This is a genomic window from Salinicola sp. CR57 (genome assembly GCF_003206585.1).
Taxonomy (GTDB): Bacteria; Pseudomonadota; Gammaproteobacteria; order Pseudomonadales; family Halomonadaceae; genus Salinicola; species Salinicola lusitanus.
The window spans coordinates 1-56,819 of record NZ_PZJL01000001.1 but is presented as its reverse complement, the minus strand read 5'-3'; the positions used below and the strand labels follow the sequence as shown (position 1 = coordinate 56,819).

Annotated in this window: 51 protein-coding genes (1 of these 51 running past the window's edge); 23 read left to right on the top strand and 28 right to left on the bottom strand. The window is 64.9% G+C overall.

What is annotated here, in order from left to right:
• Positions 1-290: the 3' portion of an Lrp/AsnC family transcriptional regulator gene (locus tag DOM56_RS00250; RefSeq protein WP_110706982.1), read on the top strand. Its footprint begins 202 nt before the window's first position; only the last 290 of its 492 coding nucleotides appear in the window; the start codon falls outside the window, past its left edge; the stop codon is at positions 288-290.
• 13 nt (positions 291-303) lie between these two features.
• Here DOM56_RS00250 and DOM56_RS00245 read toward each other — a convergent pair whose 3' ends face one another.
• Positions 304-2,211 carry a propionyl-CoA synthetase gene (locus DOM56_RS00245; RefSeq protein WP_110706981.1) on the bottom strand — a complete coding sequence of 636 codons (1,908 nt, stop codon included), beginning with the start codon at positions 2,209-2,211 and terminating at the stop codon, positions 304-306.
• 200 nt (positions 2,212-2,411) lie between these two features.
• A complete protein-coding gene (locus DOM56_RS00240) occupies positions 2,412-3,278 on the bottom strand; it encodes an aldo/keto reductase family oxidoreductase (RefSeq protein ID WP_110706980.1) in 867 nt (288 codons plus the stop codon).
• A gap of 119 nt (positions 3,279-3,397) precedes the next feature.
• On the opposite strand from DOM56_RS00240, the gene DOM56_RS00235 reads away from it, so the two are divergent.
• From DOM56_RS00235 to DOM56_RS00220, 4 genes are all read left to right on the top strand, one after another.
• Positions 3,398-4,297 carry a LysR family transcriptional regulator gene (locus DOM56_RS00235; RefSeq protein ID WP_110706979.1) on the top strand — a complete coding sequence of 300 codons (900 nt, stop codon included), beginning with the start codon at positions 3,398-3,400 and terminating at the stop codon, positions 4,295-4,297.
• 59 nt (positions 4,298-4,356) lie between these two features.
• Positions 4,357-5,289 (top strand): LysR substrate-binding domain-containing protein, encoded by a 933-nt coding sequence (locus tag DOM56_RS00230; protein WP_110706978.1) that lies wholly within the window; start codon positions 4,357-4,359, stop codon positions 5,287-5,289.
• 113 nt (positions 5,290-5,402) lie between these two features.
• Positions 5,403-6,671, top strand: a complete 1,269-nt coding sequence (locus DOM56_RS00225) for an amidohydrolase family protein (RefSeq protein WP_110597586.1) — start codon at positions 5,403-5,405, stop codon at positions 6,669-6,671.
• 111 nt (positions 6,672-6,782) lie between these two features.
• Complete coding sequence (locus DOM56_RS00220; RefSeq protein WP_198655626.1) at positions 6,783-8,171, top strand: sodium:solute symporter family protein; 1,389 nt, start codon at positions 6,783-6,785, stop codon at positions 8,169-8,171.
• Positions 8,172-8,233: 62 nt separating this feature from the next.
• Here the strand turns inward: DOM56_RS00220 and DOM56_RS00215 are convergent, their stop codons facing one another.
• The gene (locus tag DOM56_RS00215; RefSeq protein ID WP_110706977.1) at positions 8,234-8,830 is read right to left on the bottom strand and encodes a phosphatase PAP2 family protein; all 597 of its coding nucleotides are present in this window, start codon (positions 8,828-8,830) and stop codon (positions 8,234-8,236) included.
• A 615-nt stretch (positions 8,831-9,445) separates the two neighbouring features.
• Here DOM56_RS00215 and DOM56_RS00210 point away from each other — a divergent pair.
• From DOM56_RS00210 to DOM56_RS00190, 5 genes are all read left to right on the top strand, one after another.
• Positions 9,446-10,813: an MmgE/PrpD family protein gene (locus tag DOM56_RS00210; protein ID WP_110706976.1), complete on the top strand. Its 1,368-nt coding sequence runs from the start codon at positions 9,446-9,448 to the stop codon at positions 10,811-10,813.
• Between the two features lie 640 nt (positions 10,814-11,453).
• Complete coding sequence (locus tag DOM56_RS00205) at positions 11,454-11,903, top strand: tripartite tricarboxylate transporter TctB family protein (protein ID WP_110706975.1); 450 nt, start codon at positions 11,454-11,456, stop codon at positions 11,901-11,903.
• Positions 11,904-11,912: 9 nt separating this feature from the next.
• On the top strand, positions 11,913-13,421 hold the full coding sequence (locus DOM56_RS00200; RefSeq protein ID WP_110706974.1) for a tripartite tricarboxylate transporter permease: 1,509 nt from the start codon (positions 11,913-11,915) through the stop codon (positions 13,419-13,421).
• A gap of 10 nt (positions 13,422-13,431) precedes the next feature.
• Entirely contained in the window at positions 13,432-14,385 is a 954-nt protein-coding gene (locus DOM56_RS00195; RefSeq protein WP_110706973.1) for a tripartite tricarboxylate transporter substrate binding protein, read from the top strand.
• 75 nt (positions 14,386-14,460) lie between these two features.
• Positions 14,461-15,375: a LysR family transcriptional regulator gene (locus tag DOM56_RS00190; protein ID WP_110706972.1), complete on the top strand. Its 915-nt coding sequence runs from the start codon at positions 14,461-14,463 to the stop codon at positions 15,373-15,375.
• Here DOM56_RS00190 and DOM56_RS00185 read toward each other — a convergent pair.
• The 9 genes from DOM56_RS00185 to DOM56_RS00145 all read right to left on the bottom strand — a co-directional run bounded on the left by DOM56_RS00185 (position 15,355) and on the right by DOM56_RS00145 (position 24,423).
• Positions 15,355-16,218, bottom strand: coding sequence for a metal ABC transporter permease (locus DOM56_RS00185; RefSeq protein ID WP_110706971.1), 864 nt, complete (start codon positions 16,216-16,218; stop codon positions 15,355-15,357). The two genes, DOM56_RS00190 and DOM56_RS00185, sit on opposite strands and share 21 nt — an antisense overlap.
• Entirely contained in the window at positions 16,215-17,123 is a 909-nt protein-coding gene (locus DOM56_RS00180) for a metal ABC transporter permease (protein WP_110706970.1), read from the bottom strand. Before DOM56_RS00180 ends, DOM56_RS00185 begins: the two co-directional genes overlap by 4 nt.
• Positions 17,120-18,046, bottom strand: coding sequence for a manganese/iron ABC transporter ATP-binding protein (locus DOM56_RS00175; RefSeq protein WP_110706969.1), 927 nt, complete (start codon positions 18,044-18,046; stop codon positions 17,120-17,122). Before DOM56_RS00175 ends, DOM56_RS00180 begins: the two co-directional genes overlap by 4 nt.
• Positions 18,043-18,972 carry a metal ABC transporter substrate-binding protein gene (locus DOM56_RS00170; protein ID WP_110706968.1) on the bottom strand — a complete coding sequence of 310 codons (930 nt, stop codon included), beginning with the start codon at positions 18,970-18,972 and terminating at the stop codon, positions 18,043-18,045. The genes DOM56_RS00175 and DOM56_RS00170 overlap by 4 nt, the downstream gene beginning before the upstream one ends.
• A gap of 277 nt (positions 18,973-19,249) precedes the next feature.
• Complete coding sequence (locus DOM56_RS00165; protein WP_110706967.1) at positions 19,250-19,846, bottom strand: HAD family hydrolase; 597 nt, start codon at positions 19,844-19,846, stop codon at positions 19,250-19,252.
• 384 nt (positions 19,847-20,230) lie between these two features.
• Entirely contained in the window at positions 20,231-21,514 is a 1,284-nt protein-coding gene (locus DOM56_RS00160; protein WP_232822112.1) for an aspartate aminotransferase family protein, read from the bottom strand.
• Positions 21,515-21,531: 17 nt separating this feature from the next.
• Positions 21,532-22,629 carry a phosphotransferase gene (locus tag DOM56_RS00155; protein WP_110706965.1) on the bottom strand — a complete coding sequence of 366 codons (1,098 nt, stop codon included), beginning with the start codon at positions 22,627-22,629 and terminating at the stop codon, positions 21,532-21,534.
• Entirely contained in the window at positions 22,626-23,651 is a 1,026-nt protein-coding gene (locus DOM56_RS00150) for a histone deacetylase family protein (protein ID WP_110706964.1), read from the bottom strand. The genes DOM56_RS00155 and DOM56_RS00150 overlap by 4 nt, the downstream gene beginning before the upstream one ends.
• Positions 23,652-23,739: 88 nt before the next feature.
• Positions 23,740-24,423, bottom strand: coding sequence for a GntR family transcriptional regulator (locus DOM56_RS00145; RefSeq protein WP_110706963.1), 684 nt, complete (start codon positions 24,421-24,423; stop codon positions 23,740-23,742).
• A gap of 183 nt (positions 24,424-24,606) precedes the next feature.
• On the opposite strand from DOM56_RS00145, the gene DOM56_RS00140 reads away from it, so the two are divergent.
• The 7 genes from DOM56_RS00140 (at position 24,607) to DOM56_RS00110 (ending at position 33,042) form a co-directional block, all read left to right on the top strand.
• Positions 24,607-25,365, top strand: coding sequence for a class II aldolase/adducin family protein (locus DOM56_RS00140; RefSeq protein WP_198655658.1), 759 nt, complete (start codon positions 24,607-24,609; stop codon positions 25,363-25,365).
• Between the two features lie 218 nt (positions 25,366-25,583).
• Positions 25,584-27,155 carry an ABC transporter substrate-binding protein gene (locus DOM56_RS00135; RefSeq protein ID WP_110706961.1) on the top strand — a complete coding sequence of 524 codons (1,572 nt, stop codon included), beginning with the start codon at positions 25,584-25,586 and terminating at the stop codon, positions 27,153-27,155.
• Between the two features lie 67 nt (positions 27,156-27,222).
• The gene (locus tag DOM56_RS00130) at positions 27,223-28,203 is read left to right on the top strand and encodes an ABC transporter permease (protein ID WP_110706960.1); all 981 of its coding nucleotides are present in this window, start codon (positions 27,223-27,225) and stop codon (positions 28,201-28,203) included.
• A gap of 209 nt (positions 28,204-28,412) precedes the next feature.
• Positions 28,413-29,246, top strand: coding sequence for an ABC transporter permease (locus DOM56_RS00125; protein ID WP_110706959.1), 834 nt, complete (start codon positions 28,413-28,415; stop codon positions 29,244-29,246).
• 9 nt (positions 29,247-29,255) lie between these two features.
• On the top strand, positions 29,256-30,968 hold the full coding sequence (locus DOM56_RS00120; protein ID WP_110706958.1) for an ABC transporter ATP-binding protein: 1,713 nt from the start codon (positions 29,256-29,258) through the stop codon (positions 30,966-30,968).
• 24 nt (positions 30,969-30,992) lie between these two features.
• Positions 30,993-31,988: a glyoxylate/hydroxypyruvate reductase A gene (locus tag DOM56_RS00115; RefSeq protein ID WP_232822111.1), complete on the top strand. Its 996-nt coding sequence runs from the start codon at positions 30,993-30,995 to the stop codon at positions 31,986-31,988.
• A gap of 34 nt (positions 31,989-32,022) precedes the next feature.
• A complete protein-coding gene (locus tag DOM56_RS00110) occupies positions 32,023-33,042 on the top strand; it encodes a histone deacetylase family protein (protein ID WP_110706957.1) in 1,020 nt (339 codons plus the stop codon).
• 3 nt (positions 33,043-33,045) lie between these two features.
• Here DOM56_RS00110 and DOM56_RS00105 read toward each other — a convergent pair whose 3' ends face one another.
• Positions 33,046-33,570, bottom strand: coding sequence for a GNAT family N-acetyltransferase (locus DOM56_RS00105; protein ID WP_110706956.1), 525 nt, complete (start codon positions 33,568-33,570; stop codon positions 33,046-33,048).
• 174 nt (positions 33,571-33,744) lie between these two features.
• Here DOM56_RS00105 and DOM56_RS19615 point away from each other — a divergent pair, with 174 nt between their 5' ends.
• Both DOM56_RS19615 and DOM56_RS00100 read left to right on the top strand, forming a co-directional pair.
• Entirely contained in the window at positions 33,745-33,951 is a 207-nt protein-coding gene (locus DOM56_RS19615; RefSeq protein ID WP_157958122.1) for a hypothetical protein, read from the top strand.
• 281 nt (positions 33,952-34,232) lie between these two features.
• Positions 34,233-35,183, top strand: coding sequence for a LysR substrate-binding domain-containing protein (locus tag DOM56_RS00100; protein WP_110676043.1), 951 nt, complete (start codon positions 34,233-34,235; stop codon positions 35,181-35,183).
• A 25-nt stretch (positions 35,184-35,208) separates the two neighbouring features.
• Here the strand turns inward: DOM56_RS00100 and DOM56_RS00095 are convergent, their stop codons facing one another.
• The 9 genes from DOM56_RS00095 to DOM56_RS00055 all read right to left on the bottom strand — a co-directional run bounded on the left by DOM56_RS00095 (position 35,209) and on the right by DOM56_RS00055 (position 47,191).
• A complete protein-coding gene (locus tag DOM56_RS00095) occupies positions 35,209-36,693 on the bottom strand; it encodes a tripartite tricarboxylate transporter permease (protein ID WP_110676041.1) in 1,485 nt (494 codons plus the stop codon).
• Positions 36,694-36,702: 9 nt separating this feature from the next.
• A complete protein-coding gene (locus tag DOM56_RS00090) occupies positions 36,703-37,230 on the bottom strand; it encodes a tripartite tricarboxylate transporter TctB family protein (protein WP_110676039.1) in 528 nt (175 codons plus the stop codon).
• A gap of 286 nt (positions 37,231-37,516) precedes the next feature.
• Complete coding sequence (gene pcaF, locus DOM56_RS00085; protein ID WP_110690779.1) at positions 37,517-38,722, bottom strand: 3-oxoadipyl-CoA thiolase; 1,206 nt, start codon at positions 38,720-38,722, stop codon at positions 37,517-37,519.
• Positions 38,722-40,836, bottom strand: coding sequence for a 3-hydroxyacyl-CoA dehydrogenase NAD-binding domain-containing protein (locus tag DOM56_RS00080; protein WP_110676035.1), 2,115 nt, complete (start codon positions 40,834-40,836; stop codon positions 38,722-38,724). The genes pcaF and DOM56_RS00080 overlap by 1 nt, the downstream gene beginning before the upstream one ends.
• Complete coding sequence (locus tag DOM56_RS00075) at positions 40,829-42,943, bottom strand: acetate--CoA ligase family protein (RefSeq protein ID WP_110706955.1); 2,115 nt, start codon at positions 42,941-42,943, stop codon at positions 40,829-40,831. The genes DOM56_RS00080 and DOM56_RS00075 overlap by 8 nt, the downstream gene beginning before the upstream one ends.
• Positions 42,940-43,737: an enoyl-CoA hydratase/isomerase family protein gene (locus tag DOM56_RS00070; protein ID WP_110706954.1), complete on the bottom strand. Its 798-nt coding sequence runs from the start codon at positions 43,735-43,737 to the stop codon at positions 42,940-42,942. Before DOM56_RS00070 ends, DOM56_RS00075 begins: the two co-directional genes overlap by 4 nt.
• Before the next feature lie 187 nt (positions 43,738-43,924).
• Positions 43,925-44,920 (bottom strand): tripartite tricarboxylate transporter substrate binding protein, encoded by a 996-nt coding sequence (locus DOM56_RS00065; protein ID WP_110706953.1) that lies wholly within the window; start codon positions 44,918-44,920, stop codon positions 43,925-43,927.
• 230 nt (positions 44,921-45,150) lie between these two features.
• Positions 45,151-46,485, bottom strand: a complete 1,335-nt coding sequence (locus tag DOM56_RS00060) for an MmgE/PrpD family protein (RefSeq protein WP_110706952.1) — start codon at positions 46,483-46,485, stop codon at positions 45,151-45,153.
• A 412-nt stretch (positions 46,486-46,897) separates the two neighbouring features.
• A complete protein-coding gene (locus DOM56_RS00055; RefSeq protein ID WP_110706951.1) occupies positions 46,898-47,191 on the bottom strand; it encodes a DUF1330 domain-containing protein in 294 nt (97 codons plus the stop codon).
• An 85-nt stretch (positions 47,192-47,276) separates the two neighbouring features.
• Here DOM56_RS00055 and ribB point away from each other — a divergent pair, with 85 nt between their 5' ends.
• Complete coding sequence (gene ribB / locus DOM56_RS00050) at positions 47,277-48,440, top strand: 3,4-dihydroxy-2-butanone-4-phosphate synthase (RefSeq protein WP_110706950.1); 1,164 nt, start codon at positions 47,277-47,279, stop codon at positions 48,438-48,440.
• Here the strand turns inward: ribB and DOM56_RS00045 are convergent.
• From DOM56_RS00045 to DOM56_RS00020, 6 genes are all read right to left on the bottom strand, one after another.
• The gene (locus DOM56_RS00045; protein WP_110706949.1) at positions 48,425-49,009 is read right to left on the bottom strand and encodes an NUDIX hydrolase; all 585 of its coding nucleotides are present in this window, start codon (positions 49,007-49,009) and stop codon (positions 48,425-48,427) included. The genes ribB and DOM56_RS00045 overlap by 16 nt on opposite strands.
• On the bottom strand, positions 49,006-49,743 hold the full coding sequence (locus DOM56_RS20025) for a GntR family transcriptional regulator (protein WP_110706948.1): 738 nt from the start codon (positions 49,741-49,743) through the stop codon (positions 49,006-49,008). Before DOM56_RS20025 ends, DOM56_RS00045 begins: the two co-directional genes overlap by 4 nt.
• Before the next feature lie 113 nt (positions 49,744-49,856).
• Positions 49,857-50,366 (bottom strand): flavin reductase family protein, encoded by a 510-nt coding sequence (locus DOM56_RS00035; protein WP_110706947.1) that lies wholly within the window; start codon positions 50,364-50,366, stop codon positions 49,857-49,859.
• Between the two features lie 14 nt (positions 50,367-50,380).
• The gene (locus tag DOM56_RS00030) at positions 50,381-51,862 is read right to left on the bottom strand and encodes an aldehyde dehydrogenase (protein ID WP_110706946.1); all 1,482 of its coding nucleotides are present in this window, start codon (positions 51,860-51,862) and stop codon (positions 50,381-50,383) included.
• Positions 51,859-52,689, bottom strand: a complete 831-nt coding sequence (locus DOM56_RS00025; RefSeq protein ID WP_110706945.1) for an alpha/beta fold hydrolase — start codon at positions 52,687-52,689, stop codon at positions 51,859-51,861. The genes DOM56_RS00030 and DOM56_RS00025 overlap by 4 nt, the downstream gene beginning before the upstream one ends.
• A 17-nt stretch (positions 52,690-52,706) precedes the next feature.
• Positions 52,707-53,300, bottom strand: coding sequence for an amino acid synthesis family protein (locus tag DOM56_RS00020; protein WP_110706944.1), 594 nt, complete (start codon positions 53,298-53,300; stop codon positions 52,707-52,709).
• A gap of 283 nt (positions 53,301-53,583) precedes the next feature.
• On the opposite strand from DOM56_RS00020, the gene DOM56_RS00015 reads away from it, so the two are divergent.
• The 3 genes from DOM56_RS00015 to DOM56_RS00005 all read left to right on the top strand — a co-directional run bounded on the left by DOM56_RS00015 (position 53,584) and on the right by DOM56_RS00005 (position 56,672).
• Positions 53,584-55,161 (top strand): BCCT family transporter, encoded by a 1,578-nt coding sequence (locus tag DOM56_RS00015; RefSeq protein ID WP_110706943.1) that lies wholly within the window; start codon positions 53,584-53,586, stop codon positions 55,159-55,161.
• 28 nt (positions 55,162-55,189) lie between these two features.
• Positions 55,190-56,230, top strand: coding sequence for an LLM class flavin-dependent oxidoreductase (locus DOM56_RS00010; protein WP_110706942.1), 1,041 nt, complete (start codon positions 55,190-55,192; stop codon positions 56,228-56,230).
• A 235-nt stretch (positions 56,231-56,465) separates the two neighbouring features.
• Entirely contained in the window at positions 56,466-56,672 is a 207-nt protein-coding gene (locus DOM56_RS00005; protein ID WP_110706941.1) for a hypothetical protein, read from the top strand.
• Positions 56,673-56,819 lie beyond the last annotated feature (147 nt).

The following is a 56,819-nucleotide window of genomic DNA, read 5'->3' as shown; positions in this document are numbered from 1 at the left end:
TCACCGAAGTGACGCTCTCCCATCACCGCCAGATCGACTTCGATCGGTTTCAGCAGGCGGTCGCGAAGATCGACGACTGCCTGGAGTGTCATCTGATGTCGGGCGGGTTCGACTATCTGCTCAAGTTCGTGACGCGTGGCATCGCGGAGTACCAGGCGCTCATCGAGGGGCTGGTCGAACAGGACGTGGGGATCGAGAAGTACTTCAACTACGTGGTCATCAAGTCACCTTTCTCGAAATCCCACCTGCCGCTCAACGCGCTGTTCGGACCTCAGGCGGAGTCGTCCTGAACGGCGAGCCGGCTCAATCATCCTTCTCCGTGGCTTCACGCCCTCGCAGGTTGGCGATCGCCTCGCGGGCATCTTCCAGGCTGGTCGGATCGTCGATGGTGGCGGGTACGTCGAAGGTCTCCCCGTCGGCGATCTGGCGCAGCGCCCGACGCAGGATCTTGCCCGAGCGGGTCTTGGGCAGGCGGTCCACCACCCGCACCTGCTTGAAACTCGCCACCGGGCCGATCCGTTCCCGGACCAGGGAGACGAGCTCCCGCTCCAGCTTCGCGTGGTCACCATCGAAGCCATCCTTGGGGATCACCAGTCCCAGCGGTAATTGCCCCTTGAGTGCATCCTGGGTGCCGATCACCGCGCACTCGGCCACCGCCGGATGCGAGCCGAGTACCTCTTCCATCTCGCCGGTGGAGAGCCGGTGGCCGGCGACATTGATCACATCGTCGGTGCGGCCCATCACGAACAGATAGCCCTCGTCGTCGATGTAGCCGCCGTCGCCGGTCAGATAGTAGCCCGGGTAGGTCGCCAGGTAGGCCGAGTGCAGGCGCTTGGGGTCGCCCCAGATACCGGCGAGGCAGCCCGGCGGCAGCGGCTGCTTGATCACCACGCTACCCTCGGTCAGTGCGCCCACCTCCTCGCCGTGGCGATCGAGGATGCGCACATCGTAGCCCGGCACCGGGAAGGTGGCGGAGCCGGCGCGGGTGGGCACCGGGTCGAGCCCCAGCGGATCGGCGGCGATCGCCCAGCCGGTCTCGGTCTGCCACCAGTGGTCGACGATCGGCACGTCGAGATGCGCCTTGAGCCAGTGGTAGGTGGGCGGGTCGAGGCGCTCCCCGGCCAGAAACAGCGAGCGCAGGCTGGAGAGGTCGTAGCCCTCCTTCAGCCGCGCCTCGGGGTCCTCCTTCTTGATCGCGCGGAAGGCCGTCGGCGCGGTGAAGAAGCTCTTCACCCGATACGCTTCGATCACTCGCCAGAAGGCACCGGCATCGGGAGTGCGCACCGGCTTGCCCTCGTAGACCACGCTGCTGGCACCGCGCAGCAGCGGGCCGTAGACGATGTAGGAGTGGCCCACGACCCAGCCCACGTCGGAGGCGGAGAAGAACACCTCACCCGGGGCGATGTCGTAGATCGTCTCCATCGAGTAGTGCAGCGCCACGGCGTAGCCGCCGGTATCGCGTACCACGCCCTTGGGACGGCCGGTGGTGCCGGAGGTGTAGAGGATGTAGAGCGGGTCGGTGGCCTTGACCGGGACACAGTCGGCGGGCTCGGCCGTGGCCATCAGCGTCTTCCACTCGGCCTCGCCGGGGCCGAGCTCGGCGCGGCAGGCATCGCGCTGCAGGTAGACACAGTGAGCCACCGCATGGGCGCTGCGCGACAGCGCCTCGCGCACGATCGGTTGGTAGGCCACCACGCGGCCGGGCTCGAGCCCGCAGGAGGCCGCTACTACCACCCTGGGCTTGGCGTCCTCGATCCGTGCCGCCAGCTCGCGGGCGGCGAAACCGCCGAACACCACCGAGTGGATGGCGCCGAGGCGTGCGCAGGCGAGCATCGCGATCAACGCCTCCGGCACCATCGGCATGTAGATCACCACGCGCTCGCCCGGGGTCACACCCAGCCCGCGCAGGGCGCCGGCGCAGCGGGCGGTGGCATCGCGCAGCTCACGATAGGTGTAGCGCCGCTGCTGGCCGCTGAGCGGCGAGTCCCAGTAGAGCGCGATGCGCTCGCCGTGCCCCTGCTCGACGTGATGGTCGAGGGCGGCATGGCACAGATTGAGCTCGCCATCGCCAAACCAGCGGGCGTGTCCGTTTGCGTCGTAGGCGAGCGCCCGGGTCGGCGGGGTGAACCAGGGCAGGCGCCGAGCCTGGCGCATCCAGAAGGCTTCCGGGTCCTCGAGCGAATCTCGGTACTCGTCCTGATAACGGCTCATGGCATACCCCGCTGAAGTACCCGCCCGGCCCATCTCGCCGGGGCTTGGTGACACTGTATGAGGGGTAACGTCCGACGACCGTCAGACCATCGGCTAGCTTCGACGAATGGACGCCGAACCGGGCACGATGGGGGGGCGTGTTCGGCCCGTGCCATCGCGCCGTGGGCGTGCAGACTCTCGGCAGGGGTGATGTCGACACGCTAGCCGCCGATACTGTCCAGCAGCGCCATCTGCGCAGCGGGAATCTCCAGCGCTGCTGCCTGGATATTCTGCTGCAGATGGTCGGGGGACGAGGTGCCGGGAATCAACAGGATGTTGGGTGAGCGGGCCAGCAGCCAGGCCAGTGCTACCTGCATCGGGGTGGCATCCAGCGTCGCCGCGACCTCGGTGAGCGTCTGTGACTGGAGTGGGGTGAATCCGCCCAGCGGGAAGAACGGCACGTAGGGAATGCCGTCCGCGGCCAGCTGGTCGATCAGCGCATCGTCGGCGCGGTTGGCCAGGTTGAACTGGTTCTGCACGCAGACGATGGGCACGATCTTCTGTCCGTCGGCCACCTGGGTCGGCGTGACGTTACTCATGCCGATATGCTTGATCAGGCCGCGCTCGCGCAGTTCCGCCAGTGTCGTCAGCGGGGCCTCCAGCGAGCCCTCCGCCGGCCCGTGCACGTCCAGCATGCTGCGCAGGTTGACGACTTCCATCTGCTCCAGCCCCAAATTACGCAGGTTGTCTTCCACCGCCTGGGTCAGCTCGGCGGGTGAGAGGGCGGGCAGCCAGGCGCCGGTGTCATCGCGCCGGGCGCTGACCTTGGTAACGAGGCAAAGATCGCTCGGATAGGGGTGCAACGCCTGCTTGATGAGCTGATTGGTGATGTGGGGGCCGTAGAAATCCGAGGTGTCGATATGATCGATACCGGCGGCGATGACATCCTTGAGCACTTGAACGGCGCGAGCGGAATCCTCGGGCGGGCCGAACACGCCGGGGCCGGCCAACTGCATCGCCCCGTAGCCCAGTCGTTTGACCTGGCGGTTGCCGAGTGTATAGGTGCCAGCCTTGTCGATGAGGGACATGCGTTCACTCCTGTGTCGATGATGGGGCCTCAGACGCCCCGATGTGTCCTCATGGTAGGCGCGTCAGGTCTGTGCGACTATTGGTCTCAATTCATACAGGGCGTGCGGAGAAATGCACAATGAGTGCCGATCTCGGTGATCTTCAGGTCGTGCTGGCCGTGGCCAGAGCCAAGGGGTTTCGGGAAGCGGCGCGACTGAGCGGTAGTAGCCCATCACGCTTGAGCGATGCGGTGCGGCGTGCGGAAACCGCACTTGGCATCCGGCTGTTTCATCGCACCACGCGGGCGGTGACGCTGACCGAGGCCGGTGCTGCCCTGGTCGCGCGGCTGGCGCCAGCGGTCGAGGAGGTCGAAAACGCCCTGGATGCGATCAATGGCTTCCGGGATCGCCCCGCCGGCACGCTTCGTCTCAATGTGCCGGTCAGTGCGGCGCGGCTGATCCTGCCATCGATCCTGCCCGATTTCCTCAAGGCCTACCCGGAGATCCGCGTGGAGGTCACCGCCGACAGCGCCGCGACGGATACGCTGGCGGCGGGCTTCGATGCCGGCATTCGCTATGACGAATTGCTCGAGCAGGACATGATCGCCGTGCCCATCGGTCCGCGCGAGCAGCGTTTTGCGCTGGTGGCCTCGCCCGACTACCTGGCGCGTCGCGGCACGCCCACGCACCCCCGCGACCTGCTGCAGCATGCCTGTATCCGTGGCCGCTTCACCAACGGTAACCGGGCGGCATGGGAGTTCGAGCGCGGCGAGGAGTCGATGCGCATCGAGCCCACCGGCCCTTTGACGATCAGCATCGGCGGCGGCGTGGATCTTGGTGTCGAGGCGGTACTGCAAGGCGTCGGCTTGATCATGCTGTTCGAGCAGTGGCTTGAACCGTACCTTCAAAGCGGCGCGCTGGTGCCGGTGCTCGAATCCTGGTGGCCGCGGTTCACGGGACCCTATCTCTACTATTCGGATCGAAGGCTGGTACCCGCGCCGCTACGGGCCTTCATCGATTTCGTTCGCGATCGCGGCTAGCGTGGCCGGCGGCGCAATAACGTATCCTGATTCTCTTCGCCGCTTCCCTGGAGCTTTCCATGCGCATGTCGCCGCTGCCGCCGCTCAACGCTCTGATCGCTTTCGAAGCGGCGGTGAGACACATGAGTTTCACTCGCGCCGCGGTCGAGCTGAATCTGTCCCAGAGCGCGGTGAGCCGCCAGATCGTTCACCTGGAGCAGTTCCTGGGACGCAAGCTGTTCATCCGCGAGCAGCGCCAGCTGACGCTGACCCGTGCGGGCGAAACCTATGCGCTGCAGGTGCGCTCGATTCTGGACGACTGCGTCAACGCCACCGCCGAGGTGATGAAGAGCACTGGCGAGAACGAGTTGACGGTGGCCTGTACCGCGGGGGTGGCCCAGTTCTGGATGGCGCCACGGCTGGGCGATTTCCGGCGTCAGTACCCCAACTTCAAGCTGCGCCTGATCGTGCGCGACGGCGTGACTTCGCTCTCCTCGTTCGAGTTCGATATCGGGCTCTACTATCTGAAACAGGCGTCCCTGCCAGGATTCGAAACCACTCATGCAATCCCCGAGAAGGTCTTCCCGGTCTGCGCGCCCGCCTATCTCGCGGCGTGTCGCGAGCGTTACGGCCTCGCTGAGCACCAGAAGCTCGAGCCCGAGCATATCCTGCAGGAGACGCTGTTGACCCTGGAGGATGCCCAGAGCCTGTGGATCTCCTGGCGCGACTGGTTTCAATACCACGATGTGACCATCTCGCCGTCGACCCAGGCGGTGATCTTCAATCACTACCCCACGCTGGTCGAAATGGCGGTATTCGAGCAAGGCATCGTTCTCGGCTGGCGCCACGTCATCGACAGCCAGATCGAGCGTGGCCGCCTGGTGGTCGCCTCTGACCACTGGGCCAGCCATGGCGGCGGCTACTATCTGATCACGCCGGACGAGCGTCGGGAAAACGTCGCCACGCGCTGTTTCAAGCGCTGGCTGCTGGAGATATCACCGCGGGAAGAGTGAGCGGGCGATCGATGCGCTGGCCGCATGCTGCCATGCGTTTTTAGCGCTTTTCATGGGCTCGAGGCGCTGGGTAGGCTCAATCCGTATTCGAGTCACCCACAAGAGCCCAAGCCATGACCGAACCTACCTCCTCCCGCGCGACCCCGGCGGTGCTGTTCCGTAATGCCAGCCTGGTCGACGGATCCTCCCCGCAGCCACGGCCCGGCGTGCACGTCCTGGTCGAGGGTGACCGCATCACCCAGGTTTCCGACTCGCCCATCGAGGCACCCCGGGACGCCCGCGTGATCGACCTCGAAGGGCGCACGCTGATGCCGGGCCTGATCGACTGCCATGTCCACGTGATTGCGACCACGGCCGACCTCGGTGCCAACGCGCTGCTGCCGGACGCCCTGGTGGCCGCGCGCGCGACGCCAATTATGGAAGGCATGCTGATGCGAGGCTTCACCACGGTGCGCGACGTGGGCGGTGCCGACCGGGGGATCCAGCAGGCGGTGGCGGAAGGGCTCTTCGTCGGGCCGCGGCTGGTGATCTGCGGCAAGGCGCTGTCCCAGACGGGGGGGCACAATGACTACCGCGGCTTCTATGATGAGCGTGACGACCAGTACCAGACCCGGCGACTGGGATCGATGGGGCGTATCTGCGACGGCGTCGAATCGGTGCGTCGTGCGGTGCGCCAGGAGATCAAGGCCGGCGCCCAGTTCATCAAGGTGATGGCCAACGGCGGCGTCTCCTCGCCCAGCGATCCGATCGATTTCCTGAGTTTCTCGGTGGAGGAGCTCGAGACCATCGTCGAGGAGGCCAGCAACGCCCAGACCTATGTCAGCGCTCATCTCTACACCGACGAGGCGATTCGACGTGCCGTCGAGGCCGGCGTCCGCTCGCTCGAGCACTGCAACCTGATCACGGCGGACACGGCCCGACTGGCAGCAGAGCGTGGTGCCATGGCCTGCCCCACCCTGGTGACCTACGAACGTCTCAAGATCGAAGGCGCCGACTACGGCCTCAAGCCCGAGTCGGTGGCCAAGATCGACGACGTGCGCCTGGCAGGGCTGGAGAGTCTGGTCACCATGCGCGAGGCCGGCCTGGAGATGGCCTACGGCACCGATCTGCTCGGTGAGATGCATCCGCATCAGTCGGAGGAGTTCGTGATCCGCGCCCAGGTCCTGCCGGCCCATGAGGTGATCCGCAGCGCCACCGCCACGGCGGCCAAGCTGCTGCGGATGGAAGGCGAGATCGGCTGTGTCGCGCCGGGGGCTTGGGCGGATTTGATCGTGGTCGACGGCAATCCACTGGAAGACATGAGCCTGCTGGCCGGCCAGGGCAAGCACCTGTCGCTGATCATGCAGGGCGGCCGTGCGGTCAAGGATCGCTTGAGCCGCTGACACCCGTTCGGTCCGGGGCGAGCGTTCGCGCCGGGTCGGCACAACGACACGCAAGACAGTCACGACGCATAACAATCACGACTCATAACAAAAGAACGGGAGACTGCGATCATGCAGGCATTCTTCGTCATCGCGTATATCGTGTTGATGGTCGTCATCGGGCTCTACTTCTCGCGACGCAAGGTTCACGACGACACCGACTTCATCGTGGCGGGGCGTTCGCTCTCCACGCTGGTGCTGACCGCGACGCTGCTGGCCACCTTCGTCGGCTCCGGCTCCATCGTCGGCGGCGCCAGCTTCGTGTTCCAGCACGGCCCGGGGGCGGCAATCTTCTTCTTCGCCGGCACGCCGATCGCGGCGCTGGTGGTCTACTTCCTGCTGGCGCAGAAGATGCGGCGTTCGCGGGCAACCACCATTCCCGGGCTGATCGAGGAGCGGTTCGGCTCCACGGCGCGCTCGATCGCATCACTGATCATCCTGCTGGCCTACGTCGGCATCGTCTCCTACCAGTTCACCGGGGCGGGCCAGGCGCTCAACCTGGCGTTCGGCCTGCCGGTGTGGCAGGGGGTGGTGATCGCCGCGCTGGTGATGATCGGGCTGGCGACCATGGGCGGGCTGGTCTCGGTGGCCTATACCGACTACCTGAGCGCCATCATCATCTTTGGCAGCATGCTGATCGCCTTGCCGCTAGTGCTGACTCGGCTGGGCGGTCTCGGCGACATGATGGATGCGCTGCCGGCCACGCACCAGACACTGCTCGGCGGTCTCACGCCATGGCAGGCGCTGGGCTATTTCCTGCCGCTGTTCCTGCTGATTCTGGGTGACCAGAACCTGTTTCAGCGCTTTGCCGCCGCGCGGGATCCGGCCACCGCCAAGAAGGCCGCGATGGGGCTGGTCATCGCCTCCATCGTCTGCACCTCGCTGATTACCCTGCTGGTCTGTGCCACGCGGGTGATGTATCCCGATATCACGCCGTCGACCGCGATGATGACCCTGGCCCAGCAGGGGTTGCCCACGGTGGTCGGCGGGCTGCTGCTGGCGTCTCTGGTGGCGCTGCTGCTGACCACCGGCAACTCGTACCTGCTGTCGGCTTCGGCCAGCCTGACCCAGGACATTCTTGGTGGGTTGCTGAAACTGAATATCCCGGCGGGCAAGGCGCTGCTCGTCAACCGGCTGACCGTGGTCGGGCTGGGCATTCTGGCCTGGGTCCTGGGGGCGTTCTTCCCCAGCGTGCTGGCGATGCAGATGTACTCCTACGGCATGTACGGGGCGGCGATCACCCCGGTGTTCCTGGCCGCGCTGCTGTGGCCGCGGGCGACCCCGGCCGGGGCGCTGGCGGCGATGATCGTTGGCGGCGTGATGACGCTGGTGTGGGAGATCGCGCTGGGCAAGCCGATGGGCTGGAATAGCGTGCTGGTGGCGATGCCGCTGGCGGCGCTGACGCTGATCGCGGTGAGTCTGGCCGGGCGGCGCCCTGCGGCGGTCTCGAGTACGGCCTGAAGATGGCGAGAACGTTGGCAGAAACGTCTAACACCACGGCCGTGGTGTTTACGGCACCCGGTTCAGCGCGGCAACCAGCCACGGGCGATCAGCGGCGCCAGCAGCCGCCGGTGGATGCCTCGGGCCAGCCCGTGCAGCGCCGGCATGTAGTAGGCCTCGCCGCGCGCGGCGAGTAGCGCCATCGTGCCGGAAATGAGCAGTGCCCCCAGCATGTCCAGGGGAAAGTGCACCCCCAGATAGATTCGCGACCAGGCGATGCCCAGGCCGATGGCGGCGAAGATCACCCCCAGTGGGCGCAGCTCCCGCGACAGCAGCAGGGTCACCGCGGCGGCGGTGATCACCGTCATGTGGTCGCTGGGGAAGGAGCTGTCGGCGGCGTGGCTCAGGTAGGTGTGCCCCACTGGCAGCATGAACGGGCGCGGATGACTCCACGCCAGCCCGATCACGCTGTTGACGCCGAGCGCCGCGACGCAGGCCACCAGGCCGCGCAGCGCCAGGCGCTGGCGGGCCGGATCGCGCTGCAGCCAGCCGAGAATCATCAGTAGCGGCACGAGATAGATGGCGTAGATGGCCAGGGCATAGGCCAGTGACAGGGTCAGATGCGAAGCGTGCGACGGGGCATTGAGCCAGGCGAAGAGACGTAAGTTGAAAGATTCCATGATCCGGTACGGTAGCGTCCTGAATGAAGCCGCTCATGCTACAGCCGCCAGGGAAGGCGATTCGCAGGAATTGGTAACGATAGTGTGATTTTTTATTCGCCACCCCGCGCGGGTGTCTGCCGGCGGCAACGCTTCGTCAGTATGATTTCCGCCACCCGTGGGGCACGCCACGATGTCCGCCAGCCGAACCCCGAGTGCGACTAAAGTCTGGTCCAGCCGAATGCCGTGACCGCTCCCGGATCCCGCCGCAAAAATCTTTTCTATTCATAGGCTTGAAATCGTCTTGTCGATGGCCATCCATTTTCTTTGGAGCCCATCGAGAAAAAGCGATTTGTGACGCCACAATCGGCCGTGACACCTTCCCAAGCCATGACACATGCGTTACAGGGCGTGACTCATGGCAGCGAAGAACCTGGGCGATCCCCCTCCTTCTGTCCAGTGCCGCAATGTCGCTCTGACGAGGCCCGTCGTGACGTCCGCGTCGTTGACATCGCGCGTCCCGCATTACGCCTGTAGCCGATAGCGCCGCCGACCCTCGTCGCGTCGTTCCGGGTGTTCGTACCGGACGATACGACGCTATTGGCCCCGACTTACGACATTCGAGACAGCCTACCCATGACTTTATCCCAGCAATTGGCGGCACGGATCGTGGCGTTGACCTATGAGGATCTTCCGGCGACCGCCATCGACAATGCCAAGACGGCGATTCTCGACACGTTAGGCTGCGCGCTTGCCGGAGCCAGGGAACATGCGGTTGACACCTTGATGGCGACGCCCGGGATGGCGACTTCTGGCGAGTGTTCGCTAATGGGCCGGAGCGAACGCCTAGACCTATTGAGTGCCGCGCTGATCAACGGGTGTGCCGCGCACGCGCTCGACTTCGATGACGTCAATACTGCCATGGGCGGGCATCCGTCCGCGCCGCTGCTGGCGGGGCTGTTGCCGTTGGCGGAGGAACTCGATAGCAGCGGGAGGACGCTACTGCTCTCCTTCATCGCGGGGTTCGAGACCGAAACGCGACTGGCGCGGGCGGTCAATTTCTATCATTACGATCTTGGCTGGCATCCGACCGCCACGCTAGGCGTATTCGGCACCGCTGCCGCCTGCGCCAAGCTTCTGAACTTGAGCGCGAACCGTACTGCGACAGCGCTCAGCATCTGCGTGAGCCTCGCCAGCGGCGTCAAAGCCAACTTCGGCACCATGACCAAGCCTTTCCACGTCGGACACGCCGCGCGTCATGGCGTGATGGCGGCACTGATGGCACGCCAGGGTTTCTCTGCCAGTCTGGACGCCTTCGAACATCGTCAGGGCTTCTTCAACGTCTTCAACGGCGAGGGCAATTACCATGCCAATCGCGTCCTCGAGAATTGGGCCGCGCCGCTCGATATCGTCACGCCGGGAATCGGCATCAAGCTCTACCCATGCTGTGACAGCACCCACGCCAGCATCGATGCCGTACGCTTGCTCCAGGGCGAGCAGGCGTTCGATGTCACGGATGTAGAACGCGTCGTGGTGACGATTCATCCGCTACGCCTGACCCACGTCGACCGCCCCATACTGCGCAGTGCGACCGATGCCAAGTTCAGCGTCCAGTACTGTATAACGCGGACATTGCTGGATGGGCGAATTGATTTCGATAGTTTTACCGAGCATGCCTATGAGAACGAGGCGGTGAAGTCGCTGATGGCCAAGGTCGAAACGCGCCCTCATGCCCATAGCGCGCCGACCCCCGAGGGAAACTATCTCACCGAGCTTTGCATCGTGCTGCGAGACGGGTCGCAGCGGTTCAAGCGGCTGGACCGCCCGTTGGGGCGTCACGCCGAAGAGCCTGCGCCGACAGCCATGATTCGCGCCAAGTTCGACCGCTGCACGGTGCATGTCCTATCCGCCGAAGCCGGCTCACGACTGCATGATACCGTCATGGGATTGGAAACGCTGATGCGCGTGAGCGAGTTGACGGCGCAGGCCCGTTCCACCGAATGACGGGCGGGACCATCACCTGAGGAACCAACGTACTCACTCGGCCGGGTTTGCCATGCACGGCGCCGACAGGCCCCGTAAGGTCATGGCGAGCGTGGCGCTGGCGCTTGTCGGCGTGGTTGTTCAGTGCGTACAACGGTCGTTCGAGCCCTCGCGCCCAGCCCGTGTCGGCTAACGCTCTGTTGTTTCTCCCTCCCATCTTCTCGGCTGCGCACTGTTACTTGTGAACCCTTGCGCGGCTGATTCTCCTCAGCGCTGTCATCCGTGCCGCTGTCGGCTCGACGATGCGGTGTCGTGACGAAGGAGCACGCTGCTGGCACCGATTCGGCGTGCAGTCCTCGTCCCCAAGTCAAAGCCGATGGCCACGGCATGGCTCCGGGATTTCGGCCCATGGCGAGGCTATCGGCGAGGGTAATATGGCAGGTAGAACACTGTAACTTTAGTCTAAGATTGGCTCGGTATCCCCTCTTATACCTAAGTTCATGTTGTTCATAAATATTTGATTTCTAATATGAATAAAAAGATTCTACCGACGGTGAAAGCTAGGTATAGCGCAATGCTATGGGTCTGGCAAAAAAACGCATTCGTGGCGCTTTAGCTTTTTCCCTAGCGTGGCTCCCCAGACCACAGAGGGGAGAGGTACATGAAAGCCATATCCAAGGGACTGATGCCAACGGTCGTTGTCTGCATCGCGCTTATGGGGGCATCTATCGCCTTCATCGTCATGGGCGCAGGCCTTCCATTGGAATCGGCGATGTTTCCATTGGCCGTTCTCGGCGTCGTGTGTGTCTTGAGCGTCGTGCTGCTCGTGCAGTCCTGCCTGCAGGACCGCAAGCGGGAGGCCGGCGAGGGTCATCCCGAAAGCCTGGGCAAGGTCGTGCTCGGCCTGTTCTGCGTGCTGGTCTACCTGGTGGCCGTTGCCAAGCTCGGCTTCTATGCCTCCACCTTTCTGATGATTCCGCTGATGAGCGCGGCATTCGGTTATCGCCGATGGGAGCGCGGCCTGTTCGGCTCGGCGCTATTCACGGTGATGCTCTATCTGCTGTTCGACATGGCCATGGGCAGAAGCTTGCCCCATGGCTGGCTGATGTGAGGCAAGTCCATGTTTGAAGCACTCTGGCACTCCCTGCCCGATATTCTGAGCGTCAGCAGTCTGCTGGCCGTCGCGGTCGGCGTCGTCGCCGGCATTTTTCTCGGTGCATTGCCGGGGTTGAGTGCCACGCTCGGCATCTCGGTATTGCTCCCTTTCACCTTCGGCATGAGCCCGCAGGTTGCGCTCGGGATGATGGCGGGGATCTATAACGGCTCGATGTACGGTGGCGCCATTCCCGCCATCCTGTTGCGTATCCCTGGCACGCCAGCGGCCGTGGCAACCACCTTCGATGGCTACCCGATGGCGCAGCAGGGCCGTGCCAACAAGGCGCTGCGCGTGGCGCTTGTCTCCTCTGCCATCGGTGGTTTGGCCAGTGGACTGGCGCTGATGTTGCTGGCGCCGCCGCTGGGCAGTGTGACGCTAATGTTCGGGCCAACCGAGATTTTCTGGGTCTCCGTGTTCGGCATTCTGAGCATCGCATTATTGATCAAGGGCAACGCCCTGAAAGGGTTGATCAGCGCAGGCATTGGTATCTTCGTCGCCACGGTTGGGATCGACCCGGTGAGTGCCAATGAGCGCTTTACCTTCGGCTCGCTTTATCTCGATGACGGTATCAGCGTGATCGTGCTGCTGATTGGGCTGTATGCGATGCCACCGGTCATCGACACCTTGGTCAATCCACAGAATGGTGAAGAGAGCCACGTCAAAGAGGTGGACGACGAAGGTTTCTTCAGGTCTTTGGCATCAATGCTCGGCTACTGGAAAACTTGGTTACGGGCATCTCTGATCGGTATCGCAGTAGGCATTTTGCCGGGCGCTGGTGGGTCCTTCGGGACATTCATCAGTTACAACGAAGCCAAGCGAAGTGCGCGCAACTCGGAAGCGTGGGGTAAGGGGGAGCCAGAGGGCGTCGCCGCCGCCGAGACCTGCAACAACGCCGATACCGCGGCTTCGATGATCCCGGCGCTGACCCTGGGCATCCCCGGCACCTCGGTGGCTGCTGTCATGCTGGGGGGATTTCTCATCCATGGACTGCAGCCTGGCCCCAACCTGTTCCGAGAGCACCCGGACGAGGTGTTCGGCTTCATGTGGCAGTTCCTGATTGCGTCGGTGATGCTGCTATTTCTTGGCGGGTCCGTGGCGACCCGACTCTTCTCCAAGGTGCTCCATCTGCCGAGACCGCTGCTGGGCAGCATCATCCTTTCGCTGATGGTGGTCGGCGCCTACTCGATTCACGAAACCCTGTTCGACGTCTTCTTGATGTTCGGTTTCGGGGTGTTCGGTTACGTACTCGAGAAGCTCAAATTCCCGATGGCGCCCATCGTGCTTGGCGTCATCTTGGGCGGGTTCATGGAGTACAACTTCCGTATTTCGATGCTGATGAGCGGCAACGATCCCGCCGTGCTGTGGGGCTCGGCTCCATCGATCGTGCTCATTGCGATGATCGTGATGCTGATCGTCTTGACGTGCTTCAAGCAACGTCTGTCGTCGCTGATCGGTAAAAGACTCACCAACTAGGAGAGGCACCATGTTGAATCACCGGAACAAGATGACAATGATGACGGGCCTGGTGGCGTTGATGCCGCTGGTGGCTCAGGCCGACTTTCCGGACAAGGACATTACCATCGTGGTCGGCTACGGACCCGGTGGGGGGACCGATATTACCGCGCGTGTGGTCGGGCGCTATCTCGAGAAGTACTTGGATGGCGATGCCAGCGTGGTGGTCAAGAACGTCAAAGGGGCCGGTGGCGTCATCGCGCTGACCCAGGTATCCCGGGCCGATCCCGATGGCTATACGGTGGGGACCTTCAACGTGCCCGCATCGATCGGGCGGATGGTCGACCGCAAAGTGAGCTACGACCTCGATAGCTTCGAATTTCTCTCCAGTGTCACTTCGGATCCCAATACGCTGATCACTCAGCGCGATGACGATATCGATTCGCTGGAAGATCTTAAGCAGACATGCGCCGATGGCGGCCAGTTGACGCTTGGCCTGGCGGGATACGGTGGTGAAGACCACTTCGCCGCCAAACAGGTCGAGAGTGCCCTGGGCTGTCACTTCACTTACGTGCCACTGGGCGGCGACGGCTCGGCCCGGACGGCACTGATGGGCGGGCATGTTGACCTCGCGGTCGTCAACGTCAGTGCCGCCTACAATTATCAGGATTCCGTGAATTTCCTGGGTGTAATGGATGAATCTCGCTCGGCGTACCTGCAGGACGTGCCGACCTTCGAGGAGCAGGGTTACGATATCGACATGGCCTCGACTCGGGGCTACGTGCTGCCCAAGGGAACGCCGACAGCGATCGTCGACCAGTATAATGAAGCCTTCGCCAAAATGTTCGAGGATCCCGAGTTTCTCAAGGACATGAGCCGAGAGGCGGTACCCGCGGCCTATCTCGATGCCGATGCCTGGAAAGGGCTGGTCGAGCAGCAGCACCAGGCCGTCGTCGAGCTCTGGAACCGCGACCCCTGGAAGTGAGGGCGCGCTCAGGCCTGGGTTAGCCGGCCTGGAGGGGCCGCGCTACCGAAAGTGTCTTCATCGTCAGGAGTCGGCATGAAAGCCAGTATCCGCAGCCTCGAGGTGTTTCGTTCGGTGATGCACACGGGTTCGATCAGCAAGACCGCCATCGAACTGAACGTATCGCAGCCCACCGCCAGCGGCATCGTCAAGAGGCTGGAGGAGAAGGTCGGCATGCCGCTGTTCTATCGCACCAGCTTCGGTCTCTCGCCGACGCCGGAGGCGGTACAATTGCTGCCCGAGGTGGAGCGTATTTTCGGCCACTTCGATCATATGCAGACCAAGATCGACAATATTGCTCGAGGCGGCGATGCCTTTCTGGCGGTGCAGTCGATCTCCTCGATGTCAAAGCACTTCGTGGCGCCGACGATTCCCCGGTTCATGGCTGCTTATCCCAGAGCGAAGGTCTCGTTTCATGCCGGACAATCCTCTCAGGTGATCGGCAATATCGAGGTCGGCTCGTTCGATGTCGGTTTCATCTATGGTTCCAAGGTCAACGAGACGCTTGAGGTCATTCCGCTGGAACAGATCCAGTATCGGTGTATCGTTCGCCGAGACAGTCGGCTGGCCAGCAAGGCGGTGGTGGATGTCGCCGATCTCGCGGATGAGATTCTGATCCTCAATCGCAGCGGTACCTACCTGCGACATGCCGTCGAGCGCGCGCTGCAACGGCAGGGCTCGCATCTGGAGCCACAGATCGAAGCCGGTACCATGCAGGCCTATGATCTGATCAGTCAGGGCGTCGGCGTGGGCATTCTCGATGCCTCGCTGATCACCGAGGGACACTATGCCGATCTGATCTCTCTTCCCACGACGCTCGACATTCGCGTGCAGGCATCGCTCATCTATAACAGAAACGTCTCTCTGTCGTTCTTCGCCCGGCAGTACATCGATATGGTCGTCGAGCGGTTTGCGCCCACCCGAGGCGTGTCAGCGCCGCTCGACGGGTAGCGATCCGCCGCTGGCTTCGCGCTTCGCCGTGCGTCTCGTCGAGACGACGAATGCCACGATGAAGACGAGCGAGAACAGCAGCACGATGGTCGGGGCAGGGGCGCTGTCCAGGAAGAACGAGAGATAGACACCGAGGAAGGCGATGATCGCCGACATCGTCACCGACAGCAGCAGCATGGTGCCAAAGCGCCGGGTCAGCAGGAAGGCGATGGCGCCGGGCGCGATCAGCAGGGCAATGGCCAGGATGATCCCCGCCGCCTTCAGGGCGCCGACGATGGTCAGCGACATCAGGCAGAGCAGGCCATAGTGCAGTAGCCCGGTTCGCAGTCCCACCGCCCGGGCCTGGGTCGGGTCGAAGGCGTGGAGCAGAAAGTCCTTCCACTTTACGCCGATGACGCCAACGGTGACCAGGGCGATCAGCGCCGATTCCACTATGTCACGCCAGGCAACCCCGAGAATGTCGCCGAACAGGATGTGGTCGAGGTGGACCGTTGACTGGATCTTGACGAACAGCACCAGGCCGATGCCGAACATGCCGGAGTAGACGATACCCATGACGGTATCCTGCTTGATACGGCTGTTCTCCTCGAGGAAGCCGGTGGCAACGGCACAGAACATGCCGGCGACGAAAGCGCCGATGGCGTAGGGGATGCCGACGAGATAGGCGATCACGACACCCGGGAAGACCGCGTGGGAGATGGCGTCGCCCATCAGCGACCAGCCCTTGAGGACCAGAAAGCAGGAGAGCAGGGACATCGGGATGGTCACCAGCACCGCGATGATCATGGCGTTGACCATGAAGCCGAACTGGAACGGCATCAGCAGCGTCTCGAACCCGCTCATCGAGGTGACTCCGTGGGCCCGGTGGCTGGCGATCGTGCCTGGCTCGTCGATGACTGCGCCAGCGATGCGGCGGCCCTGCGTCTCGCCGCCAGCATGCCGTGGTTGGGTGCGAATACGAACGCCAGAAGGAACAGCACCGTCTGCAGCACGACGATGATGCCGCCGGTGGCGCCGTCGAGAAAGTAGCTGGCATAGGCGCCGAAGAAGCTGGTCAGCGTGCCGATCGTCACCGCGATGATCAGCAGGCGCGGGAAGCGGTCGCTGAGCAGATAGGCCGTCGCGCCCGGGGTGATGACCATGCAGATCACCAGAAAGGCACCGACCGTCTGCAGCGCCGCGACGGTGGAAGCGGCCAGCAGGGTGAAGAACAGGATCTTGAGCGCCGTGGGATTGAGCCCGATCGAGCGGGCATGGTTCTCGTCGAAGAAGGTCACCATCAGATCCTTCCATTTGGCCAGCAGCACGACCAGCGATACCACCGCGATCGCCACCAGCTGGAGCGTGTCGGCGGGGGTGATCGCCAGAATGTTGCCGAGCACGATGGTCTGGATATTCACCGAGGTCGGCGACAGCGACACCATGAACAGCCCCAGGCCGAAGAACGAGCTGAAGATCAGGCCGATGATGACGTCTTCCTTCAGCTTGCTGCGCTGGTTGAGAAACAGCATCGTCGCGGAGGCCAGCCCACCGGCGAAGAAGGCGCCGAGCGAGAACGGCAGCCCCAGCATGTAGGCACCGGCGACGCCAGGCACGATCGAGTGCGACAGCGCATCGCCGATCAGTGACCACCCCTTGAGCATCAGGTAGCAGGAGAGAAACGCGCAGACCCCACCGACCAGCGCGGATACCCACATGGCATTCTGCATATAGCCGTAGCCGAAGGGTTCGAGCAGCGCGCCGATCATCGTCGCTCCCCCGGCTTGCTCGAGGGCCGCCTGGCGGCGATGCCGTTCTGCAGCACCAGGGGCCGTTCATCGTCGGTGAACACCCCCACGGCCTGGGGCGGCGCGCCGGCCTGCTGGGATTGGTCGAGCACGAAGTGCCGCAGCACGCCGCCGAAGGCGCGCTCGAGGTTGTGCTGGGTGAATATCTCGTCGGTGGGGCCGTGGGCGAGCACCGTGCCCTTGATCATCACCGTGCGGTCGCAGAACTCCGGAACCGAACCGAGATTGTGGGTCGAGACCAGCATCACCCGTCCCTCGGCGCGCAGCTCTCTCAGCAGGTGGATGATCCGGTCCTCGGTCTGCACATCGACGCCGGTGAATGGCTCGTCGAGCAGAATCACGCGGCTGTCCTGGGCCAGCGCACGGGCCAGGAACACACGTTTCTTCTGGCCGCCGGAGAGTTCACCGATCTGGCGCTGGCGGAACGCCTGCATATCGACCCGGGCCAGTGCCGTCTCGACCGCCTCGCGATCCTGGCGCTTGGGGATTCTGAGCATGCCCATGTGCCCGTAGCGGCCCATCATCACCACGTCCTCGACCAGCACCGGAAAGTTCCAGTCGACTTCCTCCGACTGCGGCACATAAGCGATCAGGTTGCGCTTGAGCGCCACGCGCGCTGGCACCCCCAGTACGCGTATTTCGCCCCGGGCCAGGCGCACGAAGCCCATGATCGCCTTGAACAGGGTCGACTTGCCGGAACCGTTGACGCCGACCAGCGCGGTGATCGTACCGGTGGGGATCTCGAAACTGGTATCGCGCAGCGCGGTGTGCCCGTTGCGATAGATGACGGCGGCGTCGGTCACGCGGATGCCCGCGCCGGCCCGATCGGCAGTCGTGGCATCCGCCTTGTGATCGGCAGGTGCCGTATCGCGCCGCCTCGTCATGAAGAGGCTCCCTGATTCAGGCCGTCCACGATGGTCTCGGTGGTGACGCGCAGCAGATCGATATAGGTCGGTACCGCGCCATCGGGATCGCTGAGCGAATCCACGTAAAGGACACCGCCATAGTGAATGCCGGTTTCGCGGGCCACTTGGCGGGCCGGCTTGTCGGAGACGGTACTCTCGCTGAAGATGACCGGAATAGCGTTGGCGCGGATGACGTCGATGACCTGGCGAACCTGCTGTGGCGTACCCTGCTGATCGGCGTTGATCGGCCACAGGTAGCGCTCGCGGAGGTCGAAATCCCGTGCCAGATAGGAGAATGCCCCCTCGCTGGTCACCAGCCAGCGATGCGTCTCCGGGATCTGGGCCAGCGCTTCACGGATCGGCGCCACGGCAGCCTCGATCTGCTGCTTGTAGCGCGCCGCATTGTCGCGGTAGGTGTCGGCGTTGTCCGGGTCGTACTGGATGAAGGCGTCGCGAATGTTGTCGACGTAGATCATCGCACTCGCCGGTGACATCCAGGCATGCGGGTTGGGTTTGCCGTCGTAGGGACCTTCGGCGATGCTGATCGGGCTCACGCCCTCGGAGACCACGACGCTCGGTACCTCCTGCAGGTTGTGGAAGAAGCGCTCGAACCAGCGCTCCAGGTCGAGCCCGTTCCAGAGGATCATGTCGGCATCCTGGGCACGCAGTATGTCGCGCGGGGTCGGGGCGTAATTGTGGATCTCGGCGCCCGGACGGGTGATGGATTCCACCGTGGCGGCATTCCCGGCCACGTTCTGGGCCATATCCGCGATCACCGTGAACGTCGTCACCGCCTTGAACTTTTTCCGCTCGGCATCCTGCGCGAAGGCCGGCAGCGCGATCAGCAGCATCGCGAAGGCCACGATCCGCACCAGCGTCGAACGTCGATCCATCGTCCCAGGCATGAGGCGCTCCTACTCGCAACGAGATTGGCCAGGGTAGTCGCGACCGTTGTGCTCCAAGCCCACGCAGTGCTTCGAGCGCGAAACGTTAGCGCGATTCGTTTTTTTACCCCGGTTAAATGGTGTTCCTTTGGTTTCGATGTATAGCACCGGTTGACTCGGCTGTGAAGGGAAAAGCGACGTCAATCGAAAGGCGAGGGTCGGAAGCGGGGAAGGACGGCCAAACCGGTGGTGAGGGCGAGAGCGTGTCGGACGGCGCAGCGCCCGCAGGCGCTCGGTCTCAAAGCTGTGCCAGCAGTCCTCGACAATCCTGATGGTGCCAGTCGGTGAGGCTTGGCCAGCGGTTGTCCGCGACATTGACCAGGATGGTGCGGGTACCGGCGGCGCGACCGCACTCGAGATCCAGCGGGCTGTCGCCGACCATGACCACCGCCGAGGGTTCGACCCGCCAGTGATGGATGAAGTGGTCGAGGCCGCCGGGGTGGGGTTTGGGCGGCGCTTCGTCGCGGCCGAGCACGTCCGCGTGGGCGAAGCAGTCGGCGAGGCCGATCGCCTCCAGGGTGATATGCGCCAGCTCCTTGGCATTGCGTGTCAGGATGCCCAGCCGGCAGCCGCGATCACGCAGCGCCTTTATCAGCTCTACCGCGCCGCTGGCGGCGGTCGAGCGCATCGCCAGCGCACGTTCATGCTCGAGCAGCCAGCTGTGCTTGGCGTCGCGCTCGGCAGCCGGGAGCGTGTCCAGATGATGTAGCAGATCCTCCCCCTCTGGGATCTCCAGCTCGCGGCGGATCGCCGGGAAGTCGTGCACACCGACGGTGAGCGTGCCATCCATGTCGAAGACCCAGTGGCGTATTGGCGTCAAGGCAGGCGAGGTCATAGCGAGTGTGCCGCGTGTCAAAAGGCCATCTTGCCACGGGTGTCGTCGGTTGTCCGTGATGCCGGCGCTCAGCTCATGTCGACAGCTGCCATGTCGATAGCCGTTGCACCATGCCCGACGCCCGGACGCGAGACCCCGAGGCGCGAGTGTCGCGCCGGGCTCGCCTTCTCGACACCCACGTCTCGCCGCCGATGAGTGCGAATCAGATCGTGTCTTCGATCTGCCAGTTGATCGGTACCGTGGCGATGCCGGCAGAGGGTGGCAGCGTGACGAGCATCTGCACCACGCGGGCGACCTCCTCGGGTTGGGTGACGCTGTCGCCGTCGACCTGGGCAGCCGTGGCTGGCTGCCAGGAACGTCATTTTAGGGGTTTTATCTGTCGCGCTACGCCTGGAGCACATCGCCCAGGGTCTCCTCCAGCACCTCGCACAGACGTTCGACGTGCGTGCGGTTGAAGACCAGTGGCGGGCGGATCTTGAGCACATTGGCCTGTGGCCCGGTGGCGCTGATCAGCACTTGGCGCTCGCGCAGGCCGTCGACCAGCGCCTGCGCGAGAGCGGCGTCCGGCGCGCCCTGGATATCAAGCACCTCGACACCGGTCAGCAGCCCCGCACCGCGCACCGCGCCGAGCCGGTCGGTGGTGGCCGCGATCCGACCCAGGCCGGCATGCAGCTCGGCGCCAACCGCGGCGGCCTGGGCCACCAGGTTCTCCTCGGCCATGACGCGCTGGACCGCCAGCGCGGCGGCGCAGGCCACGGGATTGCCGCCGAAGGTATTGAAGTAGCGCGCCGTCTCCCCGAAGTGGTCCATCACATCGCGCCGGCCGGCAACCCCGGCCACCGGGTGGCCGTTGCCCAGCGGTTTGCCGAGCGTGACCAGGTCGGCCCTGACGCCGTGGCGGGGGAAGCCCCAAAGGACGCCGGTGCGGCCGAGCCCGGCCTGCACTTCGTCGGCGATGTAGAGCCCGCCGGCGCGCCGGATGGTCTCGACCGCCGGGGCGAGAAACCCGACCGGATCGGTCACGATGCCGTCGCTGGAGAAGACACTGTCCAGCAGCAGCGCGGCGGGGCGGATGCCGTGGGCGGCGAGATCGTCGATCGCCGCCTGCACGCCGGCGGTGAAGCGTGCGCCCATCGCCGCAACGCCGTCACCGCGATCCACCGGTGCGGGCACGGTGCGCACGCTCGTGCCCAGCTTGACCTTGCTGCCGAGGGAGGGGGATGCCTCGGCGATCGCCTGGGTCACGCCGTGATAGGCCAGCTCGGTGACGATCAGCCCTTCGCCGCCGGTGAAGGCGCGGGCCATGCGCAGGGCGAGATCGTTGGCTTCGCTGCCCGAACAGGTGAAGACCAGCTGTTCCAGGGGCGCCGGCAGCGAGTCGATCAGCCGCTCGGCACAGTCGAGGATCGTCTCGTGCAGGTAGCGGGTATGGGTATTGAGCCTGGCCGCCTGGGTGGCGATGGCTGCCACGACCTTTGGGTGGCAGTGGCCGACACAGGCGACATTGTTGTAGGCGTCCAGGTGCGCCGTGCCGTGGCGGTCGAAGAGCCATACGCCCTCACCGCGCACGGGATGGAACGGCCGCTGATAGAACAGGCGGTAGGAGGCGCCGAGCAGGCGCTGGCGCCGCGCCAGCAGGGCCGCATCGACGGCATCGTCATCTTTCACGCTGGGCTCCTGCATGCTCATTCTCCCGTACCCGGTGGATTGATGGGTGAGTCGAGGGCCTCGCTCAGGCGGCGCTGGAAGGTCGCCGCGGGCAGGATCAGGCAGTGCTCCAGCGCCCGGCGGGAGGCCGCCGTATTGCGCAGCAGGTAGTCGGCGTTTTGCGGGTAGCGCTCGGCGCGATGGGTGGAGACGGTAATCGCCATCGCCAGCCGGGTCTCGATCAAGCCGCGCAGCAGCGCGCACTCCGTCTCGTCGAGCGGCGAATGGGCATGATAGCCGGCGATCAGCGCCAGGGCCCCCGCCAGCGGATCGGCGGCACCCTTCATCTGATAGGCCGCGGCCACGGCGAGATCGATCACCCGCGGGGCGAACAGCATGTCGCCGAAATCGATGATCGCGGCGGGGTGCTCGGGCGAGGCGTTGGCCTCGCCCGCGGTCGGGGCAAACAGCACGTTGTGACCGTTGAGGTCGTTATGGATCGGTTGACGCGGCAGCACCGCCAGGCGCGGGCGCAACTGCTTGGCGAAGCGCTGAAGCAGGTCGCGAATGCGCTGGCGCGAGGCGTCATCGAGGCTGTCGGTCTGTGGCAGCAGGTCGTCGGCGCGCTGCAGGTCCCATGGCATCGACAGCTCGCGAACCGGGTGGTCGAAGTCGGCCAGGGCGGTATCGATCCGCGCCAGCCAGCCGCCGAGCCTGAACTGGAAACGCGGGGAGGCCACCCGGTCGGCCAGCGGCGTGCCGGGCAGGAAGGTCGACAGGCGCACGTGACTGACGCGGCCATCATCGAGCCGCAGCGGCGGCGCCGGATCGCCATCGCGGTCGCGCAGCACTCGCGGGACCGGCAGGGCCGGGTCGTGTGTGGCCAGGTGCATCAGCGCACGGACCTGAAAATCGCTCACCGCCTGGCGCTCCGCCGGATGGGTGAACTTGAGCAGGTAGCGCTGGCCGTCGGCCGTCGCCGCGCGGAAATTGCAGTCGCGCTCGCCGCTGAGTGGCTCGAGGGTGGCAGCGAGGCCGAAGCGCTCGGCCAGCACTCGTCGGGCGGTCTCTGGCGACACCGTCAGGGCCGTGGCAGCGAGGACGTCCGTGGTCTCGTGTGCGGGAATCGTCGTCATTCGAACCCCGACAGCGCGCTGATCAGGTTATCGCCGAGGGCGTCGGAGAGGTAGCCACCCTCCTGCACGATGACGGTGGGCAGACCGAGCTGGGCGATCTGGCGGGTGATCCGCGCAAAGCCCGCGGTGGTGACCGCGACACCCTGGTAGGGGTCGTGTTCGTAGATGTCGAGGCCTAGCGAGAGGACGAGCGCGCCGGGGGCGAAGTCGTCGATGCGCTCGCAGGCGCGGGTCAGTTGGCGCAGATAGCCATCGGTCTCGAGCCCCTGGGGCAGCGGCAGGTTGAGGTTGTAGCCCTCGCCCGCATCGCGCCCGGTTTCATGGGCGTGACCGGTGAAGAAGGGCGTCATGAAGTGCGGGTCGGCGTGCAGCGAGACCGTCAGCACATCGTCGCGGTCGTAGAAGATGCCCTGAGTGCCGTTGCCGTGGTGAACGTCGATATCGAGTATCGCCACCCGCGCATGGTGGCGGCGCAGCGCGCTGGCGGCGATGGCAGCGTTGTTGAGATAGCAGAAACCGTTGGCACGTTCTGCGTAGGCGTGGTGCCCCGGTGGGCGGCACAGCGCATAGGCGAGGCGGTGGCCTGACTGGACGTGACGAGCCGCGCCCAGGGCGCACTGGGCGGCACTTCTCGCCGCCCGCCAGGTGCCTGGTCCGATCGAGGCGGCCATATCGCCCAGGTGGAAGCCGACCCGCCCGACCAGATGATCCGGGTAGGTGCAGGGCTCGCCGGGAAAGGGGTGGACGTTGGCGACCACCTCTTCCGGATTTCGGTCTTCCAGGGCCAGCCAGCGACTGTGGACGTGTTCGAGGAAATCGAGATAGCGCGGGGTGTGCACGGCTGCCAGCGTGTCGTGGTCGACCTCGGTATCCGTAGTGACGAGGGTATGGCCGGCGCTGGCCGCAGAGCGCTGCAGGCGATCGGCCCGTTCCGGCTGCTCGTTACTGCGGCGGACCTGACCGCGCACGACGAAGAACTGCGGGTCGTGATCGCGGTGAGCGTCACTCACGAAGACATGCATATTGTTCTCCACTTGTCAGAAAGTCTTCGACACCGGCGGCGGGTGCACGACCAGAGACGTCGGTCTTTCCCCTGCGTCGACGCCGCAGTCAGCGCTTGGCGCGTTCCCGGAACATTTCCACCACCCGCTGCTGGGCGACGCCGATGTGGTAATCCAGCGCCGCCTCGCCGGCGTCGGGCGAGCGGGTGCGCAGCGCCTCCAGAATCGGCTCGTGGGTATCGGCGACGCGCAGGGGGTCATCGTAGAGCTGGCCGATCAGCAGAATGCAGAAGCGCATTTCGTGACACAGCTCGTCGAATACGCGCACCAGGCGCTGGTTACCGCTGAACTCGCACAGCATGCGGTGGAACGCGACATCCTCCTCGATCTGCTGCACGGCGGTGCCGTCGCGGGCCACCTGGCGCATCGTCTCGAGCTGATGGCTGAGCGCTGCGTCCATCTCGGCGGTCAACTTGCCGGCCAGCAGGCGAATGGCGTGGCGTTCGAGGCAAAGGCGCAGATCGTAGACGTCATCCAGCTCGTCGGCGTTGAAGGTGCGCACGAAGAAGCCGCGCCGGGGCTGGGAGACCAGCATGCCACGACTTTCGAGCAGGCGTGCCGCTTCCCGCACCGGGGCACGACTGACGCCGAAGTCGCGTGCCAGCTGCGCTTCGGCCAGATGCACGCCGGGTGCGAACTCCCCCTTGAGCAGCGCTTCCGTCAGCATGTCGGCAATCTGGTTGACCAGATCGCGCTGCTGGATGGTGGCGAATCCCCGTGTGGTCGTCGTCATGTCATCTCGTTTGGCTGGCGGTTGGCATCTTTCAGACACTCTCTCAACGATCGTATCGGGTCGACTGTCGAGTGTCGACAGTTTGAAGATTGCCTGATAGGTTAATCGCCAGACCCGCTCGACAACGCGGTCACCGACGACAACGGCAACGCCGCAAGTCCCCACAGGAGATCGATGATGGAAATGGCGACCGACGCCCACCACGCCTCGAAACAGGCCGCTCGCCGCGACCTGGCGGCAGCCTATCGGCTGATCGCGCATTTCGGCCTGGATGACAGCATCTATACGCATATTTCCGCGCGTGCCGAGGCGGGCAAGGAGAACTTCCTGATCAACCCCTACGGTTATCGTTTCGAGGAAGTGACCGCAGCCAATCTGGTGACCGTCGACCTCGACGGCAACGTGGTTGACGATCCGGAGCGTGCCGGGATCAACAAGGCCGGCTTCACCATCCACAGTGCGATCCACGAGGCGCGCCCGGACGTTCACTGTGTACTGCATACCCACTCGGTGGCCGGTGTCGCCGTCTCGTGCCTGGAAGAGGGGTTGTTGCCCTTGAACCAGTGGTCGATGGAGTTCCACGGCCGCACCGCCTATCACGACTACGAAGGGATCGCCCTGGACCTGGCCGAGCGCGAGCGACTGGTCGCGGATCTGGGCGACAAGCCGATCATGGTGTTGCGCAATCACGGCATGCTGGTGTGTGGCCGGAGCGTCGGCGAGGCGTTCAAACGGATGCACAACCTTGAGCGCAGCTGTCAGGCGCAGCTCGCGCTGATGGGCAGCGGCATGAAAGTCCGCCGGGTGGACGACGCCCTGGCCGAGCACACCGCCCAGCAGTACGAAAAGTGGGACGCAGATCACGGTGTCACCGATCACGACCCGGAGTGGGACGCCTACTTGCGCCTGTTGAAGCGCATTCAGCCCGATTTCGAGGGCTGATGGAGTGCCGCCGGAAGCTCGCGCGCTTGTCGTCGATCCCTGCGGTTGGCTATCACGAGGCTGGATGGAAACGAGGCTGGATAGAACGAGGTTGGACATCACCAAGCTAGACACGAGAAGGCGCGCGGTAACCCTGAATACACCGCGCTGAAGGCGTCTGAAAGTCGCTTTGCCAGTGGTTCGAAGATTCGACAAATCCAATAACGACGAGATCTGCCATGACCCTGCTATCGTCCGTGATCGGCCGTCTGACGGCGGCCGCACTATCGCTTGCTGTCGCACTGCCCGCCGTGGCTCAGGAAACGCCACAATCCGGCGGTGTCGCCAATGTCGCCATTCAACCCGAGCCCCCGGGGCTGATGCTGCCGCTGGTCCAGAATGCCCCGACCCAGCGGGTGGCCGGGAATATCTTCGAAGGGTTGCTGCGTTACGACGCCGAGCTCAAGCCGATGCCACAGCTGGCGACTTCCTGGGAGATCAGCGACGACGGCCTGACCTACACCTTCCATCTTCACCCCGACGTGACCTGGCATGACGGCGAGGCGTTCTCCGCCGCCGACGTGGTGTTCTCCGCCGACGTGTTCCTGCGCGAGACCAACCCGCGAACCCGGGCGATTCTCGACCACGTGGCCAGCATCGAGGCGCCGGACGACGAGACGGTGGTCTTCACGCTCAAGCAGCCATTCCCGGCCTTCATCCAGGCCTTCGAGGTCGGCACCCTGCCGATCGTGCCCAAGCATCTCTATGAAGGCACCGACTTCTACAACAATCCGGCCAACAACCACCCGATCGGCACCGGCCCGTTCGAGTTTGCCAAATGGGATCGCGGCTCGGTGATCGAGCTGGACAAGAACCCGGACTACTACGAAGCGGGCAAGCCCTATCTCGACAAGATCTACTGGCACGTGATCCCGGATGCGGCGTCCCGGGCAGCGGCCTACGAGAACGGGACCCTGAACATCATGCCCGCCGGGTCGGTGGAGAACTTCGATATCCCGCGTCTTGCCGGGATGGACGGAAGCTGCATGACGGAAGCGGGCAACGAGTACTTCAACCCGTTCGCCATGCTATGGCTCAACAACCGTGAAGGGCCGACCGCCGACAAGCGCTTCCGCCAGGCGGTGATGTACGCCCTCGATCGCGATTTCGCCAAGAACGTGCTCTGGAATGGACTGGGCAAGGTGCCCAACGGCCCATTCAGTTCGACCCTGGCCGCCCACGACGACGATCTCCAGCCGTACCCCTACGATCCGGACAAGGCAGAGGAACTGCTCGACGAGATGGGTTACGACGGCGAACCGGTGCGCCTGTTGCCGCTGCCCTATGGCGAGACCTGGACCCGCTGGGCGGAAGCCGTGCGCCAGAACCTCGAGGATGTGGGTATCAACATCGAAACCGAATCCTCGGACGTGGCGGGTTGGAACCAGAAAGTGAGTGACTGGGACTACGATATCGCCTTCACCTACCTGTTCCAGTATGGCGACCCGTCACTGGGTATCGCGCGGACCTACGTCTCCAGCAATATCGCCAAGGGCTCGCCGTGGAACAACGTCGAGGGCTACGAGAACCCCGAGATCGACAAGCTGTTCGCCGCTGCCGCGGTGGAGAACGACGCCGACAAACGCCAGGCGATGTACGACCAGATTCAGCAGACGCTGCACGAAGACGTGCCGCTGGCGTGGATCATGGAGCTGGCGCAGCCGACGATCTACCGCTGCAACGTGCATGACCTGATCACCACCGGTATCGGGCTCAACGACGGGTTCAAGAACGCCTGGATCGAGCAGTAGACGAACCCGGTTTCGGTAGCAAGCGTCGGTGGCCTGCGGGTGGCCGACGCTCGACGAGGACAGAACCATGGCTTATGTCTCTCTGATCCTGGGTCGCGTCGGCAAGGCCGTCATCGTGCTGTTGGCGATCCTGGTGTTCAATTTCTTCCTGATTCACGCCGCTCCCGGCGATCCCGCGGCCGTCATGGCGGGCGAAGCCGGGGCGACCGACCAGCAGTTCCTCGACGATCTGCGCGAACGCTTCGGTCTCGACCAGCCACTGCCGGTGCAGCTCTGGCGCTACATGAGCGGCGTATTGCAGCTCGACTTCGGCTACTCCTATCGCCAGCAGATGCCGGTGCTCGATCTGATCCTGGATCGATTGCCGGCGACGCTGCTGCTGACCGGCGCGGCGTTCTGCATCTCGCTGCTGTTCGGGATCATCGCGGGGACGCTGGCCGCCATGCGCGCCAAACGGCCATCGGGGTCGATCATCATGGGGCTGGCGCTGCTGTTCTATGCCACGCCGCTCTACTGGGTGGCGATGATGGCGGTGCTGGTCTTTTCGGTGACGCTCGACTGGCTGCCCGCCTACGGCTACTCGACGGTCGGCGCCGACTACACCGGCCTGGCCCACGTCGGCGACGTCGCGGTTCATCTGATTCTGCCGGCGCTGACGCTGGGGCTGTTCTTCATGGCGGTCTACACCCGGATGACGCGAACCTCGATGCTGAGCGTGTCGCAGCAGGATTTCGTCAAGACGGCGCGGGCCAAGGGGCTGGCGCCCGGAGTGATCCAGCGTCGTCATATCCTGCGCAACGCGCTGTTGCCGATCATTACCCTGGCCGGACTGCAGGCCGGGCAGATGGTGGGCGGGGCGGTGCTGACCGAGACCGTGTTCGCTTGGCCCGGCATCGGCCGGCTGATGTACGAGGCGCTGATGCAGCGGGACTACAACCTGCTACTGGGCATCTTCTTCTTCTGCGCGCTGCTGGTGATCCTGTTCAACATGCTGACCGATGTGATCTATCGGCTCGCCGATCCGCGTATCAAGCAAGGCGCTACCTGAATGCCTGCGCGGACGAATCGCTTTGCTATGGCCGCCGTCCTGGCGGCCACCGAAGGCCAGCCTGCGGCTGTTCCATTTCGCTCCCGGCGAAATGGTGCGCGGTGCTCTAGCGCAATCCTAACAGCCAGTTATGTCTTGCTCTCTGCGCGCCGAGCGCCTCGCGCTTCATTCCGCTCGGCGATCCAGGCAACTCTTTCTTTGGGGGCCGCATGAATTTCTTCAAACGCTTTGCCCAGAATCGCGGCGCCCTGGTGGGGCTGGTGATTCTCGGTCTGGTGGTGCTGCTGGCCTTGCTGGCGCCATTTCTCTATCCCGACTCGCCCTGGCGCATGGTGCAGCGGCCGTTTCTGGCGCCGGGGGAGGTCTCCGGTTTCTGGCTGGGCACCGATGTCATGGGGCGCGACGTCGCTGCGGGGCTAGCCCACGGCGCTTGGGTGTCGCTGCTGATCGGCTTGATCTCCACTGTGGTGGCGCTCGCCATCGGGGTGCCCCTCGGGGCGCTGGCGGGGTATTTCGGTGGCAAGATCGACGACGCCCTGATGCGCTTCACCGAGTTCTTCCAGACCATTCCCAACTTCGCGCTGGCGATCGTGCTGGTGGCGATCATGGAGCCGAGCACGTTCTCCATCGTGCTGGCCATCGCCATCGTCAGTTGGCCGCCGGTGGCGCGCCTGGTGCGCGGTGAATTTCTCTCGATCAAACATCGCGAGTACGTCGAGGCGGCGCGCCTGGTCGGCCAGACCCACCGTGACATCATCATCAAGCAGATCCTGCCCAATACGCTCTCGCCGGTGATCGTGCTGGCCTCGCTGATGGTGGCCACGGCGATTCTGCTGGAATCCTCGCTCTCCTTCCTCGGTCTCGGCGACCCGGACACCATGTCCTGGGGCTACATGATCGGCGCCGCACGGACGGTCATGCGCCAGGCATGGTGGCTGTCGGTCATTCCGGGGGTAGCGATCCTGCTCACGGTGCTGGCGCTCAATCTGGTCGGCGAAGGGCTGGATGATGCGTTGAACCCCCAACTGGCGCGGCAACGCTAAGGAGCGGACATGAATGAATCGCTACGCCACTCTGGCGAGCCTTTGCTGCGCATCGAGCGCCTGTCGCTGGCCCTGCCGGAGGGCGCCGACCGGCTCTATGCCGTCGATAACGTCAGCTACGACCTGAAGGCGGGCGAGATCCTGTGCGTGGTCGGCGAATCCGGCTCCGGCAAGTCGATGACGGCCAATGCGCTCATGGGGCTGTTGCCCACCGGTGTTCACGTCGCCAAGGGACGGGCGCTGTTCGACGGCCAGGACGTGCTGGCGATGGATGAGGTTAGCCACCGTGCCCTGCGCGGGCGGCGTATCGGCATGATCTTCCAGGAGCCAATGACGGCGCTCAATCCGCTGATGCGGGTCGGCGAGCAGATCGCCGAGGTGTTCGAGGCGCATGATTTGTTGACCCCGCGGGCGCGCAAGGAGAGGGCGCTGGCGTTGCTCGAGGAGGTCCGCCTGCCCGATCCGACGTCGGCGCTGCGCGCCTACCCCTTCGAGCTTTCCGGTGGCCAGCGTCAGCGGGTGATGATCGCCATGGCCCTGGCCCTCGAGCCGGAACTGCTGATTGCCGACGAGCCGACCACGGCGCTGGATGTGACCACCCAAGCGCAGATCCTGCATCTGGTGAAGGATCTGCAGGCGCGGCGCGGCATGGCGGTGATGTTCATCACCCACGATTTCGGCGTGGTCGCCGAGATCGCCGATCGCGTCTGCGTCATGCGCGAAGGCAAGATCGTCGAGATGGGGGAGGCCCGCGAGGTGCTCGAGAATCCGCAGCATGAATACACTCGGGCACTGATCGAAGCCATCCCCGCCGATGTCGTGGCGGCGGTAGGAAGACCCGCCGATGTCCTGGCGGCGGTAGAAAGGCCGGGGGATGTCATCCCGCCGCAGCGGGACGACACGGGTTTGACACCGCTGCTGTCGGTCAGCGGCCTCGACAAGATTTATCGCTCCAGCGGCGGCTGGTTTCAGCCCAAGCGTGAAGTCGTCGCGCTCGACGGCATCGACTTGTCGCTCGACAAGGGTGAGACGCTGGGAATCGTCGGTGAGTCGGGCTCCGGGAAATCGACTCTGGGGCGCTGCATCGTGGGCCTGAATCGGCCGGATAGTGGCGAGATTCGCCTCAACGGGGTGGATCTGAGTACCTTGGAGGGTCGCGAGCTGCGAGCGCATCGCCGTCGCATCCAGATGGTCTTCCAGGACCCGTATGCGTCGCTCAACCCACGCATCCGTGTCGGCATGGCCATCGCCCAGGGGCCGATCGCCAACGGCGTGCCCAAGGCCGAGGCGCTGGTGCAGGCGCGGACGCTGCTGGCAACGGTGGGGCTCGATGGCGGCGCTGCCGAGCGCTATCCCCACGAGTTCTCCGGCGGCCAGCGTCAGCGTATCGGTATCGCCCGGGCGCTGGCGCTCAATCCCGAGCTGATCGTGGCCGACGAGGCCGTCTCGGCGCTGGACGTCTCGATCCAGGCGCAGGTGCTGAAACTGCTCGATGACCTGAAACAGAAACTCGATCTCTCTCTGCTGTTCATCACCCATGACCTGCGGGTGGCGGCCCAGATCTGCGATCGCCTGATCGTGATGCAGAAGGGGCGTATCGTCGAGCACGGCAGCGCCAGGGAGATCTTTACCTCGCCGCAGCACCCGTATACTCGCGAGCTGCTGGAAGCGATACCGGGACGCCGCGAGACGCCGGAGCCGGCGGCTGCCGGGGTGCTCTGAATTGGACAACGACAAGTGGAACGCATGACGACCATGGAAACCGAACGCCACGGGCAGACATCCGGACCACGCGCCGGTATGCCAACCGTGCAGGGCGTGCTGTTGGGCTCGGCCGAGATCATGATGACCTACATCGCCGCCTTCGAGCAGGTGGCGCCGCATATTCGTCTGTCGCTGCCGGATGCCATCACCGATCCCGAAAGCGTAACCTTCGCGCTGGCCTGGGACCCGGGGGCCGAGGATTTCCGGCCCTATCCCCATCTGCGCCTGGTGTCGTCGATCGCCGCCGGCGTCAACGGGATTCTCGCCAGCCCCAGCCTGCCGAGTGACGTGCCGCTGATGCGCATTGCCGGTGAGTCCCAGGCGCAGATGATGGCGGGATTCGTGACCTGGCACGTGCTGTGGCATCACCGTCGCTTCGGCGACTATCTGCGCCATCAGCGTCAACGCCACTGGGAGCGTCTGCCGAAGCGCGACGCCGCTGACGTGCGGGTGGGACTGCTGGGGGCTGGCAGGATGGGCGGGGCGGTGGCGCGCTCACTGGTGGCGCTGGATTACGACGTGGCGATCCATTCGCGCAGCGGGCGCAATCTGCCGGCCGGCGTCGAGGGATTCAGCGGTGAGGCGGGGCTCGAACGGCTCTCCGCGCGCAGCGACATCCTGATCAACCTGTTGCCACTGACCCCGCAGACGCGGGGTATCCTCGACGCCGCGCTGTTTGCCCGGATGCCACGGGGCGCGGCGCTGATCCATGTCGGGCGCGGTGAACATCTCATCGAGGACGACCTGTTCGCGGCCCTGGCGAGCGGCCAGCTTGCGGCGGCCTCGCTGGACGTCTTCGCGATCGAGCCGCTGCCGCAGGATCACCCGTTCTGGCGGCACGAGCGGATCCTGGTCACCCCGCACGATGCCTGTGACTCGACTCCGCCGCAGGTGGCCCAGGAAGTGGCGAACGCGCTGCAGCGTCTGGACGACGGTCTGCTGCCTGCGAGCGTGGTGGATCGAACGGCGGGTTATTGAGCTCGAAGTGGACGGCGGACAATAAGGACACCCCATGAAGACCTTCTTTCATGACGATCAGTTGCTGCATCAACCGCAGACCTATTTTTCCCGCGGCAAGATGCGCAAGCCCCAGGAAGTTCGCGACCGCGCCGAGCACCTGCTGGCGGCGGCCAAGCGACTCGGTTTCGAGGTTCAGGCGCCAACCGACCAGGGTGTCGGTCCGCTGCGCGCCGTGCACTCGCTGCCCTACCTGCGCTTTCTCGAGAGCGCCTACCGGCGCTGGCACGAACTGGGCGAGGACTGGGGCGAAGAGGTGATCTCCAATGTGTTCGTGCGTTCGCCCAACGCCTTGCGCGGCATTCTTGCCGAAGCGGCGCGCTACCTGGCCGATGGCAGCGCGCCGGTGGGCCGGCACACCTGGCAGGCGGCCTACTGGGCGGCGCAGAGCGCCGTGGCAGGGGCCGACACCCTGCTCGCCGGCGAGCGCTTCGCCTATACGCTGTCGCGCCCGCCGGGCCATCACTCGGGGGTCGACTCCGCCGGCGGCTTCTGCTTCCTCAACAACGCGGCGATCGCCGCGCAGCGTCTGATCGCGCGCTATCCCCGCGTCGTCGTGCTCGATACCGACATGCACCACGGCCAGGGCGTGCAGGAGATCTTCTACGAGCGCGACGACGTGATGTATATCTCGATCCACGGCGACACCACCAATTTCTATCCGGCGGTCTGCGGCTTCGAGGATGAGCGCGGGCGCGGTGCGGGGCTCGGCTACAACCTCAATCTGCCGATGCCCCACGGATCACCGGAATCGGTCTTCTTCGCGCGTCTCGAGGAAGCCTGCCAGGCGATTCGCCTGTTCGAACCGGATGCGCTGGTGCTGGCGCTGGGCTTCGATATCCACGAGAAGGACCCCCAGGCCAAGGTGGCGGTCTCCACGCCGGGGTTCGGCAGACTCGGCCGCGACATCGCCGCCCTCGATCTACCCACGCTGGTGGTGCAGGAGGGCGGTTACTACCTGGAAGGGCTCGAAGAGAACGCGGTGCGCTTCTTCGAAGGGTTGTTGGAGCGCTAAGACTTATTTCAGGCTGTTCTGCCGACGGCAGATATCGATGTTCGAGTCATGGTGGCGAGATTGTGCCTCATGGCTCATGCCAATTTTCTGGGCGACCCTGGCGGACGCTCGGTGGTCGATGTCGACGATCGCCATAATGGAATCCAGTCCGCATTGCTCAAACCCGTAGCGAAGTGCGGCGCTAGCCGTTTCGGTGGCGAGGCCGGCACCCCAAGCTCTCCTGGCTAGACGATAACCGAGTTCGATCTCTTCCCTGCCATTGAGCTCTGTCGGACCCAGTCCGCAGAAGCCAAGCAGTACCCTGCGGGCCTTATCTTCCAAGGCCCACATTGCGAAGTTTCGCTCTGCCTGACAAGCCCGGTTGGCTGCAACGAAATCACGAGTCTTTTCAGTGCTGTAAGGGCCATGAAGCGAAAAACGCATGACCTCCGCATCGGCGAGAATCTCTGACAACGCGCCAATATCGGTCGGCCGAAATTCGCGGATTCGGAGCCTGCGGGTATCCACAATGGCGATGCTGTCGGTCATGTCGTCACTCACTTGCTCTGCTTCTGGGAACAGACTCAGCGGGGAGCGTGAGTCGAGGGGCGTTCGAGCTCATCGATGACCCGCATATCGATTATCGACGCCTCCAATTTTTCGTCACAGTCGTGTAATTATATCGTCCGTGTCATTCCCCCCCCCCATTCAAGCAGAAGCAGCGTGAAGATTTCAGGGCGCATCAAGGCGTTGATCGTTATGGCCGTGGTTGTCTACGTGCTCGCGCACGTGATTCGCGCCATCCTGTCGACGATGCTGCGTTCGAATGCGCAGCTGCATCCGTTGCGCTGGTCGCCGGCATCGCCGCGGCGTACCCCGCGGCTCAAGAGCGACGAGGCCGAAACGCTGAAGCACCGCACGCGCTGCTGACGTCCAGTCGCTCGACGCTTGTTGTGGTGTAAACCCGGCTCAATCCCCGTACATGTCACAGCGTCCCCCTTCGCTATTAGGCGTGTCGAGATGGGGATATGCCGATCATCGACTCTGAGCGGCGAAGTCTGTCGTTTTCGGCGAGTCGTGTAGTCGGCAAGCGTCCTGGCGCCTTATCAGATCGAAGACCTAGCATTCATGGTGATGCAAAAACTAAGGTCTAATACCTGGGCTGCGTAGTGCTGTGCTATAGAATCCGGTTTTGCAGCGGGTATCTACCTATGTCGCATCCTCTCCCTCCCTTGAATCCGCTGCGGGCTTTCGAGGTCGCGGCCCGGTTGTGCAGCCTGACCAAGGCGGCCGAGGAGCTGCACGTTTCGCAGGTCGCGGTGAGTCGTCAGGTCAAGGTGCTCGAGGACTACATGGGCGTGGTGCTGTTCTACCGCCAGCATCGCGGTATCGAGCTGACGCGGGAGGGGCTGGAGCTCTACCGAGGCGTGAAGAACGCCTTCAAGGAGATCTCCGACGCCAGCCGACGTGTCTCGCGTCGCGGGCGCAAGGATGTGCTGTCGATCCAGTCTTACACCACCTTTTCGCAGCGTTGGCTCATTCCCCGGCTGGCGGATTTCAACGCCCGCAACGACCTGCTCGAGGTCAAGCTCTCGTCGTCTCTGAAACCGGCGGACTTCGATAGCGGCAACGTCGACGCGGCAATCCGTGCCGGGCGCGGAGAGTGGTCGGACCTGCACGCCGAGAAGCTGGTGGATATCGAACTCATCCCCGTTGTCTCCGCCGCTCTGCAGGCCTCGGCCGGGATCAAGACCGTGCGCGATCTATCCCGCGTTCGGCTGCTGCACTCGATGGCCCGCTCCTCGGACTGGCAGCACTGGCTCGCCGCCTATGGCGATACGGTCGAGGACAAGGCGAGTGTTCAATTCGAGAGCTCTGCGCTGGCCTACGAGGCGGCGTCGACGGGTATGGGCTGCGCCATCGCCGTCAAGATGTTCGTGGAGAAGCAGCTCGAATCGGGAGAGTTCCTGGCCCCGTTCCCGGAGACGTTGAAGACCGGCGAAGCCTACTATCTGGTCTGGCCCAAGGGAACGCCGCCCTCGGATGCGCTGCTCAGATTTCTCGAGTGGATGCGGGGTGTGATGCAGACGCAAACGCCGGCAGCGCCCGCTGCCGGCGAAGAGGGAACGCCGCCGGCGCGGGTGCTGGACTCCCTCGGTTGAGGTCGGGCCGGCAGTGCGTCCGGTGCTAGACCTGCGCCGCTTTCTTGAAGAAGGACTTGCGCAGGCGCGGCAGGATCAGCGAGATCACCATGATCGCCAGCAGCGTCGCGCTGATGGGATCGGTCAGGAACGTGGTCATGTCGCCATTGGCGATCGAGACTGCGCGGCGGAAGTTGGTCTCCAGCATGTCGCCCAGCACCAGGGCGAGAATGATCGGCGCCAGCGGAATATCTACCTTGCGTAGCAGATAGCCGATCAGGCCGAACGCCAGCGTGATGAAGACCGGGAAAATGGCGTTCTCTGTGGCATAAGCGCCCATCAGGCTGATCCCGGCAACGATGGCTGCGATGATCGGTCCCGGGATGTCAGACACCTTGGCCCAGAAGCGAGCCCCCGCCAGACCGATGATGATCATCACCGGCACTCCGATCCAGAGTGAGGCGAAAATCGTGTAGGGGATCTCCGGGTTGGTCGCGAACAGCAGCGGTCCGGGTTGAATGCCTTGAATCATCAGCGCGCCGATCAGGATCGCGGTGGTCGGCGAACCGGGAATGCCGAGTGCCAGCAGCGGCGCCAGCGCGCCGGATACGGCGGCATTGTTGGCGGTTTCCGAGGCCGCCACACCCTCCAGGCTACCCTTGCCGAAGCGCTCGGGGTGACGCGAGCTCTTCTTGGCCACGCCATAGGACGCGAACGAAGCGATCGAGGCGCCCGCACCAGGAATGATCCCGATCACGTAACCCAGAATGGAGCTGGTCAAGAACACGCGCTTGAGCTGGGTGAACGTGCTCAAGGGAACCGCGAACAGCCCACTCATGGGCTGGCTCTTGACCGAACCCGCCGCGCCTTTCTCGATCATGAACAGCACTTCGGAAAGGGCGAACAGCCCCAGTAGTACCGGTACCAGCGGCAGGCCCTCGAAGAAGTCCGGGTGATAGCTGAAGCGCGGCACGCCCGTCTGGGTGTCGAGCCCGATGGTCGCCAGGCCGAGCCCCAGGCCCATGGCGATCAGCCCCTTGAGCAGCGAAGGCGAGAGGCTGGAGACCAGGCTCAGGCCGAGCAGCGCGAGCGCGAAGTAGGCCTCCGGGCCCAGGGCGAGGGCATACTCCGACAGCGGCACGGCGGTGAAGAAGAGCAGGACGGCACTGACGAAGATGCCCACACCCGAGGAGATGATGGAGACGTTCAGCGCCAGGCCGGCCTTGCCCTGCTGCGACAGCGGGTAGCCATCCCAGGAGGTGGCGACCGCCGCGGCGGTGCCCGGCGAGTTGAGCAGAATCGCCGAGATCGCACCGCCATATTCGGCGGCGACATACAGGGCCACCAGGGTGACGATGGAGACCGTGGGGTCCATGCCGTAGGTGAATGGAATCATCAGGGCGACGCCCAGGCTCGGACCCAGCCCGGGGATGGCCCCGATGAGATAGCCCAGGAGCGCCCCGCCGAGCAGACCCACCACGACCAGCGGGTTGGCGAAAGAGCCGAATCCGACCAGTATTTGATCAATCATCTGATGCCCTCAATCGAAGTAGACGCCGAGTGCCATGACGAAAATGGCGTAAATGGTGGCGGAGAACAGGGGAGGAATGATCGCCAGCATCGTCAGGCGTCGTTCGCCTGCGACCCACATGAGCAGGAATGAGAACAGGGCGATCGTAATCAGCGGCCCTGCCGTCTTCAGCAGCGTGGTCTCGGCGATGAGGATGGCGACGGCGGCCAGCACCGACAGGGGGCGGCTGAATGCCAAACGCTCCTGGGGCGTTCTGCGCGGCTTGATGAAGAGGCTGATGAACAGCAGACCCAGAAGCAGCAGCAGGTTGATGACGGCGATGATGAGCGGGAATCCGCCGGGACCCACGTGTGGGCTCGGTACCTGAACATGAAGCCGATAGGCTTCGCTCAGATAGAAGATATCGACAGCGATGAGCAGCAGATAGATCACGACTTCTGCCAGAGATTTCTTGATCGTCAAGATCTGATCGCGATCGTGATGGTCATCGACATCGTTGCCGATTCGGGAGGGGGATTTTACGGCCTCTACGGTCATGAGGAACCTCCACAAGACGTGATGGTGGTATCGTTCTTGTTGCCATTCGGGCGAGGCGAACGCGCGCTCTTCGGCGCCAGGATGGAAACACCGCCGAAGAGATAGCGCTACTATGGGGGATGCGGCCGACTCGGATCGACTGAGGATATGTCAGGGAGGTCTGGCCATACTGTTGGTCACATTTTCGACCAATGGCTACTGGCCAATCGTGACGCCCAGTGGGTGCCGCGTGACCGCTGAACTCGCCCGGTCCGGCGACACGGGGCGCCCCGCTGGCAAGGCGACCTCAGCACCGCTCGATCAGTAGCGCCACGCCTTGGCCCACGCCCACGCACATGCTGCACAGCCCGTAGCGCCCACCGCTGGCCTCCAACTGATGCAGCGCGGTGGTGATCAGGCGTGCACCGGAGGCGCCCAGTGGGTGGCCGATGGCGATGGCGCCGCCGTTGGGGTTGACGCGCGGGTCGTCGTCGGCGAGTCCCAGCCGGCGGCCTACCGCCAGCGCCTGGGAGGCGAAGGCCTCGTTGAGCTCGATGGTGTCCATCTGCTCGAGGCTGAGCCCGGTCTGGGCCAGCAACTTCTCGATCGCCGGCACCGGGCCCATGCCCATGACCCGCGGTGCCACCCCGGCCGTCGCCATGCCGACGATGCGCGCGCGTCCGACCAGGCCGTGCCGGCGGGCACCCTCGGGCGTGGCCAGCAGCAGCGCACAGGCGCCATCGTTGATACCCGAGGCGTTGCCGGCGGTGATGCTGCCGTCTTCGTGCGTCACGCTGCGCAGCTTGCTCAGCGCTTCCAGCGTACTCTCCGGTCGCGGATGCTCGTCGCAGGTGAACGCAAGGTCGGGCTGGCCGCGCCGGCTCACGGTCACCGACATCAGCTCCCGGTCGAAGAATCCGCGGGCGTGGGCGGCCTGCCAGCGCTGCTGGCTGCGCAGGGCGAAGGCGTCCTGATCGGCGCGGCTGACACGCTCCTCCTCGGCGACGTTCTCGGCCGTCTGCGTCAGCGGATCGACGCCGTAGCGTGCCTTCATCGCTGGATTGATCAGGCGCCAGCCAATGGTGGTGTCTTCCAGGGTCTGGCCGCGCGAAAAGGGCTTTTCGGCCTTGCCCATGACATAGGGTGAGCGGCTCATGCTCTCGACGCCGCCGGCCACCATCAGTTGAGCCTCACCGCAGCGCAGGGCGCGGGCGGCGCTGCCGACCGCATCCATGCCGGAGCCGCACAGACGGTTGAGGGTAGATCCCGGGACTTCGAGCGGCAGCCCGGCGAGCAGCGCGGCCATGCGTGCGACGTTGCGGTTGTCCTCGCCGGCCTGGTTGGCACAGCCGTAGATCACGTCGTCGACCCGGTGCCAGTCGAGCTCGGGGTGGCGCTGCATCAGCGCCTGTATCGGCAGGGTCGCGAGATCGTCGGCACGGATGCCGGAGAGGGCGCCCTGAAAGCGCCCGAACGGGGTGCGGATGGCGTCACAGATCCACGCTTCTGACATCACGTCTTGCTCCTGTTGGCGGGTTCGGAAGGCCCTTGGGAAGATTCTCGAGAACACGCCGTGGACAGGACGGCGGGGTCACCGGCCACATGGCCCTGGCCGCTCGCCCGGGCGAGCTGGTCGAGGGCGGTGGCAAGGGCCTCTGCGGGCATCTGGCGGGCGATGAACACCGGCCCGCCGCGCCAGCGCGGAAAGCCGTAACCATTGACCAGCGCGATATCGATATCCTCGGCACGGCGACAGACACCTTCCCCGATGACCAGCAGCGCCTCGTTGATCAGCGCCGCCACCACGCGTTGCTGGATCTCGCTGGCGCTGAATGCGCGCGGCTCGATACCCTGCGCCTGGCGATAGGCGTCGATCATGGACATCACCTCGGGATCTTCCGAAGGCTGCAGCGAATCGTCGTAGCGGTAGTAGCCCTGGCGGGTCTTGCGTCCGAAGCGGCCGGCCTCGCACAGGCGGTCGGGCAGACCGACATAGCGCCGGTCAGTGTCTGCCGCGGCAGTGGCCTGGCGCATCTTCCAGGCGATATCGAGTCCGGACATGTCGGCGACCTTGAATGGCCCCATGGCGAAGCCGAACGCCTCCAACGCGGTGTCGATCTGCGTCGGGGAGGCGCCCTCTTCGAGCATGAACTCACACTGCCGGCGGTAGGCGGCATAGATCCGGTTGCCGACGAAGCCCCAGGCATTGCGGACCACGATCGGTGTCTTTTTCAGCGCCTTGGCGAAGGTGTGCGCGGTGACCAGCGTCGTGTCGTCGGTACGCGCAGTGGCGACGATCTCGAGCAGGGGCATGCGATCCGCCGGGCTGAAGAAGTGCAGCCCCAGCACCCGCGATGGCTGCGCGACCTCGGCGGCGATCGCGTCGATATCGAGATACGAGGTGTTGGTCGCCAGTAGCGTGTCGGACGAGGTCAGCCGCGACAGCTCGGCGAACAGCGACCGCTTGATCTCGAGATCCTCGACGATCGCCTCGATGACCAGATCGGCCTGCTCGACGCCCGCCAGTTGAGTGCTGCAGGCCAGACGCGACAGCAGCTCGGAGAGCGGTGTGGCGGTGGTACCGTGCCGCTCGATGAGCTGTTGTTGCGCCTTCTCGATCCGCTCGACGCCAGCGGCCAGCGCCTGGGCATCGCGCTCTATCAGGTCCACTCGATAGCCGGCGCGCAGCGCGGCCAGAGCGATGCCGCTGCCCATGGTTCCGGCGCCGATCACTGACACCCGTGTGAGCGTCGCCGGCGCGGCGGTGAGCTCTGCCAGCGGATTGGCACGCTCGGCGAAGAACAGATAGCGCAGGGCTCGGGCGGCCTCGCTGTCGCGCAGTGCCAGAAAGCGTTCGCGCTCGTGTGCCACGCCTTCGGCGAAGGGCGTGCGTGTGGCGATCATCACCGCATCGGCGGCCTCGGCGGCGGCGGGCAGGCCGCGTTGTCGACGTACCTGCTGCGCCTGCAGGCGTGCGCTCTGGTCGGCATCGAAGGGGGGTACCGACCGCGCACTGACGCGGCGCTTGTCCGCCGGCATGCGGCGCGCGAAGTCGAGCGCCGCGACCTCCTGGTCGGCGCGCTCGGTGGTGTCCAGCATCTGGTCGACGAGCCCCCACTGGTGAGCCGTGGCGGCGTCGATGGGCTTGCCGGCAACGATCATCGTCAGCGCGTGATCGACCCCCACCAGCCGCGGCAGGCGCTGGGTACCGCCGGCCCCCGGGATGATGCCGACATTGACCTCCGGCAGGCCCAGACTGGCGCCGGGGGTTGCCAGGCGCGCGTCGCAGGCCAGCGCCAGTTCGAGCCCCCCGCCCAGCGTATGGCCACGGACCACGGCGACGATCGGCAGCGGGAACGCCTCGAGTGCCTGCGTGACCTCGGGTAGTGACGGTGCGGTGGCGGGCTGGTCCAGTTCGCGCAGATCGGCCCCCGCCATCAAATGCTTGCCGGCCCCCTGCAGCACCACTGCGCGGACGCGCTGGGTGTCGATTGCCGCCAGCGCGTCGAGGATGCCCTGGCGGATACGTTGGTTACCGCTGTTGACCGGTGGATTGTCGAGGGTGACCACGGCGATGTCGTCGACGTAGTCGAGCTCGACCCGTGGCGGCTGGTGCGTATCAGGCATGGGCGATCTCCTCGCCGGCCGCTGCGGTGGCGGTCGTCACCAGCACGGCGTCGGCGGCCACCACGCCTTCCCCCTCCGGCAGCACGAACAGAGGGTTGATCTCTGCCGTCACCAGGCGCTCACCCAGCGCTGCGGCCAGCGTGGAGAAGTCGACGATCGCCTGCGCCAGTGCCGCGGTATCGCGCGGCTCGGACCCGCGGTATCCGGCTAGCAGCGGCCAACTGATCAACTGGCGCATCATCGCGTGGGCCTGATCCAGGCTGAGCGCCTGGCCGTCGGGCAGCAGATGCAGGGCCGTGTCCTTGAACAGCTCCGCGGTGACGCCGCCTGCCCCGAGCAGGATCGAGGTGCCGAGCGCATCGCGGTTGGCGCCCAGGATCAGCTCGAAGCCGCCCGGTACCATGGCTTCGACGAGGAACCGCTGCGGCGTGTGCCCGGTATGCTCGGCGACCGCCTGCTGCATGCGCGTCAGGCGCTCGGCGATGGTGTCGGCGCCGAGATTGAGCGCCACGCCGCCGATGTCGCTCTTGTGCAGGAGCGTACCGTCGAGCACCTTGAGCACCACCGGCGTAGCGATCTCGGCGGCGGCGTGCGCCGCCTCCTGCGGCGTGGTCACCGTGCGGCTGGCGGGAACCGCGATGCCATGGGTGCGGAATAGTTGCTTGGCGCTCGCTTCGTCCAGCGACCCTTGGGGAGTGTCCGCCATCGCCGGCGTGACGGCGGCGGCCGGGGCGGATGTCACCCGCGTGGAGGTGACATGGATCGCCTCCAGCGCTGCGCTGCAGCTCTCCGGTGAGCTGAAACCGGGGATGCCGGCGCGGTTCAGGCGTTTCAGCGTCTCCGGTGCGTGCGGGCTGACATACGCCAGCACCGGCTTGTCGCTGAGCGCCAGATTGGCCTGGATGGCACCGACGACCAGGTCGGGCATGGCCAGACCGGAAGAGCCGATGATCACCACCAGCGCATCGTAGGTCTCGCTCTCCAGCAGCGTACGAATCGCCTGACGCAGCAGATCGGGCTGCAGGCCAGCCAGTGTGACGTCGATCGGATTGCGGTCGAGTTCCGCCGGGGTGTCGCCCTGCAGCTCGCGCAGGCGCGCGGCGGTGGCCTCGTCGGGAACCGGCGCCTCGAATCCCTTCATGCCCAGGCTGTCGGCGATCAGCGTACCGGCGCCGCCGGTGGAAGTCAGGATCGCCACACGGCGCTTTTGCATGCGGCGGCCGGCGGTGAGTACCGCGGGGATGTCGAGCAGCTCGTCGAAGGTGTCGGCGCGCACGATGCCCAGGTCACGGAAGAAGGCGTCGTAGACCCGGTCCTCTCCGGCCAGCGCACCGGTATGGGAGCTGGCCGAGCGTGCGCCGGCCTCGGAACGGCCGATCTTGAACACCACCACCGGCTTGCCGGCGGCCCGCGCACGTTCGGCGGCGGCACGGAAGCGCGCCGGGTGGCGGATGCTCTCGAGATAGAGGGCGATCACCCGGGTGTCGGGGTCGTCGACCAGATGATCGATGAAGTCGCTCACCTCCAGGTCGACTTCGTTGCTGGTGGAGACCAGGGACGAGAGTCCGATACCGCGACCGGCGGCGCGTGACAGCAGCGCGCCGAGGATACCCCCGCTCTGCGACACCACGGCGATGCCACCTCGCGGCAGCTCGCTCACTTCGAGGGCGCCGCTGGCCGACAGCGGAATGCCGGCGGAAAGATTGACCAGGCCGATGGTATTGGGGCCGAGCAGGCGCATGGCACCGGCGGCCTGCTTGAGCTCTTCCTGCATCGCCAGGCCCGAGTCACCCGCCTCGGCGTAGCCGCTGGCGAGCACGATTGCTGCGCGGCACCCCAGCGCCGACAGCTCGCGCACCGCCTCGATACTGCGGCGGGCGTTGAGCAGGACCAGCGCGACATCGGGCGCCTTGGGGAGGTCGGGAATGCGCGTGTAACACTTCAGCTCCTGGATCTCGCTCGCCTTCGGATTGACGGGATAGATATCCCCCGAAAAACCGTGCTTCAGCAGATACGAGATCGGGCGACCGGAGGTCTTGTGAGGATCGGCCGAGGCACCCACCACGGCGATACTCCGGGGGTTGAGCAGGGCGTCGAGCTGGCTCATGCGGTGGCCTCCTTGGCGCGTGCCAGAAAAGCCTGGACAGAGTCGCGATGCTCGCGGGAGGTGTAACAGATCCCCTGCGCCTTGCTGCCCTCGGCGAACACCTGCTGCTCGGAGAGCTCGTAGCTACGGTTGAGAATGGATTTGGTCAGCGCCGTGGCGGTGCGCGAGCCGCGACTCATCTGGGCAGCCATCGTCAGCGCGCTCGACAGCAGCGCATCGCCCGAGCAGCGCTGATCAGCGATGCCCAGGGCGAGCGCCTCTTCGGCCTCGACGCGGCGGCCGCTGAAGATCAAGCCCTTGGCGCGGCTGAGACCGACTCGGCGCGGGAGGAAGTAGAGGCCACCGCCGTCGGGAACCAGCCCGCGCGCGATATAGGCCCAGGTAAAGGTGGCGGCATCGGCGGCGATGACGAAATCGCAGGAGAGCGCGAGGTCGGCGCCCAGCCCCGCGGCGGCGCCGTTGACTGCCGCCACGGTGGGAATCGGCAGATTCAGCAGCAGGCTGGCCGCATAGTGCACGCCCTGCTGGCGTTCCCAGCCGTTGAAGCCGACCGTGGCCGGGTCGGCCTCCATGCGCTGCTGCATGCCGGCGATATCGCCACCGGCGCAGAAACCCTTGCCCTTGCCAGTGAGCACCAGGGCGCGGATCGAGCGATCCTCGCGGATGCGCTTGAGTTGCTCGACCAGTTCCGCACGCATGGCATCGCTCATGGCGTTGCGCTTCTCGGGGCGGTTCAGCGTCAGAATGGCGATGTCATCCTGCTGCGAAAATTCGATCAATTGACTCTGTGACATGAACAATCCTCTGATGCAGTGGGGGCGACGACACGCCGACAAGGTGTGTTACGGGTCGGTCGCGTGGTGGCTGGGTCGCCGCGACGGCGACCCCGGTCGTCCTGGTCCCAGGAACGGTGGCAGTCGATGTGTGAGTTGGTCGGATGGCGTGGGGGCAGGCCGCGGCGCGGGTGCGCCGCGGCAGGTCTCACTTGACCCCGGCTTTTTCCAGCGCGACCTCGGCGGTGTCGCTCATGCTGTAGATGAACTTCTTGTAGGCCTCGGGGCCCATCCATGAGTCGATCACTCCGGAGTTGCGCGCGTACTGCTGGTAATCCTTGTCTTTCATCGCCCTGTGGAAGGCGTCCGCGATCTGCTGCTGGGTCTCTTCGGGGATGCCGGCCGGACCGAACACGCCTCTGACCTGGACCCAGTCGTTGTTGACCTGATAGCCCTGCTCTTCGAAGGTCGCGACGTCGGGGAGTGCTTCCAGGCGGTCCGCGGCGAGCACACCCAGACCATGGAGGCGGCCTGCATCGAAGTAGGACTGGGCGCCGCTCAGATTGGACATGCCGACATCGATATGTCCGCCCAGCACTGCGGCGACGATATCGGGGGTAGCATTGAAGGCGACCCATTCGAACTCGACACCGGCGGCCCGTTCGAGCATGGAGAGCGCAATGTATTGGGTGGAGCCGATCGAGCCGAAACCGCCCACACTGATCTTCTTGTCGCTGCGTTTTGCCGCCGCGATCAGATCGTTGAGGTTGCGGTAGGGCGAATCTTCGGCGGTCCAGATGAGGTTGGGGTCGACCTGGGTCGAGGCGATCCAGGAAAAGTCGTCCAGGCTGAAGACACCCTTGAGATTGGTCAGCATGCCGGTCAGCGGGGTCAGGGTGTTGATTCCCAGTGTCAGGCCATCAGGCGCGGCGGCACGAACCCGCGTCAGCTGTGCGGCACCGGCGCCGCCGGGCGAATTGATGACCACGACCGGCTGGCCGATTTCCGGCTCCAGCGACTTTGCCAGAGTCCGCATGAAGACGTCGGAAGAGCCGCCGGCCTTGGTGTGCATGACGACCTTGACGGGGCCGGAGGGCCAGGTCTTGTCCTGAGCCATGGCCGTCGAGCCGATGACGCCGGCGAAGGAGAGGGCGGTGGCCGCCAGGACGACGGCTGTCTTACGTAGCAAGTGTGAAGTCTGCATGGCGTGTCTCCGTTATTGTCGCTTGTGGAGTTATCGATGTCCGATGGACTCGGCAGCAGATTCACACAGCAGACGTTCACGGCGCGACCGACGATAAGTCAGGACAGAGCCAAGATATTTTTAGAGTTTCTTCGGGCGTTTATTGCCTGATTTATTCAATGAGACTTTGGTCTATGACAAGAGTGGCGCGCCGGCTCACCTCTTGCGGCGTGTTGAGGGTCAGGTGGATATCACACCAGCGTCGTCGGCATCTCGTGGGTGTCGAGGATCTTCCGTTTGAGCGCCTCGCTGGCGTGTTTGGAGAGAACCTGCTGACTCAATTCGTCGTATTTGGCGATGAGTTCTTCCAGTGACAACGGGTTTTCGGGGTCGCCTTTACGGAATGTCTGTAGGTGCGAAAAGGTTTGTCCATCGGTGGTCGTCAGGTGAACTCTGGCCATTCTTTGCGTGGGATAGTGCGCCGATAATTCGCGGTCTTCCTCTACGCTGATGCGTTCCATCAGGGCGCGAATATCGCGGCGGACCAGGGTCTCGGGCGCGAACGCCTCTAGGCGCAAGCGCCGCGTGAGCAGATAGGTCGCCAGACTGTACTGGAGGCTGAAGCGTGCTTCCTGCGGGGTGGTCGGCTCGGGCCGGTCGCACATCTGGTGCGTGGCTGCGTAACCCTCGACATGAATGTGCGCGATCGCTTCCACCTGCGTCCCGGTGGTGGCGAGCAGCGTTGCCAGCCCGTCGATGGCCGGGAAGATGTGTCCGCAGCACCCGTGCGCCTTGATCGTCATGCGCGTAATGGGCGTCCACTCGCCGATACCGGCGAGCGCGCGCTGCCAGTCGCCGGGCGAGTCGCTGGTGGCCGCGGCGAATCCTGCCGGCGCCTCCAGACTGGCGAGAGAGGCGGTGACCCCGTGGCTGGCGGCATAGCCGGCGAGCACCCCCGCCTCGGCGGCATGGCCGGCGTGCAGCGGCTTGGCCATGCCACTGCCCTGCAGGTTCTGCTGATGGCCTGCGGCGAAGCTGCTGGCGAGAGCCACGGCGTGAGCGATTGTCTCAGCGTTGCCGCCCAGCAGCATGGCGGTGGCAGTGGCGGCTCCCAGGGTGCCGACTGTCGCCGTGGTGTGCCAGTAACGATAATGACTGGGCTGAATGGCGAGCGCGACACGACAGCCGAGCTCGTAGCCACCGATGATCGCCCGGTGCAGCGCTTGTACCTCGGCGCCGATCTCCTGGGCCACGGCCAGCGCAGCGGCGATCGTCGGGCTGCCGGGGTGATAGCCGCCGTCCTTGAAGATGTCATCGAACTCGACGGTATGGCTGGCGGTGGCATTGACCAGCGCCGCATAGCGCGGCGAGCGGTGGGTGCCGTCGACATAGCTCACGGCATTGCCCTGACAGGGGACGGCGGAGAAGGCGCTGGCCAGCAGGGTAGCCGGCGCCTGAGTGGTGCCGGGAAGGGTCGTGGCGAACCAGTCGAGCAGCGCCTTGCGTGTCGCCAGCGTCACCTCGTCGGTGAGTGCCGCGGTGTTCCAGTGATGCGCGGCTGTGGCCAGCGTTTGAACGATTGACATCTCTCTCTCCCCGAAGATGACCGAAAGCCCGGCAGCACGCGGTAGAGCCGCGTCCGGGCCATGTCCGCAGCAGCGTGACCCAGCTTCACCGGTACGAGAACTGACAATTGTTTAAGCCAGCACTGCGTTCTGGTTAGTAGGGGATTGTCGATGAACGCCACAGGCGATGCCGGAGCCGTTCCTGCGGCCTTCGGGTGCCAAGCCATCATGGCGCGCGGACCATCATGGCACGCGGATGTCAGGGTAGGGTTTCTCGGTCTTGGATACGCCGTGCTCGACATCAAATTCTACAGGCTGACTCAAAGATTGGAGCCCTGCAGGAACTCGTGACGGGACTACGTCGAGGTGGCTATCCATTGGGTGAGCCAAGACGGCGGTCGTGCTCGAGTCTGTACACCGAAATGGCTTTTCGTCAGGCGGGCACGATGGTGATATCGACCATCGCGGCATGACGCCGCGCGGCGCGTGCCTCGCGATATTCCGTGGAGTGATAGCAGGCCAGGGCCTGTTCCAGGCTCGGGAATTCGAAGATCACGCAGCGCTCGGGTGTCTGGCCGTCGCGACTCTCCAGCACCTGGGGCTGATCAGTGCGTACCAGCAGGCGCCCACCGTAGGCCTCGAAGGCCGGCGGGGCCAGCTGCTGGTACATTTGGTAGCGCTCGCGTTGCGTGATTTTGACCGTGGCGATCCAGTAGGCCTTGGGCATGTCGCTCTCCGTCGATTGCTTTTTGTATTATGGTATGCCAAAACGAGTGGGAAGGCACCTCTCCTCCCACTGACTGGACCACGCCATGACTGCCAAGCCGCTCACCTGCCGTGACGATACGCCTTTCGATACGATCGAAGAGATCATCGCCGACCTGCGTGTCGGGAAAATGGTCCTGATGGTCGATGACGAGGACCGCGAGAACGAGGGTGACCTGGTACTCGCGGCGGATCATGTCAGTGCCGAGGCGATCAATTTCATGGCCCGCCACGCCCGCGGGCTGATCTGCCTGACGCTGAGCGGGGAGCGCTGCGATCGTCTGGCGCTGCCGCTGATGGTGCGCGACAACGGCTCCAGCTACACGACCGCCTTCACGGTCTCGATCGAGGCGCGCGAAGGCGTCTCCACCGGCATTTCTGCCGCCGATCGTGCGGCCACCGTGCGTGCCGCGGTAGCAACCGATGCCAGCCCGCGGGATCTCGTCAGCCCTGGGCATATCTTTCCGCTACGTGCCCAGCCAGGGGGTGTGCTGCAGCGCGCAGGGCATACCGAAGCCGGCTGTGACCTTGCGCGCCTGGCCGGCCTTGAGCCAGCCGCGGTGATCGTGGAGGTAATGGAGGAGGATGGCAGCATGGCCAAGCGCGACTCGCTGCTGGCCTTCGCCCGGCAGCATGGGATCCGCATCGGGACCATCGCCGACCTCATCCATTATCGCTCGAGTACCGAGCAGACCATCGCCAGCGTCGGCCACCAGGCGCTCGACACCGTCCATGGTCGATTCGAACTCTACAGCTTTGCCGATAGCGTCGACGATGAGGTCCATCTGGCGCTGATGATGGGCACGCCCGATGCCGAGCGCGCTTTTCCGGTGTATGTCCATGTCACCGATCCGCTGCGCGATCTGGTCGGGGCGCGGGTGCCCGGCGCGCCGCTGGGCTGGACGCTGTGGCAGGCACTGGAAACGATCGCCGCGCAGGGCGAGGGCGTCGTGGTCATCCTTGCGCACCAGGACTCGCCGGCGTCGTTGCTGTCACGGGCCGTGCACATACAGCAGGGTGACCTGACCAGGCTGCGTCGCGACAAGGCGCGCACGGGCACGGGATCGCAGATCCTGGCGCGGCTTGGCGTGACTCGGATACAGCTGTTGGGCGCGCCGGGCCCCTACCGCGGGTTGGCGGGGTTCGGGCTGGAGGTCGTGGATACGCTGGCGCCGCAAGGGGCAGAGGATGGCACTCACGAGATGAAGTGAATGTGCCCGCTTTCCATGCTGCCACTGTAGACGCCGTGGCGGCCGGTAAGGCCTTCGTCGAAGTAGCGCGTGAGAATCTGGCCGATGGCAGGATAGAAGATCTCCTGCCACGGCAGATCGTCGGCGCCGAACCACTGCACTTGCAGGCTTTCGGGGCCAGGCTCGGTCTCCTGGACGACCAGGGTGGCGCGGTAGATCAGATAGATCTCGTTGGTCGGCGGGACGCTGAAAATCGAGTAGGGGGATCGGATCTCGACCCGCATCCCGGTCTCTTCCATGACCTCCCGCGCGGCGGCCTCTTCGACGCTCTCGCCGTGCTCCATGAACCCCGCCGGTAGCGTCCAGCGCCCGACGCCGGGCGGAATGCCGCGCTGGCACAGCGCGATGCGCCCGCCTTCATCGATGATCGCCCCGGCGATGACGCGCGGGTTGTCATAGATCAGGTGGGCACAGGCCGGGCAGCGTAGCCGCAGGTGGGTATCACCCGGCGGCACGCACTGCTCCAGCGGCGCGTGGCCGCACTGGGTGCAGTGGGTGCAGTGGCGGGCGGCGGGGTGGCGTGGATTCACGGCAGGTTCTCGACCGGTAAGGGAGGGGTGATGGGATCGGCGCTGACACCGTCGCGCTCGGCCAGCATCTCCAGCGCGACGCGACTGGCGGACTGGATATGGGCGACACAGGCCTGATGCGCCGCGGCGGCGTCGCGCGCCCGGATCGCCTCGACGATGCGCGACATCTCGCGGAAGCTCTCGCGATAGCGCCCCGAGCGCGAGACGGTGGTCGCACGCAGATAGCTCACGCGGGCCTGTAACTGGGCCAGCAACTGCCCGGCGACGCGGTTGCCGGAGCCGTCGTAGAGCACGCCATAAAACGTACTGACCGCTTCCACGATGGCATCCGTCTTGCCGCTGCGCAGATGCGTCTTGAGCACCTCCCAGGCGGCGTCGAGCTGAGTCATCTGCACTGCCGTCGCCTTCTGGGTGAACAGCTGCACGACCAGGCTCTCCAGACTGCAGCGCAGCTCATAGATGTCGCGGGCGTCCTGCAGCGAGATCACCGCCACGCGTGGCCCGCGGGTGCCGCTCTGCTCGACCAATCCTTCGGCCTGCAGATGCCGCAACGCTTCACGTACCGAGGTGCGGCTGACGCCGAGGCGTTCGCACAGGTCGCGCTCGACCAGGCGGTCTCCGGGCAGGAACTGAAAGTTCATGATCGCTTCGCGGAGCTTTTCGAGGACCATTTCGCGCAGGGTGACCTGGGGGCGGGTGACCTTGAGGCTGTCGTCCATGGGGGTTCTTTTCATCGCTGACGTGTCCCTGGCGTCCGATTGAGCGAGCGAGAGGCCGCTGCCGGCATGGCCGACGCACGCGCCTTCTCGAAAGCTCGATCTTAGCATGGCGCCGGGGGCCGCCGCGGCTAGCCGCACGGGCGCGTGGTCAGCGCCTCGGGCAACCGGCTCATCATGCCGCGGCAGTAGAGCAGCGGGTCGGGGCTGTCATCGCACAGCGTCAGATGCTCGACTTCGCCGACGATGATGGCGTGGTCGCCACCGGGATAGTTCTCCCATAGCCGGCACTCCAGGTAGGCGGCAGCGCCGGCGAGAATGGCATGCCCTCGCGGCGAACGCTGCCAGGCGATGCCGGCGGTCTTGTCGGGGCGTTTGGACGCGAAGCGGTAAGCGGTCTCTTCCTGATCGTGGCCCAGGATATGAATGGTGAAGCGCCCGCTTCTGCAGATCACCGGATAGGAGTCCGACGACAGGCTGGGGCATACCAGCACCAGTGGCGGGTCCATGGAGACGGCCGAGAAGGCGCTGGCGGTGAAACCGACCAGGCGCTCGTGCTCGTCCAGGGTGGTGACGACGGTGACGCCACTGGGGAACGAACCCAGCACACGCTTGTAGTTGTCGCTAATGCTCAGGGTCATGACGGTCTCCTCGCTCAACGCATGACGAAGGGGTCTGGCATCGGCTCATCGGAGAGATTGATCCAGATCGTCTTCAGTTCGGTGTAGTCCTTGACGCTGTCCGGGCCGCACTCGCGGCCGTAGCCGCTGGCCTCGAAGCCGCCGATGGGTGCCATCGCCGACACCGCCCGATAGGTGTTGACCCAGACGATGCCAGCGCGGATGTCGCGACTCAGCCGGTGCGCGCGCGCCACGTCGCGGGTCCAGATACCCGCGGCCAGGCCATAGTCGGAGTCGTTGGCCAGCGCCAGGGCTTCGGCCTCGTCGCGGAAGGGCATGACCACCATCACCGGGCCGAACACCTCTTCGCGCACGATGCGCGCCTGCGGATCGCGGGTGAGCAGGATGGTGGGCTGGAAGTACCACCCCGCGGCGTCGCCTGACGGACGGCGTCCACCGTAGATCAGCTCCACGCCCTCTGCTTCGGCATCGTGTACGCGGCGCTCGACCGCTTCGAGCTGGGCCTGGGTGGCCAACGGCCCCATCTCGGTCGCGGGATCGTCGGGGCGGCCGATGACGATGGTCTCGGCACGCCGACGCAGGGTCTCGAGCAGTGCTGGCAGAACCTGCTCATGGACCAGTACCCGCGAGCCGGCAACACAGCTCTGCCCGGCGGCGGCGAAGACGCCAGCGACGATGCCATTGGCGGCGCTATCGAGATCGGCGTCGGCAAAGACGATGTTGGGCGACTTGCCGCCGAGCTCCAGCGATAGCTGGGCGAAGTTCTCGGCACTGCCGCGGACCACGTGACGGGCGCTTTCGGTGCCTCCGGTGAACGCGATCTTGCGCACTTTGGGATGGCGCGTGAGAGCGGCGCCGGCAGTGGCACCGTAGCCGGTCACCAGATTGACGACGCCCGCCGGGAAACCGGCGCGCTCGACCAGCCGCAGCAGCCCGACCAGGCTGGCGGAGGCGTGTTCAGAGGGCTTGATGACCAGGGTGTTACCCGCCGCCAGCGCTGGCGCGAGCTTGATCGCGGTCAGATAGAGCGGACTGTTCCAGGGAATGATGGCAGCGACCACGCCCAGCGGTACACGCACCGTGGCACCGAACAGGTCGGGTTTGTCCAGCGCCAGAGTATCGCCGGTGATCTTGTCGGCCATTCCCGCGGCGTAGCGGAAGAAAGCCGGCAGATAGGCGACCTGGCCGCGGGTTTCGCGGATCAGCTTGCCGTTGTCACGGCTCTCCAGCTGCGCCAGCGCCTCGGCCTCCGACGCGATCAGGTCGGCCAGGTGGTTGAGCATCTGGCCGCGACGCGAGGCAGTCAGCGTCGGCCATTCGCCCTGCCTGAAGGCGCGGTGGGCACTCTCTACCGCGCTGTCGATATCGTTCTCGCCGGCGTCGGGGAAACGGCACCAGGGCGCCGCGGTGACCGGATCGAAGCTTTCGAAAGTGGCGCCGTCCTGCGCGTCGCACCACTGTCCGTCGATGTACATCTGCATGTGCTCGAGCGTCATGACTGCATCTCTCCACGCGAGTGAGCGGAATGGTGGGTCGTGAGGAAGTTGGCGATCAGCTCGGTGGCGACGCGTGGATGCTCCATCACGAACATGTGCCGCATGGCCGGCAGAATCCGGCACTCGGCGTTGGCCAGCCGCTGGCTCAGGCGCCGGGCCATGGCCGGGGTCGAGCCCGGGTCGTCGTCGCCGGCGGCGACCAGAACCGGTACCTCGATCTGTGACAGGCGCTCGCGACCGACGTTGTGCTCGCTGCCGAACAGCGCATAGCTGACGGTGTAGCCGTCTGGATCGTTGCTGGCCACCATGTCGCGAATGCGCGCGATAGCCTGTGGATGGGCGGCGCGGTAGGCGGGGCTGAACCAGCGCTCGATGGCGCTATCGACGTTGGCAGCCGGGCCCTCGGCACGCACCTGCGCCAGGCGCTCGCCCACGCCCTCGACCTGGCTCGGGCTGCGCTCGAAGACGCTGGCCAGAATCACCAGCGCCCAGCAGCGCTGGGGGTGATCCAGCGCCATCAGTCGTGCCACCAGGCCACCCATCGAGAAACCGACGATCGCCGCCGTTTCCACCTGCAGGGCATCCATCAGCTCGCAGGTCTGGGCGGCGTAATCCTCGAGCGTACAGCCGGAGGGCGGCCGCGGGCTCGCGCCATGGCCCAGCATGTCGTAGGCGATGACGTCGTAACGCTCGGCCAGCGCCGCGAACTGGGCCGACCAGATCGTGGCATCGAGACCGACGCCATGGATCAGCACCACGCTGGGGCCATGGCCCGCCCGCCAGTAGCGCGTGCCCGCTGGCGTCTCGCGCGCCTGGAGGGTGTGCATGCTCGCGTCCCGGGAACTCATTGTCCGGTGTCACCCTCCGCCGCAAGCTCCTCGAGGTCCTGGTAACGGTTGCCGATCCGCGGATGCAGGCGACCACCGTCGGCGGCACCCAGCGCGACCACGATTTCGTTGGCGCGGGGGGCATCCTCGATACGCATCTCGAGCGTGATGTAGTGCGAGCGGAAGCCCTCGTCGTCCTTGTGCATCATCGGGATCTGAATGGATGTGCCCGGGGCGCCGCGCTTGTTGGTGAAACTGAGATAGCTCTGAGCATTGACCGCACGGCGGTAGTGATTGCCGAAGCGCAGCGTGTGGATGATCGCCGAGGCGTGCTCGATCTCACCCTCTGCACCCACCACGGCCGCCTTGCCGTAGGCCTCGATGGTCTCGCCCGGCATCTCGCGCAGGAGGCGCGCGACGATCTCTTCACCCAGCGCCGAGCAGTGCTGCCGAATTTCGGGCTTCAGGTCCTCGACGAAGCCCCGGCCGGCCCACGGATTAGTCACCACGGCGGCGATACCCAGCATGGTCACGGGCCGGTCGCCGGCGCGGCCGCCTTCGATGAAGGTGGTCTCGCGGTAGCTGACGATCTTTCGAATCTCGAAACTCATGGCGCTCTCCCTTGAGCTGGTGAACAGGCCGGCGCGCGGCGCTGCGATCGTTTTTATTTTTGGCATACCATAATACAAAAAGTCAAACCCCATGAATCGACAGCGAATCTCGCGGCATGTCCGAATTGAACTTTGGTATCAGGGGGCCTTTTTTGAGGTGACTGGATGTCTCTCTGAGTTTAAGGTTTTGTATTACGGTATACCAAAACCCAAAAAACAATGACGCGCTTCGGCTGACAGTGGTGGGACCGGTTCGGCCCGAGGCACCCGACAGGAGAGGCAGATGCACGATACGCGAGAGGACATTCCTCGATCCGGGCCTTTGGCCGGTGTCGACGTCACTACCACGGTGGCAGCGACGGCCATGGTCATCGCCTTCATTCTCTTTACCGTGCTGATGCCGGATACGGCGCAGGCGGCCTATACCTCGATCAAGGACTTCATCACGCAGCGGCTGGGCTGGTACTACATCGCCACCGTCAACCTGGTGCTGCTGGCGGCCGTGGTGTTGATCCTCTCTCCATGGGGCGGCATCCGCCTCGGGCGTGACGATGATCGCCCCGAATTCAAGTGGTTCAGCTGGTTCGCGATGCTGTTCAGCGCCTCGGTCGGCACCGGCCTGATGTTCTTCAGCATCGCCGAGCCACTCACCCATATGCAGGGCAATCCGTTTCAGCGCATGGCGGGGCTCGAGGCGGGATCGCTGGCCAGTGGCGAGCAGGCGCTGCAGATCACGCTGTTCCACTGGGGGCTGCACGGCTGGGCGATCTACATCCTGATCGGGGCGATGCTCGGCTACTTCTCGTATCGACGCGGCCTGCCGCTGACCATCCGCTCCGCGTTCTATCCGATACTGGGACGTCGCATCTACGGCCCGCTGGGTCATGCCATCGACCTGCTGGCGATCTTTGCCACCCTGTTCGGCACCGCGACCACGCTGGGGCTGGGGGTTGCGCAGATGAATGCCGGGCTCAATCAGCTCTTCGGTCTGAGCATCAGCACCACGCACCAGGTGGTTCTGGTGGTGATCGTGAGTGTGCTGGCGACGCTATCGGTCGTCTCCGGGCTGAAGAAGGGGATTCGGCTGCTGAGCGAATGGAACATTCATCTCAGCATGGTTCTGTTCGCGTTCTTCATCATTGCTGGGCCCACGCTCTTTCTGCTGACCACCTTCGGCAAGACGATCGGCGGCTATCTGATCGACATGATCCCGATGGGGTTGTGGGTCAATACCGATCCCAGCGACCAGTGGCAGAGCTGGTGGACCCTGTTCTATTGGGGCTGGTGGCTCTCCTGGGGCCCGTTCGTGGGCATGTTCATCGCGCGGATCTCCTACGGTCGCACCATTCGGCAGGTGCTGCTCGGCGGCATGGCGGCGTCGCTGCTGGCGGCGGGAGCCTGGATCGCCATCTTCGGTGGCACCGCACTGCACCTGCAGTTCTTCGCCGGTGTCGATCTGGCCAGCCTGGCGTCGCAGGATCTCGCCTCGGTGCTATTCCATACCATCGATTCCGTCGCCGGTGGCGCGCTCGGCACCACCATGGTCGGCATGGCGACGCTGATGATCATCACCTGGTTCGTCACCTCGGCCGACTCGGGAACCCTGGTGATCTGCACCATCCTCTCGCGCGGGGAAGCGCACCCGCCGCAGCTGCAGCGCGTTTTCTGGGGGCTTTTCCTCGGTGCGACCTCTGCCGTACTGCTGGTCGCCGGCGGCCTGCAGGCGCTGCAGACCGCCGCCATCGCCTCTGCGCTGCCCTTCTCGGTGGTACTGCTGCTGATGTGTTTCTGCCTGTTCAAGGCCCTGGTCGAGGACGGCCGCAGTCCCAGCCCGAAACGCTACGCATCTTCGCAGCAATGACCACGCCACGTTCACCTTGGAGGCAATGATGAAGTTCTCTCTCTTTCTTCACATGGAACGCTATCAGGACAAAGAGTACCGGCAGCTTTTCGAGGAGCTGTGCGAACTGGCCCAGATCGCCGAACAGGGCGGTTTCGACAAGGTCTGGATCGGTGAACATCACGGCATGCAGTACACCGCGTCGCCCAGTCCAGGCCAACAACTGGCCTACCTGGCGGCCAAGACTTCGCGGATCCGGCTGGGCGCCGGGACCTTCATCGCGCCGTTCTGGGATCCGCTGCGCCTGGCCGGCGAAGCCGCCATGCTCGATGTGATCAGCAACGGCCGTCTCGAGTTCGGGATCGCGCGCGGTGCCTACCAGTACGAGTTCGACCGCCTGGTGCCCGGCATGAAGGCCTCGGAGGGCGGTGCCGCGCTACGTGAGATGGTGCCGGCGATCAAGGCGTTGTGGCAGGGCGACTACGCCCATGAGGGCGAGGTCTACCAGTTCCCTACCAGTACCTGCGTGCCCAAGCCCCAGCAGTCGATGCCACCGATGTGGATCGCGGCGCGCGACCCCAGCTCGCACGAATTTGCGGTCGCCAATGGCTGCAATGTCATGGTCACGGCGCTGATGAAGGGGGACGAGGAGGTGGCCGACCTGGCGGACAAGTTCGCCACTGCCTGCGCCAAGCATCCCGAGGTGCCGCGGCCGGAGCTGATGCTGCTGCGCCACACCTATGTCCACGAGGAAGCCGATCGGGAGGGTTGGAAGGTCGGTGCCGAAGGGCTCAACCGCTTTTACCGCCACTTCCTTGGCTGGTTCAAGAACGAGTCGCCGGTGACCGATGGCTACATGCCACCGGCCAGCCCCGAGAGCGTGGCCGACAATCCCGAATTCACCCTCGAGAGTCTGCATCGCAACATGATGGTGGGGACGCCGGACGCCTTGACCGAGCGCTTGCGCTATTACGAGTCCCTGGGCATCACCGAGTACAGCTACTGGACCGACAATACCCTGTCGTTCGAGGAGAAGAAGCGCTCGCTGGAACGCTTCATTCGCGACGTGATGCCGCGCTTCGCGGCCTAGCACGCCAGCGCCCGGGCTCATTTTCACGGGAGCGAGCTGTCGTGGCCGCCTATGGCCGCGACACCCGCTCTCGATCTGCTCATGCGGGTGGTGCAGGAGGGCGGCTAGTCGAGGGGCGTTCGAGTTCATCGATGACCCGCATACCGATTATCGATGCCTTCAATTTTCCGTCACAATCTTGTGATTATATCCTTGCTGCCAATCCCCCCGACTCCCCCCTTCAAGGAGAAGCAGCGTGAAAATTTCCGGGCGCATCAAAGCGTTGATCGTTATGGCCGTCGTCATCTACGTGCTCGCGCACGTGGTGCGCGCCATGGTGATGATGCTGCTGCGCTCGAGTCCGCTGCTTCCGGCATCGCGACGCTCGTCGGCATTGCCATCACGAACGCCGCGGCTCGAGCGAGACGATGCCGAAACCTTGAAGCACTGCACGCGCTGCTGAGCGTCTGCTGCCGGCCGCGACGGACGTCGCCCGAAACGATGATACCGATAGGCAAAAGCGACAGGTGACATCGAAAGACAGGGCCGATAGATAGCCTTGGAAAGTGACGTCGCGAGACACAGCCAAGAGACCAAAAAAGCCCGCGCT

Excerpts from the sequence above, each read along its gene's own strand:
- DOM56_RS00125 (WP_110706959.1), top strand. The coding sequence starts at position 28,413 with ATGAATTTCTTCAAACGCTTTGCCCAGAATCGCGGCGCCCTGGTGGGG.
- DOM56_RS00230 (WP_110706978.1), top strand. The coding sequence starts at position 4,357 with ATGCGCATGTCGCCGCTGCCGCCGCTCAACGCTCTGATCGCTTTCGAA.
- DOM56_RS00120 (WP_110706958.1), top strand. The coding sequence starts at position 29,256 with ATGAATGAATCGCTACGCCACTCTGGCGAGCCTTTGCTGCGCATCGAG.
- DOM56_RS00070 (WP_110706954.1), bottom strand. The coding sequence starts at position 43,737 with ATGTCACAGAGTCAATTGATCGAATTTTCGCAGCAGGATGACATCGCC.
- DOM56_RS00100 (WP_110676043.1), top strand. The coding sequence starts at position 34,233 with ATGTCGCATCCTCTCCCTCCCTTGAATCCGCTGCGGGCTTTCGAGGTC.
- DOM56_RS20025 (WP_110706948.1), bottom strand. The coding sequence starts at position 49,743 with ATGAAAAGAACCCCCATGGACGACAGCCTCAAGGTCACCCGCCCCCAG.
- DOM56_RS00210 (WP_110706976.1), top strand. The coding sequence starts at position 9,446 with ATGACTTTATCCCAGCAATTGGCGGCACGGATCGTGGCGTTGACCTAT.
- DOM56_RS00200 (WP_110706974.1), top strand. The coding sequence starts at position 11,913 with ATGTTTGAAGCACTCTGGCACTCCCTGCCCGATATTCTGAGCGTCAGC.
- DOM56_RS00080 (WP_110676035.1), bottom strand. The coding sequence starts at position 40,836 with ATGCCTGATACGCACCAGCCGCCACGGGTCGAGCTCGACTACGTCGAC.
- DOM56_RS00225 (WP_110597586.1), top strand. The coding sequence starts at position 5,403 with ATGACCGAACCTACCTCCTCCCGCGCGACCCCGGCGGTGCTGTTCCGT.
- ribB (WP_110706950.1), top strand. The coding sequence starts at position 47,277 with ATGACTGCCAAGCCGCTCACCTGCCGTGACGATACGCCTTTCGATACG.
- DOM56_RS00220 (WP_198655626.1), top strand. The coding sequence starts at position 6,783 with ATGCAGGCATTCTTCGTCATCGCGTATATCGTGTTGATGGTCGTCATC.
- DOM56_RS00215 (WP_110706977.1), bottom strand. The coding sequence starts at position 8,830 with ATGGAATCTTTCAACTTACGTCTCTTCGCCTGGCTCAATGCCCCGTCG.
- DOM56_RS00130 (WP_110706960.1), top strand. The coding sequence starts at position 27,223 with ATGGCTTATGTCTCTCTGATCCTGGGTCGCGTCGGCAAGGCCGTCATC.
- DOM56_RS00170 (WP_110706968.1), bottom strand. The coding sequence starts at position 18,972 with ATGCCTGGGACGATGGATCGACGTTCGACGCTGGTGCGGATCGTGGCC.
- DOM56_RS00245 (WP_110706981.1), bottom strand. The coding sequence starts at position 2,211 with ATGAGCCGTTATCAGGACGAGTACCGAGATTCGCTCGAGGACCCGGAA.
- DOM56_RS00010 (WP_110706942.1), top strand. The coding sequence starts at position 55,190 with ATGAAGTTCTCTCTCTTTCTTCACATGGAACGCTATCAGGACAAAGAG.
- DOM56_RS00190 (WP_110706972.1), top strand. The coding sequence starts at position 14,461 with ATGAAAGCCAGTATCCGCAGCCTCGAGGTGTTTCGTTCGGTGATGCAC.
- pcaF (WP_110690779.1), bottom strand. The coding sequence starts at position 38,722 with ATGTCAGAAGCGTGGATCTGTGACGCCATCCGCACCCCGTTCGGGCGC.
- DOM56_RS00025 (WP_110706945.1), bottom strand. The coding sequence starts at position 52,689 with ATGCACACCCTCCAGGCGCGCGAGACGCCAGCGGGCACGCGCTACTGG.
- DOM56_RS00060 (WP_110706952.1), bottom strand. The coding sequence starts at position 46,485 with ATGTCAATCGTTCAAACGCTGGCCACAGCCGCGCATCACTGGAACACC.
- DOM56_RS00105 (WP_110706956.1), bottom strand. The coding sequence starts at position 33,570 with ATGACCGACAGCATCGCCATTGTGGATACCCGCAGGCTCCGAATCCGC.
- DOM56_RS00150 (WP_110706964.1), bottom strand. The coding sequence starts at position 23,651 with ATGCATGTCTTCGTGAGTGACGCTCACCGCGATCACGACCCGCAGTTC.
- DOM56_RS00115 (WP_232822111.1), top strand. The coding sequence starts at position 30,993 with ATGACGACCATGGAAACCGAACGCCACGGGCAGACATCCGGACCACGC.
- DOM56_RS00145 (WP_110706963.1), bottom strand. The coding sequence starts at position 24,423 with ATGACGACGACCACACGGGGATTCGCCACCATCCAGCAGCGCGATCTG.
- DOM56_RS00015 (WP_110706943.1), top strand. The coding sequence starts at position 53,584 with ATGCACGATACGCGAGAGGACATTCCTCGATCCGGGCCTTTGGCCGGT.
- DOM56_RS00235 (WP_110706979.1), top strand. The coding sequence starts at position 3,398 with ATGAGTGCCGATCTCGGTGATCTTCAGGTCGTGCTGGCCGTGGCCAGA.
- DOM56_RS00140 (WP_198655658.1), top strand. The coding sequence starts at position 24,607 with ATGGCGACCGACGCCCACCACGCCTCGAAACAGGCCGCTCGCCGCGAC.
- DOM56_RS00175 (WP_110706969.1), bottom strand. The coding sequence starts at position 18,046 with ATGACGAGGCGGCGCGATACGGCACCTGCCGATCACAAGGCGGATGCC.
- DOM56_RS00185 (WP_110706971.1), bottom strand. The coding sequence starts at position 16,218 with ATGAGCGGGTTCGAGACGCTGCTGATGCCGTTCCAGTTCGGCTTCATG.
- DOM56_RS00035 (WP_110706947.1), bottom strand. The coding sequence starts at position 50,366 with ATGACCCTGAGCATTAGCGACAACTACAAGCGTGTGCTGGGTTCGTTC.
- DOM56_RS00110 (WP_110706957.1), top strand. The coding sequence starts at position 32,023 with ATGAAGACCTTCTTTCATGACGATCAGTTGCTGCATCAACCGCAGACC.
- DOM56_RS00195 (WP_110706973.1), top strand. The coding sequence starts at position 13,432 with ATGTTGAATCACCGGAACAAGATGACAATGATGACGGGCCTGGTGGCG.
- DOM56_RS00180 (WP_110706970.1), bottom strand. The coding sequence starts at position 17,123 with ATGATCGGCGCGCTGCTCGAACCCTTCGGCTACGGCTATATGCAGAAT.
- DOM56_RS00020 (WP_110706944.1), bottom strand. The coding sequence starts at position 53,300 with ATGAGTTTCGAGATTCGAAAGATCGTCAGCTACCGCGAGACCACCTTC.
- DOM56_RS00055 (WP_110706951.1), bottom strand. The coding sequence starts at position 47,191 with ATGCCCAAGGCCTACTGGATCGCCACGGTCAAAATCACGCAACGCGAG.
- DOM56_RS00165 (WP_110706967.1), bottom strand. The coding sequence starts at position 19,846 with ATGACCTCGCCTGCCTTGACGCCAATACGCCACTGGGTCTTCGACATG.
- DOM56_RS00030 (WP_110706946.1), bottom strand. The coding sequence starts at position 51,862 with ATGACGCTCGAGCACATGCAGATGTACATCGACGGACAGTGGTGCGAC.
- DOM56_RS00240 (WP_110706980.1), bottom strand. The coding sequence starts at position 3,278 with ATGTCCCTCATCGACAAGGCTGGCACCTATACACTCGGCAACCGCCAG.
- DOM56_RS00155 (WP_110706965.1), bottom strand. The coding sequence starts at position 22,629 with ATGACGACGATTCCCGCACACGAGACCACGGACGTCCTCGCTGCCACG.
- DOM56_RS00065 (WP_110706953.1), bottom strand. The coding sequence starts at position 44,920 with ATGCAGACTTCACACTTGCTACGTAAGACAGCCGTCGTCCTGGCGGCC.
- DOM56_RS00090 (WP_110676039.1), bottom strand. The coding sequence starts at position 37,230 with ATGACCGTAGAGGCCGTAAAATCCCCCTCCCGAATCGGCAACGATGTC.
- DOM56_RS00075 (WP_110706955.1), bottom strand. The coding sequence starts at position 42,943 with ATGAGCCAGCTCGACGCCCTGCTCAACCCCCGGAGTATCGCCGTGGTG.
- DOM56_RS00205 (WP_110706975.1), top strand. The coding sequence starts at position 11,454 with ATGAAAGCCATATCCAAGGGACTGATGCCAACGGTCGTTGTCTGCATC.
- DOM56_RS00095 (WP_110676041.1), bottom strand. The coding sequence starts at position 36,693 with ATGATTGATCAAATACTGGTCGGATTCGGCTCTTTCGCCAACCCGCTG.
- DOM56_RS00135 (WP_110706961.1), top strand. The coding sequence starts at position 25,584 with ATGACCCTGCTATCGTCCGTGATCGGCCGTCTGACGGCGGCCGCACTA.